Origin of the sequence: Pseudomonas sp. 22082, assembly GCF_052046055.1 — a bacterium.
GTDB lineage: Bacteria > Pseudomonadota > Gammaproteobacteria > Pseudomonadales > Pseudomonadaceae > Aquipseudomonas > Aquipseudomonas pharyngis.
This window is the reverse complement of record NZ_JBQEQB010000003.1, coordinates 259989-317659: the sequence shown is the minus strand read 5'-3', so window position 1 is coordinate 317659 and position 57671 is coordinate 259989. Positions and strand designations below refer to the sequence as shown.

General features: G+C 58.3%; 40 protein-coding genes and 2 pseudogenes (2 of these 42 cut by a window edge). 31 read left to right on the top strand and 11 right to left on the bottom strand.

Going from position 1 to position 57671, the window contains the following annotated elements; all coding sequences use genetic code 11:
* Together ACTJK9_RS05670 and ACTJK9_RS05665 are read right to left on the bottom strand one after the other, a co-directional pair.
* Positions 1-232: the beginning of a fimbrial biogenesis chaperone gene (locus ACTJK9_RS05670; RefSeq protein WP_440812774.1), read on the bottom strand. The gene continues 509 nt to the left of window position 1, outside the view; 232 of the gene's 741 nt are visible here — the first part of the coding sequence; it begins with the start codon at positions 230-232; its stop codon lies off the left edge, out of view.
* Positions 233-302: 70 nt separating this feature from the next.
* Positions 303-896 carry a fimbrial protein gene (locus ACTJK9_RS05665; protein ID WP_440812772.1) on the bottom strand — a complete coding sequence of 198 codons (594 nt, stop codon included), beginning with the start codon at positions 894-896 and terminating at the stop codon, positions 303-305.
* Positions 897-1208: 312 nt separating this feature from the next.
* Here ACTJK9_RS05665 and ACTJK9_RS05660 point away from each other — a divergent pair, with 312 nt between their 5' ends.
* The 6 genes and pseudogenes from ACTJK9_RS05660 to ACTJK9_RS05635 all read left to right on the top strand — a co-directional run.
* Positions 1209-2429, top strand: a complete 1221-nt coding sequence (locus tag ACTJK9_RS05660; RefSeq protein ID WP_440812770.1) for an EAL domain-containing response regulator — start codon at positions 1209-1211, stop codon at positions 2427-2429.
* Positions 2430-2606: 177 nt separating this feature from the next.
* Entirely contained in the window at positions 2607-3308 is a 702-nt protein-coding gene (locus tag ACTJK9_RS05655; protein WP_440812839.1) for a response regulator, read from the top strand.
* Between the two features lie 13 nt (positions 3309-3321).
* Positions 3322-6957 carry a transporter substrate-binding domain-containing protein gene (locus ACTJK9_RS05650; RefSeq protein WP_440812768.1) on the top strand — a complete coding sequence of 1212 codons (3636 nt, stop codon included), beginning with the start codon at positions 3322-3324 and terminating at the stop codon, positions 6955-6957.
* A 327-nt stretch (positions 6958-7284) separates the two neighbouring features.
* Complete coding sequence (locus tag ACTJK9_RS05645; RefSeq protein WP_440812765.1) at positions 7285-7701, top strand: hypothetical protein; 417 nt, start codon at positions 7285-7287, stop codon at positions 7699-7701.
* Between the two features lie 147 nt (positions 7702-7848).
* Positions 7849-8346: pseudogene (locus ACTJK9_RS05640) on the top strand (MCP four helix bundle domain-containing protein); the annotation flags it as partial.
* 3 nt (positions 8347-8349) lie between these two features.
* Positions 8350-9477: pseudogene (locus ACTJK9_RS05635) on the top strand (methyl-accepting chemotaxis protein); the annotation flags it as partial.
* Positions 9478-9787: 310 nt separating this feature from the next.
* Here ACTJK9_RS05635 and ACTJK9_RS05630 read toward each other — a convergent pair.
* Entirely contained in the window at positions 9788-10771 is a 984-nt protein-coding gene (locus ACTJK9_RS05630) for a fimbrial protein (protein ID WP_440812763.1), read from the bottom strand.
* Between the two features lie 876 nt (positions 10772-11647).
* Here ACTJK9_RS05630 and ACTJK9_RS05625 point away from each other — a divergent pair.
* Complete coding sequence (locus ACTJK9_RS05625; protein WP_440812761.1) at positions 11648-13087, top strand: YbhB/YbcL family Raf kinase inhibitor-like protein; 1440 nt, start codon at positions 11648-11650, stop codon at positions 13085-13087.
* A 56-nt stretch (positions 13088-13143) separates the two neighbouring features.
* On the opposite strand, the gene ACTJK9_RS05620 is transcribed toward ACTJK9_RS05625, so the two are convergent.
* Positions 13144-14067, bottom strand: coding sequence for a LysR family transcriptional regulator (locus ACTJK9_RS05620; protein ID WP_440812758.1), 924 nt, complete (start codon positions 14065-14067; stop codon positions 13144-13146).
* A gap of 270 nt (positions 14068-14337) precedes the next feature.
* Here ACTJK9_RS05620 and ACTJK9_RS05615 point away from each other — a divergent pair, with 270 nt between their 5' ends.
* From ACTJK9_RS05615 to pgm, 4 genes are all read left to right on the top strand, one after another.
* Positions 14338-15360, top strand: coding sequence for a zinc-dependent alcohol dehydrogenase family protein (locus ACTJK9_RS05615; protein WP_440812756.1), 1023 nt, complete (start codon positions 14338-14340; stop codon positions 15358-15360).
* A gap of 544 nt (positions 15361-15904) precedes the next feature.
* Complete coding sequence (locus tag ACTJK9_RS05610) at positions 15905-17359, top strand: hypothetical protein (protein ID WP_440812753.1); 1455 nt, start codon at positions 15905-15907, stop codon at positions 17357-17359.
* 49 nt (positions 17360-17408) lie between these two features.
* On the top strand, positions 17409-18839 hold the full coding sequence (locus tag ACTJK9_RS05605) for a PLP-dependent aminotransferase family protein (RefSeq protein WP_440812751.1): 1431 nt from the start codon (positions 17409-17411) through the stop codon (positions 18837-18839).
* Between the two features lie 76 nt (positions 18840-18915).
* Entirely contained in the window at positions 18916-20562 is a 1647-nt protein-coding gene (gene pgm / locus ACTJK9_RS05600) for a phosphoglucomutase (alpha-D-glucose-1,6-bisphosphate-dependent) (RefSeq protein ID WP_440812748.1), read from the top strand.
* A gap of 62 nt (positions 20563-20624) precedes the next feature.
* Here pgm and ACTJK9_RS05595 read toward each other — a convergent pair whose 3' ends face one another.
* Entirely contained in the window at positions 20625-21320 is a 696-nt protein-coding gene (locus tag ACTJK9_RS05595; protein ID WP_440812746.1) for a pirin family protein, read from the bottom strand.
* A gap of 278 nt (positions 21321-21598) precedes the next feature.
* Here ACTJK9_RS05595 and ACTJK9_RS05590 point away from each other — a divergent pair, with 278 nt between their 5' ends.
* Complete coding sequence (locus ACTJK9_RS05590; protein WP_085610261.1) at positions 21599-24073, top strand: UvrD-helicase domain-containing protein; 2475 nt, start codon at positions 21599-21601, stop codon at positions 24071-24073.
* A gap of 57 nt (positions 24074-24130) precedes the next feature.
* Here the strand turns inward: ACTJK9_RS05590 and ACTJK9_RS05585 are convergent, their stop codons facing one another.
* A complete protein-coding gene (locus tag ACTJK9_RS05585) occupies positions 24131-24403 on the bottom strand; it encodes a DUF1652 domain-containing protein (protein ID WP_085610669.1) in 273 nt (90 codons plus the stop codon).
* 263 nt (positions 24404-24666) lie between these two features.
* Here ACTJK9_RS05585 and ACTJK9_RS05580 point away from each other — a divergent pair, with 263 nt between their 5' ends.
* The 14 genes from ACTJK9_RS05580 to ACTJK9_RS05515 all read left to right on the top strand — a co-directional run bounded on the left by ACTJK9_RS05580 (position 24667) and on the right by ACTJK9_RS05515 (position 46037).
* Positions 24667-25482: a helix-turn-helix domain-containing protein gene (locus tag ACTJK9_RS05580; RefSeq protein ID WP_440812744.1), complete on the top strand. Its 816-nt coding sequence runs from the start codon at positions 24667-24669 to the stop codon at positions 25480-25482.
* Between the two features lie 51 nt (positions 25483-25533).
* On the top strand, positions 25534-26940 hold the full coding sequence (locus tag ACTJK9_RS05575; protein ID WP_440812742.1) for an NAD(P)/FAD-dependent oxidoreductase: 1407 nt from the start codon (positions 25534-25536) through the stop codon (positions 26938-26940).
* 29 nt (positions 26941-26969) lie between these two features.
* Positions 26970-27314, top strand: coding sequence for a cupin domain-containing protein (locus ACTJK9_RS05570; protein ID WP_011334089.1), 345 nt, complete (start codon positions 26970-26972; stop codon positions 27312-27314).
* Positions 27315-27370: 56 nt separating this feature from the next.
* Entirely contained in the window at positions 27371-28456 is a 1086-nt protein-coding gene (locus tag ACTJK9_RS05565) for a polyamine ABC transporter substrate-binding protein (protein ID WP_440812740.1), read from the top strand.
* Positions 28457-28844: 388 nt separating this feature from the next.
* Positions 28845-30311, top strand: coding sequence for a serralysin family metalloprotease (locus ACTJK9_RS05560; RefSeq protein WP_064596527.1), 1467 nt, complete (start codon positions 28845-28847; stop codon positions 30309-30311).
* Positions 30312-30404: 93 nt separating this feature from the next.
* The gene (locus ACTJK9_RS05555; RefSeq protein ID WP_158090081.1) at positions 30405-30833 is read left to right on the top strand and encodes an AprI/Inh family metalloprotease inhibitor; all 429 of its coding nucleotides are present in this window, start codon (positions 30405-30407) and stop codon (positions 30831-30833) included.
* Positions 30834-31038: 205 nt separating this feature from the next.
* Positions 31039-32826, top strand: coding sequence for a type I secretion system permease/ATPase (locus ACTJK9_RS05550; protein ID WP_064596529.1), 1788 nt, complete (start codon positions 31039-31041; stop codon positions 32824-32826).
* A complete protein-coding gene (locus ACTJK9_RS05545; RefSeq protein ID WP_039768319.1) occupies positions 32823-34172 on the top strand; it encodes an HlyD family type I secretion periplasmic adaptor subunit in 1350 nt (449 codons plus the stop codon). Before ACTJK9_RS05550 ends, ACTJK9_RS05545 begins: the two co-directional genes overlap by 4 nt.
* A 2-nt stretch (positions 34173-34174) precedes the next feature.
* Positions 34175-35542, top strand: a complete 1368-nt coding sequence (locus ACTJK9_RS05540) for a TolC family outer membrane protein (RefSeq protein WP_440812736.1) — start codon at positions 34175-34177, stop codon at positions 35540-35542.
* Between the two features lie 57 nt (positions 35543-35599).
* Positions 35600-38551: an autotransporter serine peptidase EprS gene (gene eprS / locus ACTJK9_RS05535; protein WP_440812734.1), complete on the top strand. Its 2952-nt coding sequence runs from the start codon at positions 35600-35602 to the stop codon at positions 38549-38551.
* 165 nt (positions 38552-38716) lie between these two features.
* Complete coding sequence (locus tag ACTJK9_RS05530) at positions 38717-41803, top strand: autotransporter domain-containing protein (protein WP_440812731.1); 3087 nt, start codon at positions 38717-38719, stop codon at positions 41801-41803.
* 57 nt (positions 41804-41860) lie between these two features.
* Positions 41861-43549, top strand: a complete 1689-nt coding sequence (locus ACTJK9_RS05525) for a polyurethane esterase (RefSeq protein ID WP_440812729.1) — start codon at positions 41861-41863, stop codon at positions 43547-43549.
* 100 nt (positions 43550-43649) lie between these two features.
* Complete coding sequence (locus ACTJK9_RS05520) at positions 43650-45503, top strand: polyurethane esterase (RefSeq protein WP_440812726.1); 1854 nt, start codon at positions 43650-43652, stop codon at positions 45501-45503.
* Between the two features lie 159 nt (positions 45504-45662).
* Positions 45663-46037 carry a hypothetical protein gene (locus ACTJK9_RS05515; protein WP_064596542.1) on the top strand — a complete coding sequence of 125 codons (375 nt, stop codon included), beginning with the start codon at positions 45663-45665 and terminating at the stop codon, positions 46035-46037.
* A 59-nt stretch (positions 46038-46096) separates the two neighbouring features.
* On the opposite strand, the gene ACTJK9_RS05510 is transcribed toward ACTJK9_RS05515, so the two are convergent.
* Positions 46097-46321, bottom strand: a complete 225-nt coding sequence (locus ACTJK9_RS05510; RefSeq protein ID WP_039768348.1) for a YgdI/YgdR family lipoprotein — start codon at positions 46319-46321, stop codon at positions 46097-46099.
* 197 nt (positions 46322-46518) lie between these two features.
* On the opposite strand from ACTJK9_RS05510, the gene ACTJK9_RS05505 reads away from it, so the two are divergent.
* From ACTJK9_RS05505 to ACTJK9_RS05490, 4 genes are read left to right on the top strand one after another with little or no spacing between them, the layout of a single operon-like run.
* Entirely contained in the window at positions 46519-48171 is a 1653-nt protein-coding gene (locus ACTJK9_RS05505; RefSeq protein WP_221397327.1) for a VRR-NUC domain-containing protein, read from the top strand.
* A complete protein-coding gene (locus tag ACTJK9_RS05500; protein ID WP_440812722.1) occupies positions 48168-50486 on the top strand; it encodes an ATP-dependent DNA helicase in 2319 nt (772 codons plus the stop codon). Before ACTJK9_RS05505 ends, ACTJK9_RS05500 begins: the two co-directional genes overlap by 4 nt.
* Positions 50487-50496: 10 nt before the next feature.
* On the top strand, positions 50497-52437 hold the full coding sequence (locus ACTJK9_RS05495; RefSeq protein WP_440812720.1) for a PAS domain S-box protein: 1941 nt from the start codon (positions 50497-50499) through the stop codon (positions 52435-52437).
* A 54-nt stretch (positions 52438-52491) separates the two neighbouring features.
* On the top strand, positions 52492-53028 hold the full coding sequence (locus ACTJK9_RS05490; RefSeq protein ID WP_064596549.1) for a hypothetical protein: 537 nt from the start codon (positions 52492-52494) through the stop codon (positions 53026-53028).
* Positions 53029-53039: 11 nt separating this feature from the next.
* Here the strand turns inward: ACTJK9_RS05490 and ACTJK9_RS05485 are convergent, their stop codons facing one another.
* The 4 genes from ACTJK9_RS05485 to ACTJK9_RS05470 form a co-directional block, all read right to left on the bottom strand.
* Positions 53040-54416, bottom strand: coding sequence for a cation:proton antiporter (locus ACTJK9_RS05485; RefSeq protein WP_440812718.1), 1377 nt, complete (start codon positions 54414-54416; stop codon positions 53040-53042).
* 48 nt (positions 54417-54464) lie between these two features.
* A complete protein-coding gene (locus tag ACTJK9_RS05480) occupies positions 54465-55076 on the bottom strand; it encodes a Yip1 family protein (RefSeq protein ID WP_085610274.1) in 612 nt (203 codons plus the stop codon).
* Between the two features lie 90 nt (positions 55077-55166).
* Positions 55167-56024: an SDR family oxidoreductase gene (locus tag ACTJK9_RS05475; protein WP_163975210.1), complete on the bottom strand. Its 858-nt coding sequence runs from the start codon at positions 56022-56024 to the stop codon at positions 55167-55169.
* Between the two features lie 95 nt (positions 56025-56119).
* The gene (locus ACTJK9_RS05470; protein WP_440812713.1) at positions 56120-57268 is read right to left on the bottom strand and encodes a MalY/PatB family protein; all 1149 of its coding nucleotides are present in this window, start codon (positions 57266-57268) and stop codon (positions 56120-56122) included.
* Between the two features lie 323 nt (positions 57269-57591).
* On the opposite strand from ACTJK9_RS05470, the gene fdnG reads away from it, so the two are divergent.
* Positions 57592-57671: the 5' end (the start) of a formate dehydrogenase-N subunit alpha gene (gene fdnG / locus ACTJK9_RS05465; RefSeq protein WP_440812711.1), read on the top strand. Its footprint extends 2986 nt past the window's final position; the window shows 80 of its 3066 coding nt (coding positions 1-80); its start codon is at positions 57592-57594; its stop codon lies beyond the right edge, outside the window.

The window sequence follows — 57671 nt, the reverse complement described above, 5'->3', positions numbered from 1 at the left end:
GTGCCAGTGGTGGCGTAACTGCAAAAGGAGGTGTGGACGAATCTGTCTCTCCACGATCCAGCCACGACTGAACAAGAATGGTTTGCCCACCATTGCGTACGGTGACATTCGCCTCCTTGTTCGCACCGTCAAAGATCACCCTCGTCGCGCTGAGAGAAATACTGGCGAGGGCCGACTGAGCCATCAACATCCCGGTAAGACCAAGGCAAAGCGAAACATAGCGGCTTAACATTTAGTGTTCTCCCAATGATTATCACCGGCAGGACGAGGAATGTTTGCCTCGTCCTGCACTTGGCTACGGCTTACTCGTATTGCAGAACGAACGGCAGAGTTGCGTTACCGGTACCGGCTGTGGCGGCTGTCTTGTCACCCGTGGTCACGTAAGCAGCGGCGAACGACAGAGTGCCGTCACCACCTAAGCCAGCGTCGCCGGTGAGGCCAGTTTCAATCTTGGCGGTAGCATCGGAACTCAGATCGATCATTTCACCGCTGCTGTTCAGCAGAGCGATACCAACGCCTTTCGCTGCGTCAGAACCCTGAAGTTTCAGGACTTTCTTACCTTCAACCAGGCCCGAGCCACCATTGAGGGTCGGTTTGAACAGCATGGAAACCTTAGTGCCTGCATTGCAGTTCACTTGCAGGTTGAAATCGTTGGCGGCAATACGACCGGCGGTAGGTGCGGAGTCACTACCCATGTCTTTGATAGAAACGTTGCCCATGTCCACCGAGATAACTTTGTCTTTACCGGTGCTGCCATCAACCGAGCAGGCATCGTTATTGATGACGCCAGTAAAGCTGATTTGACCGCTGCCGCTTTTAACTGGATCGGCTGCCATAGCACCTGCGGAAACGGTCAATACGGAAAGAGCGAGTACAGCCAAAGTAAATTTTTTCATGTTTATATCCGGAGTTATTGTGAAGTGCTGCATCGAAATGCCTAGTCATAGTACGTCTGGGGGGTAGGGTGGTCTTTGAGACTTGTCTCAAAACCAATTTCCTTTATCCATCTGCTTGAGATGCAATGAGTCAGACAGGCATATTCAGAAGTTTTATTAAGACAATTCTCAATGCGTAGATGAGTATCGGGGAATAGACTTTTACCCGCGGGAGCGTTTTCGTATGCAAGCGCTTGAAGTACGACTAAATGCTGGCAATACGGTAATGCGGACTTACCCTGCCTGCATGAAAAAAAAGGGGGATACCGGTTCGTGGACACGCTTCGTATATTGGTACTTGAAGATCATGCTTTTCAACGAACGGCAGCCGTTAGTGCACTTACCAGCTTGGGTTGCAAAAGTATATTTCAAGCGGCAGATGGTAAAGAAGCACTGTCCGTTATTTCTCAGACAGGTGGTGTCGACATTGCGCTGTGTGACTTGAATATGGCCGGAATGGACGGGTTGACTTTTCTGCGACTTGCTAGAGAGTCTGGATTGATACGCGCCGTGATTATTTGCAGTTCGCTTCCCGATGACCTACTGCGCACTGTTGACCGGATCGTCACCCTGCAAGGGTTGGAGTTGGTGGGCAGCGTTGGCAAGCCATTATCGGTCGAAGTGCTCCAGCCGTTACTGATGCGCTACCGGCCTAGAGAATCGCTCGCGATCAAATCAACCGAGACGATCCCGGATCAACCCTCAGAGCACGAGATGCTAGAAGCCATACGTAGACAAGAATTTCGGGCTTATTTTCAACCAAAGTTTCATTTGCGCAGTGGGGAAGTTGATGGAGCAGAGGTTTTGGTCAGGTGGCAAAGTCCTAGTAGAGGTTTGCTATCCCCTGGGATGTTTCTGCCAACTATAGAGCGATGTGGTTTGCTCGATGAAATGTTTTTCAGCTTGCTGACTCAGGGGCTGAGCTTGCAGCGATTTGTTCAGTCAAATGGAAAGCCATTCAAACTGGCTTTTAATCTCGATGTATCGCAGATGGCCAATCCGAATTTGGTTGATCGAATAAAGGCGCTGTTGCGAATTCATGGTGCCTCTCCCGCCGGTCTTATTTTTGAATTAACCGAAACGGGGCTACTTCAGATGCCTGAGATATGCATGGAAAACATGGTCCGCTTACGTATGCTGGGCTTTAGTCTGGCGATTGATGACTTCGGTGTAGGCTATTCATCGCTCGAAAGGCTCTGTCAGATGCCGTTCAACGAAATCAAGTTGGACGCAGGGTTCGTACAGAATTATGAGCAGGCACGTTACAGCGCAGTCATCCATGCTGCTCTGGCATTGGCGCGAGAACTGGATATGCGTGTTGTGGCTGAAGGTATTGAGACCGCTGATCAGGTGCGCCATTTGGCCAGTCTCGGCTGTCAATGGGGCCAAGGTTTTTTCTATGCAAGACCGATGAATTGGGCGCACCTGGTGGATTGGCGTTTTGAGGGGGAAAAATCATCCTGGCGGAGAGCGATTGGATCGCCGGATCGCTGATCGCAGCAATTGTTTTCGTTTTTGGGACAAAACCCTATATCGGCGTGCTGTGAAAACAATCATGATTGGTCGAGAATGCTGTGGGAAATGTCCGAAAATTGCGGCGTGTCGCTTAATGAGCTGGAAGTGATCGCCGACAACTTCATCATTTTTTTTCCTCATGTCTTGGAGCAGGTCATGCATTGGTCCGTAGTAAACCCGTTACGCGTTGCTATCCTTGATGACCACTCGCTCATACGCTTGGCAATGAAGTCTCGCCTAACGCGTGAAGCAGAATTCAACGTAGTCGGCGTTTTCGGCAGCAGTGCCGAATTGCTCACGGGCTTGCGTGAGATAGAAACTGATCTGCTGATACTGGATTACAAACTGCATGACGGGGAGCTGGATGGGCTCAATCTGATCCGCCTTCTACGCAAGCAATACCCAGCGTTGTGTATTCTGATTTCTTCTTCTGAAGAACGGCCCGCCGTGGTGAATATGGCTGTCGGGGCTGGCGTCAGCGGTTTTTTTGGAAAATCGCAACCGGTTGATGATCTGATCAACGCGATTCGTACTGCAGCGTCCGGACAGTTGTATCTTTCGCCAACTATGGCGTTTGAACTCGATTCGCTTCCCATACCGGGGGAAGAATTCGTTACCAACCATGGTGATGGTTCTCCTCATGCGGATGGCTTTCTGAGCAATCCGTTGCTCTCTCCAAAGGAAAAAGAAGTGCTGCGTTGCTGCCTGGAAGGAATGGGCGTGACGCAAATTGCACTTAAGTTTTCACGCAGCCGTAAAACCATCAGTGGCCAAAAACAGTCGGCTTACAAAAAACTAGGCATCCGCGGCGATGCGGAGCTTTTTAAATTGCAGCAAAGTCTGACGGCCGAGATGTAGGGATACCAAGTTTATGGCTTACCTGTTACGAATTTTTCTATTGCCTTGCGTTGTTTCAATACTTGGCATGGGGTCGTTGTTGGCAGCCGAGCCGCGCTTGCTGCAAGTAATTGGTCGGTCTGAATGCAAAGATTTACATCTCAATCTTTCAAATGAAGAGTGGGGGTGGTTGCGACAAAAGCGGAGTCTGGTTCTAGGCGCAGGGCAACCCGATTTTCCACCATACGTGATGACCTCAAGCGGATCCCGTTATGAAGGAATTGTGGCCGATGTCGCCTGCATTATTAGTCAAGCATTGCATGTCGAAATCAGCGTAAAAGCTTATCCTGATCGACGTAGTGCGATGGCTGCATTGGAACGTGGTGAGATTGATTTGCTTGGCAGTTCAAACAGCTATGAGACTACCGATGGACTCGTCGTGCTAAGTGAACCTTACGTTCACGACCTGCCGGCGATTTTTGTACGGGGTGATGATCGGCGTCCTATGCCGCCAAATTTCGCCGGTCTGCGTATTGCGGTAGCGGATGATTACTTACCGTCAAATCAGTTGCACACTTTGTACCCTAATGCCGAATTCGTCTTATTTCCATCGAACGAAGTAGCATTGGCGGCGTTAGCCTTTGGCAAAGTGGACTTATATCTGGGCGATACCGTCTCCAGTAACTATCTGATTAATCTGAATTACTTCAACTATGTTCGCCTGCATTCATTTGTCAAACTGCAAACCAGTGGTTTCAGTTTTGCGCTACGCAAAGGCAACGACCAACTTAAGCATCTGTTGGATCTGACGATCGAGTCCTTGGGCGATACAAGGATTGAGGAGATTTCCAAGCGCTGGTCTGGTGGTGGAGGGGCTCTAGTGCCCAAACGGGTTGACCTTTCTCCCTCCGAAGCGCGTTGGCTTGAGCAACACCCGATCGCACGTTTTGTAATAAATGACGATCAAGCACCCTTTGCATTTTTTGATGCAGAAGGGAATTTCGGTGGAATCGGTGCTGATCTGCTTGAACTGATTCAGCAGCGAACGGGCCTGCAAATAGTCGTCGATAGGACCGATAGTTTTTCCAGCCTGAGCTCCAGTCTACTCGCCGGTAATGCCGACCTGTCATTGCTGACTCCTACAGTATCGAGGGAGGCGGGTATGCGTTTCACTTACCCGTTACTGGCCAGTCCTTTCGTAATTGTTACGACCAAAACATCAACTTCACCTTCTAGTCTGCAAGAGCTTCGTGGCAAACGCGTCGTAGTCCCGGAAAGCTCCGCAGAACATGAGTTGCTCAAGGATTTTCCTGATATCCAGATCGTTAACAGTGCTACGGTATTAGAGGCATTGGCTGATGTAAATGAAGGTAGAGCTGATGCGATGATTACCACCTTGCACAGTGCGCGTTATTATATAGCGCATCTCTATAGTGATTCTTTACGTATCTCCAACATTGTGGGCATGAGTAAAGGCTTTTTAGCCTTTGCGGCACGTCGCGCAGATACTGAATTGGTCAGCATCCTTAATAAGGCTCTCTTAAGTATCCCACCCGATGAACGAGATGTAATCCTGAATCGCTGGCGCCCGATAGCTGCGTTTTCTGGATTATCCTGGCGCGATTACAAAATTCTGATCTTTCAGATTGGTGCAGGCGCACTTCTGATAATCCTGTGCTCGCTGGCCTGGAACTATTATATTCGCCGACAGATTCGTGAACGCAGTCGCGCTGAGCGTTTACTTGGTGATCAGTTAAAGTTCATGGGCGCATTGATCAATGGCACACCGCACCCGATTTATGTTCGCGATCGTGAGGGGCGCTTACTGACCTGCAACAACAATTATCTGGAAACGTTCGGTTTAACAGAGCAAGACGTAATCGGCAAAACTGTGCTGGAAAGCGGTAAGCGCAATCGTCAGGAAGCGCTGCAATTCCATGATGACTACCTGCGCGTAATTGAGCAGGACGATCCTTATGAAGTGGATCGCACGCTGCATGTGGGCGATACCTGTCTCATCATTTATCACTGGATTCAACCCTTTCATGACACTGCCGGAGAGGTGAGGGGAGTTATCTGTGGTTGGATAGATATCAGTGAGCGACGGAAACTGATTGAAGAATTGCGTGCGGCTAAAGAGTTGGCTGACGAGTCGAGTCGGGCCAAGACGACTTTTCTGGCGACCATGAGCCATGAGATTCGCACGCCAATGAGTGCTGTCATCGGTATGCTTGAGTTGACACTCAAGCGTGCAGAACAAGGGCACTTTGATCGTCCTGCCATTGAGGTCGCTTACGATTCTGCTAAAGGATTGCTGGAGTTGATCGGCGACATTCTCGACGTAGTTCGAATAGAGTCCGGACATGTCAGCCTATCGCCTAAGCGGGCCAATCTAAGAGAGCTCGTGGAATCTGTAGCGCGGGTATTCGACGGACTTGCACGCCAAAAAAGTCTCGTACTGAAACTCGATATCGATGCAAATGTGGGTTGCGATGTGCTGGTCGATCCAATGCGCTTTCAACAGGTGCTATCGAATCTTGTGGGTAATGCTATTAAATTCACTGATACCGGCCAGGTCAGCGTCTCTCTCAGCGGTCAGCGCCTCGCCGATGAGCGCCTGCAAGTGGACCTCAAAGTACAGGATACCGGTATTGGAATTTCCAGTGCCGACTTACAAACACTGTTTCAACCTTTTTCCCAGGCTAATCATGGCCCGTCCCCAAGAGGGGGGACGGGGCTTGGGTTGGCGATCTCTCGTTCTTTGTGCGAATTGATGGGTGGCCAACTCAACATTACGAGCACCCTGGGTAAAGGCACCTGCCTTGAAGTGTCGCTATTTTTCAATGTGCTCAGTCCTGTGGGAGAAAAGGCTGTTCAAATCTCGGCCGGTCAAGGCAAGCCAGCGTCAACATTGCGCATACTGGTGGTGGATGACCAAAGTGCTAATCGTCTGTTGCTGACTCAGCAATTGAGCTTTTTAGGGCAGTCCGTACGGGATGCGGCTGATGGTGCTGCTGCATTGGCCTTGTGGCGTACCGAACCGTTCGACATCGTGATCACAGATTGCAATATGCCGGTAATGAATGGGTACGAACTGGCCCGTACCATTCGCAAGGACGAGCGTGAAAGTGGTGCTGCGCGCTGTTTTGTGCTGGGTTTTACTGCCAACGCGCAGCCCGAGGAAAAAATCAGATGCCAGGAAGCCGGAATGGATGATTGTCTCTTCAAGCCAATCAGCCTCGGTATGTTGTCAGGCATGCTGTCAGGTTGGGAGAAATCCGTTCAAGAGGTGGACGTCGCTGAACCGTCTGTAATTGTGCATGCCGAAGAGGATTCGATTCGGGAACGTTTACATGAGCTGACAGGGGGCGATATTGAAATGATGAAGGAGTTATTGCGAGAGGCTTTATATAGTTGTGAAAAAGACTTGGAAGAGCTACGCACGCTGAATATAGATAGCGATCCAGGACATCTCGCTGATTTGGCTCATAGGATCAAAGGCGCTGCGCGAATTGTTGGAGAGGAGCAGGTCATAGAAGCCTGCAGCGATTTAGAGGAGGAGTGTCATGCTCCGGTTCTCAGTCTGAGCGATATAAAACGTCATGCGTTCAAATTGGATCAGGCGCAGTTTGAGTTGATCAAAAAAATAAAACGTGTAGAGCTTCACTGACTTTTGGCCATTTACGTACTGAAAGATGCTGAGCAGGCAGGCTGGGCTTTTAGGTGATCTCGGCAGCGGTGTGTATAAGGTCGGAAATCATAGTTTCGTAAGAGCCTGCTGCTGAATCTGTTTCGTCATGAGGCATTAAACTCTACAGTTAACGCAAAGGACTTATAAGTTCCTGCTGGAGCCTCCGCAAGCGTTTTCGATGCCCTCAATTTATCAGTGTGCCGTGTCTCGAGTTGGCTGATTCTCTTTTGAGACAATTCTCATTTTTGGCTCCATGTAAATCGGTTATTTTCTAAAAAAAGAAGAGTAGAAAACCGAAGGTGTTTGATGTTTTTTGAAAAAACGAACTGTAGATTATTGAGGATCTTGATTGCCGATAAGGACATTAAAAACGGCAAGTTAATTGAGCGGCAATTAAACAGGTTTGGGTATTTTAATGTACTTCACATTTCGACCTATCGTGATTTAAGAATGCTTACTTACTACTGCCCTCAGAGGTTGGGAATGGTAGTCACTAATGTTGAATTGCTTGAAGAACTTGCCATAAGTCCAGGCAGTTTTTTTGAAGAAAACCTTCTGATACGTCATTTGCTGGTTTTTGATCAAAAAAAAGATCACGCATGGTCAAAAACATTCTTCAATCCCCACCCCGCGCGCTGGATGCGTCTAATTTCGAAATTTGACTTCGAACAATTAGTTGATTTTCTCATGTTGGTTGATCCGGCCTTGGAAGATAGTAACTAGTCAAGCCCATCTGCTATTAGTGATTGGTGGTGCGATTTGATTCCCGCTAGTTGTTCATGCTTGAAAATTTCAAAAAGAATTACTCGATAGATATGTTTTAGTGTGTATCGAGCAGTCGTCTCACAAATATATTTTAAGGTAGATAATATGCTGCTTCGAAAGCTCAACCTTGCTCCGCGATCCACTTTTTGTTTTGGTTTTTTTTGTCTCATGATAGTTGCAATCGGCGTGCTGTGCCTGCGCCAGGTCGATCTTCTCAACAAGGCAGAGACATACGTTGAGACCAATGTTGTGCCCAGTATCAAATTACTAGGGCAGCTGGATAGAGAGTTTGTCGAGATCAAAGGTAACAATGCACGCCTTCGAAATCCAATTGAAACAAACGATCGAAAGTCACAGGCGATGGATGATATTCAGAGATCCCTTCAGTTGATAAAAAAACTAGAGCAGACGTTACGTGATTTGATTGTGACAGCGGATGGCGACCAAGTATACAAAGAGTTTATACAGGCTCGGCTAGTTTACGATAAGGCTCAGGACCAATATCTTGCTACTTTGAAAGAGGGGCGCTTGGATGCTGCAATGTCATTTTCCAAAATTGAGATGAGAGCAGCCTCTGACCTTGTCCAGGTGTCATTGAAAAAAATGATCGCACTAAATGAGATAAAGGCCTATGAGGCCGGTCGAGATGCGGATGCCGTTTATGAGCACACGTTATGGATGGTAGGCAGTTTCATTTTTCTCGCCATCGTGGTCTCGTTGTTGTTGGCGGTGCTCTATACTAGGAGTCTAACAGTTCCTATTGCAGATTCGTTGAAGGTAGCAGAAACCATCGCGGCTAACGATCTGAGCGAACAGATCGAGCACGAAGGTTCAGATGAAGCCGCACAAATGCTGACTGCCTTGGCGGCCATGCGGGAAAACTTACGCGCAGCGTTGATGTTGATCAGTGATTCCTCAGCTCAATTGGCAGAAACTTCTGAAGAAATGCATGCGGTAACCGAAGACATTTCTCGAATTACCAACCGTCAAAATAGTGAGATCGAGAAGGCAGCGACTGCAGTAACTGAAATGAGCGCTGCTGTCGAGGGCGTGGCCAGTAACGCTGCATCGACCTCACAACTGACGGCTCAATCGACCACCGCCGCGATGGCGGGCAGAACTCAGGTTAATGAGACCGTGGCCGCTATAAATGCAATGGTGATCAGCGTCCAGGCAACCTCCACTGAGGTTCAAGCACTCTCGACGATGGCCACCGATATAAGTAAGGTCCTGGACGTGATTCATGAGGTGGCGGATCAAACCAATTTGCTCGCATTGAATGCCGCGATTGAAGCTGCAAGGGCAGGAGAAGCAGGAAGGGGATTTGCTGTAGTTGCAGATGAGGTGAGGGCGCTTGCTCAGCGAACCCAGCAATCGACACACGATATAGAAAAAATGGTGGGGTCGATTCAGATTTGCACGAGTCGTGCTGTATCTTCGATGAGCCAAACCAGCAAACAGGCACATGGTACGCTTGAAATGGCAAAGGTCGCCGGTAAAGTACTAGTTGGTATTACCGACTCTTTAAATCTGATTAACGAGCGCAATCAAATGATGGCAACAGCAGCGGATCAGCAGGCGATAGTGGCACGTGAAGTTGACCGAAATCTGGCGAGCATTCGTGACTTGTCGTGCGAGACAGCCGAAGGAACTATACAGACTGCTACCGCGTCCGCGGAGCTATCTCGCCTGGCGGCAGATTTGAATATGCTGACCAAGAAATTCAACTTGTGAAAGCGTAGGCTATTTTGTAATTGAGTTTCGCTTGGAAACTTTCGTAAGTCGCCTGATTTATTATTCGTGCGCAGGACTATGAGGCTGTCGGGTGGCCGACTTGGAAGTAAAAAGCATCTGTATGCGCGGATGTTATAAAGTTTTTTTCATGGGCCACCTGACAGTCATTTTTCAATCAGTAGGATTTGACTTTTCCAGATTCATGAAAGTTGTTTGTCTGGGCTTATTTTTTGTGTTCAAAGTTGTCGGGCGTTTGCATAAATTGTTGATGATCTTGATTGGTAATCGGCTCTTAGATAGGAGGCTTAATCTATAGGTACTCAATTTGAAACATGATTTCGGCATTTGCTGTGCCGGGCACTATATCGCTTTGCGAAACCCCAGGGAGTCGAACGTATTTCGCAATCATTTGAAGCTCATATGATCCTATCCCTGGTTCAAAATCACTAGGTCGGAAATATTCGCCTAAACTAAGATTCATTCCGAATCTGTTTAGTATTTGTAGCCCGACGCCTTTGGCAGTGGAAGAAGAGTTCAATCTAATCAGTCCTGAGCTCGCCTGGATTGGAGGTGAGCTATCGGCTGGTATCAGCTTGTAATGTATTTTGTTTATTACATTTGGGCAGTTGGTGAGGTAGATCGAAAAATAGACATATTTTGGTGCGATTACATCAAATAATGTGCTTACGGATGGCGTTCCCATGCGAACATCTATTTTATCCGGCGTGCGGCAAGTTTGCGCGATGACGTCCATTGCTGATACCGAGACATTCAAAACTTTAAGTCCATCATGTACATAGTGTCCGAGCGTACCGGCCGGTACTTTGGCGCCAGGTTTAATGTCTGTTAATTTGTACAGATATATGCCGTGAATTTCTCCGTTAGAGTCATAATCGCCTGCCGGTTTACGAACGCCAGCAGGATATCGCCCAACTGAACTACCTTCACGGCTCCAGCGCCATCCAATGCCTGTATCACCGATTTGATATCCCCCATTAACGTCACTAGGTCCTAGGGCGTTTAGCGATCCGCTGAAGAATGGAGTCGTGCACTTTATGGAGTTCTGCGGTGAATTAATTACCTTCTCTGCGTGGTAGATAATGGTTCCATTACTTGCATCTCTAGGGATTGAGATGCTCGAGGGTAAGTTGAATAGAATCGGTGCCTCTTGCTGGCCTGGATAAAAAGTACATTCCGCGCTGGCGTGATAAGACGATATGAGAGAGGTGAGCAATAATGCAGCTTTGTATATGTTTCGTATCATAAGACCTCCAAGGTCGCCGGCTTGATACAAGAAATATCACCTTTAATTGTTAAGTCTAGCTTGTTCGAATGTTTCTCTTTTACAGAATACGAAAACTCCAGTTGCCCCTCCCATAAGAATTGTCTTGTTTTTCAAGGCGCGTTGACGGGGGATGATCACTCGGGCGTGGTTGCTGCTCCGTACAAAAAAATGGTACGCCGTTGTGCGTTGAATAGACTGTAGGAGAACAAGTCAAACGGCCGGAAAAGTGTGTGGCGTTGTAGGTGTGAAGGAATATGTTCTTTTATATATCTATTCAGCTCTTCATGCGTCATAGACATTCGGTCAAGTCATTCGTCTTCATTGGCTGTCGTTATTAGAAAAGGCTATTCGCAGCAATTGAGGATACGCTTATCAGCGTGATGCCTTAAAGCGTGAACGACATGATGCCCTGCAGCAAGATCAAACACTCTACCAAGAACTCGACTCGGTACGACTTAAGATCGAGAAGGAGAGAATCACGCAGGAGAACTATGTGCGCGAGGTTGAGGATCGGGCCCGGGCGGAGGAGAACGCCGCAGTGAAGCAGTTAAAGACCGCCAGCCGAAATCATGATGACCTGCAACGAAAACTGGAGTTGGCCCAGAGCGAACTTAGCCGCGGACAGCGGCATGCAGCGGTGCAAGCAACCCGTGCTGAAACCTTGGAATAGCAGTTGTAACAGATACGGTAATTGCCCGAGACCAAGCGAAACTACGAGTTAGAAAAAAACGGTTGAGTGACGCATCTGAGACATGCATGTTGCTTTGAGACAACTCCTATTTCGTAGGAGTTGGAAGCAATTCAGGATTGCTGATACTGAGGTATGACTAATTTTTTTAGTCGTTAGCCAAAAGCTCAGCATCCACTCTCCAACGGGAGATTCAAATGAATCTTAAGTCTCTGATCGTGCCAATGGCCGTATTGTGGATGGCAACAGCACAAGCCGCCGATTTCAACGTCGTTAGCAAAAGCCAGATCAATGGCAGTTTTTCATCGGCGCAGTTTGCGAACGCGATGGGGTGCACTGGGGAGAATCTGTCTCCCCATGTCGCTTGGCAAGGTGCGCCCCAAGGCACGAAGAGCTACGTCGTGACGATTTATGACCCTGACTCAACTGGTTCTGGATGGTGGCACTGGGTAGTGGCCAATATTCCAGCCAGTGTCACGGAACTTAAAGAAGGCGCGGGTAGCGAAGGCGGAGCAATGCCTCAAGGCGCCTTGGCCGTGCGTGGTGACAACGGCATGCCCGGCTATGCTGGTATCTGCCCGCCAGCGGGTCAAACGCACAATTACGTCATCACCGTGCATGCCCTGAAGGTGGAGAAGCTCGATCTGCCCCCGCACGTCACGCCCGCAATGCTGGGCTTCATGACTCTGGACACTGGTTTAGACAAGGCAACCCTCACCATCAAAGGTGGGCCCCAGCCGAAGGACGGTTTGGCCAAGCTGCAAGCGACTGGCGCGACGCTCGGTACCGAGAGAAAACAAGTTCCCGGCAGTACGCGCCAATATACGCAAGTGGAGATCGACAACCCCTACGCCGCGCCTGACTGGTTTCCCGATCAGCATGCGTCGATGCCAAAACTGGTGAGCCACGGTGATGGTGGCAAGGTTCAGGCTTGCGCCTCTTGCCATCTGGCTTCGGGCTTGGGGCACCCCGAATCGGGCAATCTGGCCGGCTTGCCACAGAGTTATCTGGTGCGGCAATTGGCTGAGTACAAGAGCCGTATCCGCTTCGAGCCCAGTCCCATGCACGCGATGGCCTCTGCCATGAGTGAGCAACAGATGCAGGAGGTGAGCGCCTATTTTTCATCGCTTAAGCCCGCGCGTTCCTCCCGTGTGGAAGAAGCTGGCATGGTGCCGCAAACGGCCATCCATCCGAGCCTTCGCATGCGCCAGGTGGTATCTGACGCGGGGATGGAACCCATCGACGGTAGGTTGATTGAAGTGCCTGAGTTTCCAGAACGGGTCGAGATGCGCGACCCCAATGCAGGTTTTGTAGCTTATGTGCCGCTTGGCAGCATCGCCTTGGGTAAGACGCTGGCGACCGAGGGCGGTGGGCGCACTATTCCCTGCATGGCTTGTCATGGAGAGCACCTCAAAGGCACGGCTGAGGTGCCAAGGTTGGCTGGTCTTTCACCAGACTATGTATTGCGGCAATTGCAGGCATTCAAGAGCGGCGACCGGCACGGCGCACAAGCGCCGCAAATGAAGCCTGCGGTCGAAAATCTGAGCGTCGCCGACATGATCGCCATCTCGGCCTATGTTGGCATGCTGGACTCTAACCTCAGCAGAAGTCTACTACCGTCGCTACATCCCGAGTGACCGCCGGGTCGAAAACGCACATCCACGATTGGCTGCTTCTGGCCGAGAGCTGTCAGTCATAGCTGATCCATGTTGACAGAGCTTCCAAAGAACATCTGAATCCGCGACCGTAACCAGCGCTCACCCGGATCGTTGTCCTGCGACCCACGCCAGGCCATGTGCAGTTCAAACGTGCGCGTCGGCAACGGTGGATCTTCCGCGCGAAGACCACCAGCCGCCGTCAGTGCTTCCGCTGTGTAATCGGGGACGGTCGCGACGATGTCGGTGCCCGCCAGCAGCGTACCCAGTCCATTGAACTGCGGCACCGCCAGGACCACATGCCGTTTACGCCCGAGTTTTTCCAGCTCTTCATCGACGAAACCACTGAGGTCGCCGGCAAACGACACCAGCGCATGCGGGCGGGCGCAGTAATCGTCCAGACTCAGCGGCCCCGGCACGGTATCGGCGCGCAGCAATTTGGGGGCGCTGCGGCGTAGCACCTTGCGTTTGGCGTTGGCCGGCAGGTCGGTGGTGTAGCTGACGCCGATGGAGATTTCGCCGGAGGCGAGCAAGCCGGGCATCAGGATGTAGTTGACGCGACGCACCACCAGCACGATGCCGGGCGCCTCGGCGCGCAGGCGCTTGAGCAGCATCGGCAGCAATGCGAATTCGACATCGTCCGACAGGCCTATGCGAAATACCGAAGTGCTGGTAGCCGGGTCGAATTCCGCTGCACGGCTGACGGCGGTGGAAATCGAGTCCAGGGCCGGGGAGAGCAGGGCGAAGATTTCCACCGCACGGGCGGAAGGTTCCATGCTGCGTCCGGTGCGCACGAACAAAGGATCGTCGAACAGGCCGCGCAGGCGCGACAGCGCCGCGCTGATCGCCGGCTGTCCGAGGAACAGCTTTTCCGCCGCACGGGTCACGCTGCGCTCATGCATCAGCGTTTCGAACACGATCAACAGGTTGAGGTCGACACGACGCAGGTCATTACGATTCATCTGGAGTCCTGGCAGAGTCATCAAGCTTGACGAGAGCGACCATATGAGAACAATGGCCGGCATGAATCTTACGGGGAAAGGCTGGTACTCTGCACCGGGTAATTCAGCTTTACTGAAAAGGCGGCAGCAGATTTTTCATGGATTTTTTCAATGCTGGCCATGCTGCGGAATCAATGACAGGCATGTCGACTATTAATAGCCACTGATAGTCTTGGCTGGAAAGCCCAGATAGAGTTCAGGGCATTAGAGGTTACTTTGACGAGGTTTGCGATGTCCCGCACGATCCGTTTTCACAAGTTTGGTCCGGCCGAGGTGCTCAAATGCGAAGAGCATGCGGCTGCTCAGCCAGGTCCTGGCGAAGTGCAGGTGCGTGTCGAGGCAATCGGCATCAGCTGGTATGACACGCTGTGGCGCCAGAATCTGGCGTCGTCCCAGGCGCGTCTGCCTTCAGGCCTGGGTCATGAAATGGCTGGCGTGGTCACGGCCATCGGCGACGGCGTCGAAGATCTGGCCGTGGGCGACAAGGTGGCCAGCTTTCCGGCCGAGAGCCCCAATGATTACCCGGTCTACGGCGAACTGATCGTTCTGCCGCGCACCGCGCTGACCCGTTACCCCGATGTGCTCAGCCCGATTGAAGCCAGCGTGCATTACACGCCGCTGTTGATCGCCTATTTCGGTTACGTCGATCTGGCACGGGTCAAACCCGGACAGTTCGCCCTGGTGACCGACGCCAGTCACTGTGCCGGGCCGTCCTTCGTCCAGTTGGGCAAGGCGCTGGGTGTGCGGGTGATTGCCGCTACCAAAACGGCGGAAGAGCGCGAGTACATGCTGTCGCTCGGTGCCGAGAAAGTGATCGTCACGGAAGAAGAAGATCTGTTGATGCGAATCAACAAGATCACCGACAACCGGGGTGTCGACGTGGTGTTCGACGGGCTCGGCGGGCCACAGATGTCGCTGCTCGGTGATGTGCTGGCGCCCCGTGGCAGCCTGGTGCTGTACGGCTTGCAGGGCGGCAACCAGACGCCATTTCCGGCCTGCGCAGCGTTCCAGAAGAACATTCAGTTCTTCGTGCACTGCATCGGCAACTTCACCGGCAAGCCAGAGCTGGGCATCATCCAGGACCACGTCGCCTTGCAACGTGCCTTGCGTGATATCAACCAGCTCACCGCCGACCGTGTGCTGCTTCCGCTCAAGACCCGGGTGTTTCCGTTCAACGAGTTTGTCGAAGCTCACCGCTACATGGACGAGTGCCCATGCCGCGAGCGGGTTGCCCTGCAAATCGAAACTGCCTGACCTTCCAATTAGAGTCCGTGGCCCCACGGACTCTTGTGCGTTTTTTCCTTCAGACATCGAGAAACCCTGGGCCAGACGCCTGGGGCTGTTCAGCAACTGAACTGGTTTTTGCTCTCGATCTGTATCTTCTAATTGCCCTTAAGACCCTGATAATTGAATGACTACTTTCATCTCAAGGAATGAGCTATGTCTGTGCATTCTATTTGCTCCGTGCAATATCAATCAGCTGTTTATCATCGCGCCTCAAACTTTTGTTTAATGTTTGTAGGGGCGCTATGTAATCCCTTCTTTTTTTCTTGTGCTCATCGTGCGCAGGGGCTTGTAAGAAGTTTCCTAGGAAAACTCACTTTCTCGAAGAGCCCAGCTACGACGGGGCTTTCGGTCATGCTGCTCGCAAATCCGAGACGCCGCGCGCTCAACTGTTTCAAATAACTACGAAAACTTAAGTGTTAGCATTTCAGCGTCTATTAATTAATGAAGAATGATTGTGCGTTCGCCATTCGTGGCCGCGCGATATAAACCTTTGATACCGGGTGAAGTACTGATGAGCACGATCCATGATCAGGCAATGAATTATGTCTACCAGCAAGTATTGCAACGCCTGCTGAGTTTCTTTTCACGTGCCGAACGCACGGCATTGCAGCTGTTGATCCAGCGCCTGGCGGTTGCTGCGGGGGGGATGGAGCGCATCGGTGAATTCAAGGTATTGGTGACTCAATCCGGTACCCGTGATTGCTGTTACAGCCTGGCCCTGTTACGCGCCGCCCAGTTGAGCATCGCCGGCCGTGCGCCCGCCACATTTCAGTTGCGGGTCGCCACCCTGCGTTGCAATGGCGTACCGGATTCCGCACTGCACAACATGCATCGCAGCTTCAGTGCTCTGTTCCTGCATGACGACCCAAGGGTCGAGCTTCTGATGGTGGATCATCGCGAAATCCTGCCTTTCAACCATCTGGCGCCTGTCAGCGATGAGGGGCGAGAGGCCGGCAGACTCAATCTGCTGATGGTGGGTCATCGTCGTGGACGGGATGAGGAGCTGACACTGTGGGACGACCTGTATCTGACCACTGTCGAGTTCTACGGCCAGGTTGCCCGCTGGAACAACGGTGTCGACGCCTTGATCAGCAGCGACAACGCGCGCCGTCAGGAGCAGTTTATCGACGGTCTCGACCGGGCGGTGCGCAAGGCCGGCATTGGCGAGCTGGTGCGAAGGGGAGTGGGGTTCGATGAACTGTTCGGATTGCTCGACAGCATCGGTGGCGATTGTTATCGCGAGCTCTATTCCGAGGAAGACCGGGTGCCATGGCGGCCGCTGGGTGAGTTCGAGGCCTGTCGCCGCACCAGCTATATCGGCATCGACGATATGGTGGTCGGCAAGATGGAGGAGCGCTGGCCTTTGCTCAGCGATTTTCTTGGGTTCCAAGCCGATGAACTGATGTTTGAAGCGCGTGCCGGTGAATGTAACGACCCCTTGCTCGGTGCCTACCTGAAGGGGCTGCAAGCCAGTTACACGGAAGGCCGCAGTTACGAGGCCGGTGTATCGGACTATCTGCAGCAATGCCTGGCGATGATGCGCCGCCGGAACACGCCTGAACAGGTTTGCGAACGCTTCATATCCCGGTTCGGCAATCTGTCCGATCTGGACGGGCAGCGGTCGCTGGCTGCGGCGGCGCTGCAAAAGAATTTCGGCCTCAACGAGGCACAGGTGGTTTGTCTGTTGTTCGCGCCCTTCATCGATGCCGGCGCCGGCCTTGAACGATTCTTGCGCACTTGCCATCCGGGCATGCTGGTCGCCATGCCCGATCTGCACCGTGCCATGCAGGGCCTGCACGCGCCAGAGCAGGTTTTGCAATGGATGACCGATGTCAGCGGTTTACCCCTGCGACTGATCTGTCGGTTGTATGCAATGGATGCAATCCGTATGGGTGAGCCTTTCGCCAAAACGCAGGAATTGCCCGAGCACGAGGTCACAGCGAGTGATCGTTCGGCGGAAGGTTGAATGTGATCTTGCTGCCCGGCCACGGGGAAGTATCTGCGGGCACCGGCTCATGAATGAGTCGCAAACCTCCGATTTTGCCTATCAGGCGGTCTACCGCTACCTGACCCAACTGATCAGCGAACCGGGCAATCAGGGAGCCATTCGATTGCCATCGTTGAGGCAATTGGCCGAACGGTTGAACGTATCGATCTCGACCGTTCAGTACGCCTACGCGCTGCTGGAGAGAGAAGGCCGGGTCTACTCCGTGGCCAAGTCCGGATACTTTGCACAGGCGACATCGACGGTCATGCCGCCAGGACGCGGCAGTGATTTGCTGGAAACGGTCTACGTCAATGCCAGATGCGCTGGCATGCAGGTACTGAGTGCCGATGAGCCGGCGTTGGTTCAGCCCCTGGATCGTCCCTTGCTGACGCTCGAGCGAGAGCTGCTGCGTCAGTATCCCCAGCACTTGCAGACGCCCGCCCAGCCTTGCGGCGAATTGGAGCTGCGCACGTTGCTGGCGGCCCGCTACACCTCGTCGGCGACACATTGCTGGCACGCCGAAGATGTCTATATCGGTGCCGATCTGAGAGGGGTGCTGGAAATCCTGATCGCAGTTCTCGGGCTGCGCCACTCAACCGTAGTCGTCGAGTCGCCGTGTGACTGGATGATCCTGCGCTTGCTTGAGTCTGCCGAAGTCCGGGTCATTGAACTCCCGATTCAGCCAGACGGGGCGCTCGATCTGCAGACACTGCAGAGGCTGCTCGAAACCGAGCGGGTGCGGCTGATCCTGTTGTCCTCGAAACTGAACATGCCCCACGGCAGCCGTCACCCTCCGGACAGTCGCCAGGCCGTCGCACAACTTCTCGCGAATCATGGCACCTGGGTTCTGGAGAACGATTGTCATGGCGAGTTGCTGGACGACGATGACGGTGAGCCACTGCGCGAGCTGGTGGATCCCGACCGGCTGTTGATCTTTTCCATGTTCGAAAAAATCATCGGGGTTGAAGCCCCCTATGGGTTTGTCCTGTCGCGACAATGGCGCGCCGATTTGCAGCGTCACTTCCTGTTGCGTTCGTTTCGCCTTTCACCGATCCGGCAAAAGGCCATCGCCCGACTCTATGGAAGCGGGCGGGTCGACCAGCACTTGCCGGTGCTCAAGCGCATACTCAGGGAGCGTCGGACGCGATGGATCGAGCTGATACATGAACGCCTCGGCGACATTGTGCAGATCATCGAACCCCGGGGCGGTGCAACGATCTGGCTGCATTCTGCGCGCCCGATCACCATGGATGCCGTGTTTCAGCGGCTACTTAAACAACACGTGCTGATTGCACCCGGAGAGCTGTTCAGCCTCCAGGGGCTGCACGCGCAGAACCTGCGTCTGAGTGTGACCGGCAGCGCCGAACTCGAGTTGTTAAGACTTGTCGGATTGCTTGGGGATGCGTTACGACTGGCTCCGCGGGCGGATGTTCGAAAACACCCGGTCTGTGTGCAATAGACCCCATCGCACTCCGGACAAACTGCCAGTAAACTCCCTTGTAATTTCTTGAACCACTCTATTTCAGAGGTTTTGCATGACACTCAGTCCTTTTGCGGGCAAACCGGCACCGGCAGAATTGTTGGTCGACATCCCGCGACTGGTTACGGCGTATTACACCGGTCAACCCGACGCCTCGGTTTCCACCCAGCGCGTGGCGTTCGGCACCTCCGGGCACCGGGGCAGTTCCTTTGATTTGAGTTTCAACGAGTGGCACGTTCTGGCCATCAGCCAGGCGATCTGCCTGTATCGCGAAGCCCAGGGCATCACCGGGCCGCTGTTCGTCGGCATCGATACCCACGCGCTGTCGACTCCGGCAGGGGCCAGCGCCCTGGAAGTACTGGCCGCCAACGGTGTGACCGTGATGATCGCCGAAGGTGATGAATACACGCCGACCCCGGCGGTTTCTCACGCCATTCTTTGCTACAACCGTGGTCGCACCACGGGTCTTGCCGACGGCATCGTCATCACCCCGTCGCACAACCCGCCACAAAGCGGTGGCTACAAGTACAACCCAACCAACGGTGGCCCGGCCGACACCCACATCACCAAGTGGATCGAAGCCAAGGCCAACGAACTGCTGGCCAATAAACTGGCCGGCGTCAAACGCATCAGCTACGAGCAGGCGCTCAAAGCCAGCACCACCCATCGCCACGACTACGTGAACACCTACGTGGCCGATCTGATCAACGTCATCGACTTTGATGCCATTCGCGGCGCCAAACTGCGCTTGGGCGTCGATCCGCTGGGCGGAGCAGGGGTGCGCTACTGGTCGGCGATTGCCGAGCACTATCGTCTGGACCTGGAGGTGGTGAACAAGGAAGTCGATTCGACGTTCCGCTTCATGACCGTCGACTGGGACGGTCAGATCCGCATGGACCCATCGTCCAGCCATGCCATGCAAGGTCTGATCGGTCTGAAAGAGCGCTTTGACGTGGCCTTCGCCTGTGATCCGGATCATGACCGCCATGGCATCGTCACACCGTCCGGCGGTTTGCTGGCACCGAACAACTACCTGGCCGTGTCGATCGACTACCTGTTCCAGAACCGTCCACAATGGCGCGCCGATGCAGCCGTGGGTAAAACCGTGGTCAGCAGCGGTCTGATCGATCGCGTGGCCAAGCGACTGGGCCGTCGTCTCTACGAAGTGCCGGTCGGTTTCAAATGGTTCGCTGACGGTCTGTTCGACGGTTCGCTGGGGTTTGGCGGCGAAGAAAGCGCTGGCGCCTCGTTCCTGCGCAAGGACGGCGGTGTCTGGAGCACCGACAAAGACGGCCTGATTCCAGCCCTGCTGGCCGCTGAAATGACTGCCCGCACCGGCCGCGACCCAAGCCAGGCCTACCGTGCACTGACCGAGGAGCTGGGCGAGCCGTTCTCGGTGCGAGTCGATGCCAAGGCCAACCCGGAGCAGAAGGCCCTGCTGAGCAAGCTGTCGCCGGAGCAGGTCACCTCGACCGAACTGGCGGGTGAGAAGATCCAGAGCATTCTCAGCAAGGCTCCGGGTAACGATCAGGCCATTGGCGGTCTGAAAGTGATGACCGAAAACGGCTGGTTCGCTGCGCGTCCGTCGGGTACTGAAGACATCTACAAGATCTACGCCGAAAGCTTCATCGGCGACGACCACCTCAAGCAACTGGTGGCCGAAGCGCAAACCCTGGTAGACGGTGCGATCAGCACCCAGTAAATCCAGACAACGGAAAAGGGCGACCCTGAGGTCGCCCTTTTTTTTGCCCCGCTATTCGCCTATCAGGCCAGATCCACCAACACGATCTCGCTGTCTTCCAGCGCCGTGACGGTCAGCACTTGTTCATCAGCCACCGCCACACCGTCTCGAGCTTGTGCGCGCAAGCCGTTGACTTCAATGACGCCCGTCGCCGGAACCAGATACGCGCGACGTCCTGCATCGAGGCGATATTCAGCGGTTTCCCCGGCCTTGATATTGGCCGCCACCAGGCGTGCGTCGGCGCGGATGCGCAGGCTCTGATCGTCGCCAGTCTTGCCGCTGGCGAGGGTTACGAAACCTTCGCGGTCGCCTTTCGGGAACGGTTTGGCGCCCCATGACGGTGGTGCGCCGGTTTCGGTCGGCAGAATCCAGATCTGGAAAATCTTGGTGTCCGTGGCTTCCAGGTTGTATTCGCTGTGGGCGATCCCGGTGCCGGCGCTCATCACTTGCACGTCGCCAGCCTCGGTGCGGCCCTTGTTGCCCAGGTTGTCCTGGTGGCTGATCGCACCTTCACGCACATAAGTGATGATTTCCATGTCGCGGTGCGGGTGGGTAGGGAAGCCCGTGCCGGCGGCAATGATGTCGTCATTCCATACACGCAGGTTGCCCCAGCTCATGCGTTGCGGATGGTAGTACTCGGCGAACGAAAAATGGTGATGGGCATCCAACCAGCCGTGATGGGCGCCGCCCAGCGAGCTGAAAGGTCTGAGTTCAAGCATGATCGTCTCCTCAAAAGGTTCGTCATGGGGCGTGATGCCTGAGCCACGAAGCGAGACCGGTGATTGATGGCAGCCATCATCTATCAGTCAACCATCGAGAAAAAGCGTAAAAACTGCGGCATTCCAATCGAATCAATTGATATTTAAAAAGCTCGAAACCGTCTCATCTCACCTTCAATTCATCGCCTAAACCAATGACCTGTAAGCATTTCACTAGAACAAAAAAGCAAATGCAGACACCATAGCCCTCAACAGCCTCACATCCGGAGTCCGTCAGCGTGGCGCAACACACCCCCGATCTTCCTCCCGAACTTCGTCCCTTGGCCGAGATGCCCTGGTTCAAACGCCTGGCGGCGCGTTTCCTTGGCCACGGTCTGACGCAACTACGCGCCCAACACCGTGCCTCGTGGCTGCACGGCCAGGCTGACGGCTTTCGCAGCGGACATACCGCCGGCGTGGATTACGGGTACAAGGAAGGCAAGGCTGACGGGCTGGAAGAGGGGCGCCAGGTCTTGTTGATCCGCGACAGCCGCAATACCGAGCATCGCCCGCCGGGCATCGACAATCACCTGTTCGACGACTGGCGCCTGCCGCTCAGCGCAGAACTGAAGAAGCGCATGAAAGCCGACGTCGCGCGTCTGCTGCCTGCGCACGCCCAGCCGAGCGCGGCGCAATGGAAGATGATTTTCAGCGATACGCCGTCAACATCAGTGATTGCCGGGGCCGGAGCCGGCAAGTCGACCACGCTGGTGTTGCGGATCCTGCTGCTGACTCACTACCTGGGCTTCGAGCTCGATTCGATGACCGTGGTGACCTTCACCCGCGAGTCGCGCAAGGATTTCATCAGCAAACTGATCGAACTGTTTGCGTTATGGGACCGGGCACTCAGTCAGAAAGCTGCGAAGGATCTGGTGCGCACTTTCCACTCGCGGATCTTGCCGATGGTTCGCAGTCTGCCCGGATTCGAGCGCTTGCAGGCATTCGAAAACCTCAGCCACCGCGCGCCGGGTGCAGATGAAGACGTCGACAGCAATCCGTTCGATCTGCGCATCAACGACGCGCAGCGTCAGCAGCTCAACGCCTGTTACCACCGTCTCTACAAAGAAGATCCGCGCTTTGCGCAACTGATCCAGCCGCTGTCCCGGCACGCCTTGCAGCTTAAAGAGCTGGAACGCGATCACCCGGACGTGCAAAAACGCGTCGCTGTGACAGAACTGGCGGCCCGTCGCGATGAAGAGCTGTGCGACATGATCGAAGACATGTGGCTGCGCGCGGGCGCCTGGCCGATCAAGGGCATCGAACCGAGCCGCCAGACATTCGAAATCAACGGCGCATCGTTCCATTGCCATGGTTACATTCCGAGCCTGGATGCCTGGGTCGTGTTGGGTTTCGATCCTCGGGAAAACTCGCAGGTTTGCCGTCCCAACGCCAAGCTGACGGTTCGTGCAGAGTGGGCAGTCAAGCGCACCCTGTTTCAAGCTTTCTGCCGTAAGCCGTTGATATGGCTTGATAGTTACGAATCATCCAGACGTGTATTGGCCACGCTGGCGGGCGATGCCAGCGCCGGCCCGGGCTTCGATTACAAGGTCAAAGGCGAGCTGGCATCCGCGCCGTTGCTCGATTGTTTTGTCGCTGCCGCAGGCTTCATCGAGAACCTGGGCCTGGATGTTCCGGACGCCGTTGGCCGCATGAATTTCGCCAAGGACGATCCGGACCGGTTTTTCTTCGAAGCTTTAAGCCTGTTCTGGCGAGCGCTGGAAGATCACTTGCTGGATCAGAAGCCGCCGGTCATGACCTACAACCGGATGTTTGCCCTGTTCAGCGAGCACTCACCGGAAAACTTCAAATTGCTCAGCGATGAACTGCTGCGGCCAATGTCGCACCTGATGATCGATGAGTTTCAGGATGTCTCACCGCAAATCGTCTCGTGGATTCGTGCCAGCCTCTCGGAAATCCGCAGTCGTGGCCCGGCCATGCACGTCGGACGAGGTGCGCAGCGATCGTCGCTGCTTTGCGTGGGCGATGACTGGCAATCGATCTATGGCTGGCGCGGCAGTTCGCCGAGCTATTTCATGGAGTTCAACAAGGAATTCCCGTCGCCGAGCACGACGCGGGTGATGCTCAGCGACAACTATCGCAGCCATCAGCACATCATCGACGCGGCAGAACACATCGTCCGGGCAGCGCCGGCGATCCCGGGCAAGAAGGCCAAGGCCAGCGGCGAGGAGAGGCCGTTGCAGCCAGTCAACGTGCTGGAACGCGACGATCAGGCACTCGGCCAGCGCCTGGCGGAACACTACCGAAAGGGCGATTCAATCCTGATGCTCTATCGAAAAAGCAGCGATAAGTTACTGATAGAACAGCATATTCAATCAGTAGTTAATGTTGATTCGAGCTTGCCGTACGAGTCCCGTCGCCTGAAACAACTGACGTATCACAGCGCAAAAGGTCTGCAGGCCGACGCGGTTTTCCTGCTGGGTGACTGCCAGCATCTGACCAGCTCACCGTACAAGAATCAGGTGTACCGCATGGCCGGACTGGGCAAGGCCGGCGACAGCGAACCGTACGACAGCGCGCAGAAAGACGAAATTCTGCGTCTGGCCTACGTCGGTATCACCCGTGCAGTCAGCCATTGCTACTGGTATGTCGAGCCGCAGGACACTCAGGCGGTCAACATGCCTCGGGCCTCGGACCGGGTCGCCAAAGGCAAACCGTTCTTCGTCGATCATCGTCCGGAAAAGAAAATGGCCTGAATCCAATGCCCATGAAAAAGCCCGCACAAGGCGGGCTTTTTATTCTAAATCAGCCAGTTACGCATAACTCTTGAGAGATTCCGGAGGAATGAAAGCCTCCAGCTCATCCTCGACCGCTTCGATTATTCGCTCCACATCCGCCGCGTTCATCACCGTGGCACAGGGGATGCCGGCGATGGCAATCAAGGTTTCGCCGCTGGCCCGATCGAACAGGCGAGCGACCAGACTGCCAGGCGCATCCATGGTCGCCTCGAAACCCATGGGATGAAAATGCCAGCGCATCAGCTGGCAGGCATTGGGGAACGTGACTTTGCTTGACCCTTTGATCATGTGTTGCCCGCCTTCTTCATCGAGCGCTTCCGTTTGCTCATGGTAGGTGGGAAGAGCCTTCATTGGCTCAACCGGTGACTGCCTTTAAAAGTAGCATCTGAATGTGAAATTCCTGTGAGAATTTTCAGTTCATTTAGCGATTGCGAGGATTCTTTTGATGTAAGTCACGGTCCACCCCAATCGTCGCCAAAATGCCATCACCACCGGTTGTTGAAGCAGCGCCGGAAGTTGGGCAAGCTCGGTTCTTTTTCCAAGAGTCCCTTATGCACGCCGATGATGACGGCCCGGAACAGACCCGGGCCACGGCCGAAGCGGTCATGCGCTATCACCTGTGCTGGAAACACCGGGACCTGGATGGCGTAATGGCGCTGTACCACCCAGACATCCAGTACAACGATTTTTTCCAGAACCGCGTGCTCGGCCTCGACGAGTTGCGCGAGTACGTTCGGGTCAGCATGCCGCGCGAGTCCGACGAAGCGCTGGAGCATTGCGACCGTATCCGTATCGACGGCAACACCGCCTTCATTCAATACGAAGTGACGTTACGCGGCGGTAACGGACTGGTGTCGTTTCGTTCCAGTGAAGCGATCACGGTCAAGGACGGGCGGATCTGGCGGGTCAACGAATATGCATCGTTGGTGCGTGAGCAGGCTGAAAGTCCGACGACAACCCGCCAGCGTCCGGCGGTGAGTCGCCTGGGCCTGTCGCCGCGCCAGTTGAGCTTCATGGCCGATGACCTGCAGCAGTATTTTCAGCGTCAGCAGCCTTATCTCGACCCCGAACTCGACCTGCAACGGGTGGCGAAGGAGTGCGGGTACAGCCGCAACCAGATTTCGTACCTGTTGAATCAGGTGCTGGGGCAGAGCTTCTACCGTTACGTCAATCAGGCGCGTCTGCAACATCTATTGCAGTCGCTGGACAACGCTACGCCGCCACTGCGCATCGACGAACTGGCGTTTGCCGCCGGGTTCAATTCACTGTCGGCTTTCTATAGCTGCTTTCGCCAGCACACAGGGCAGTCGCCAAAAGCTTATGCGAAGCAAATTTCTTTGCGGACACGCGCGCAAGACAATCTCTGAGTCCAGCCACTAGGATCGACGCCATCGAAACCTGGATTGGCGGAGTCTTGCATGCCGGCGTGGCGCACTATCAGTTTGTGGATGGACCAACTCGACGAGCCGCTGACCGCGCGCCCGTCGCTTGCGCAGGACCTGGATGTCGACGTGGCGATCATCGGCGCCGGTTACACCGGACTGTGGACTGCGTACTACCTGAAACAACAGGCGCCGAGCCTGAACATTGCCATCATCGAAGCGCAAACCGCCGGGTTCGGCGCGTCCGGTCGCAACGGCGGCTGGTTGATGGGCAATCTGCTGGGCGAGGATCGTTTGCTGGCGGGCCTGTCACCGCAACAACGCCGCGCTTCGTTCGACCTGTTGCACAGCATTCCCGATGAAGTAGAAATCGTCCTGGAACGCGAAGGCATCGACTGCGACTACCGCAAGGGCGGGGTGCTGTATTGCGCCGCGCGCTATCCCGAACAGGAAGCCAGTCTTCGCGACTACCTGAAAAAGCTCCACGCCCAGGGCCTGACCGACGACGATTACCGTTGGCTCAGCCCGGAGCAACTGGCGCAGCAGCTGCGCATTGCCAAACCCTACGGCGCCATCTTCGCCCCGCATGTGGCGACCATTCACCCGGCGAAACTGGTGCGCGGTCTGGCGCGAGCCGTCGAAGGCCTGGGGGTGAAGATTTACGAAAACAGCCCGGTGACCCATTGGCAGGCCGGCAGCCTGCGGACCGACAACGCCAGTGTGCGCAGTCGCTGGATCGTTCCGGCCATCGAAGGCTATTCCGTCACGCTGCCACCGCTGGGTCGTTATCAATTACCGGTGCAAAGCCTGATCGTCGCCACCGAGCCGTTGCCCGCTGCGACCTGGGATGCAATCGGCCTCAGTCGGGGCCAGGCTTTCAGCGAGTTCAGCCGTCAGGTCACTTACGGCCAGCGTAGCGCCGACAACCGCCTGATCTTCGGCGCCCGTGGCGGTTATCAGTTCGCCGGCAAGCTGCGCCACAACTTCGACCTGACCCGTGATGAAGTCGAGCTGCGTCGCTACCTGTTTGGCGAGCTGTTCCCGCAACTGAAAAACGTGCAGATCACCCACGCCTGGGGCGGCAACCTCGGCATGTCCCGGCATTTCAAACCGCACATGTTGTGTGACCGGGCCAACGGCATCGCGCTGTCCGGCGGCTATGGCGGGGAGGGTGTCGGTGCTTCCAACCTGGGCGGGCGGACGCTGGCGGATCTGATTCTCGAACACGATACCGAGCTGACGCATCAACCATGGGTGCTGCCCGATGGCGGGATCCACGCATTGCGCGCCTGGGAGCCGGAACCGTGCCGCTGGCTCGGCTACAACGCGATCATCAAAAGCTTCGTCCACGAAGACCAGACCCTGGCCAACCCGGCGACTGCGCCCTGGCGGCGCAAGCTTGCCAGCCAGGTGGCCGGGTTCATGGAAGGTTTCATGCACTAAACGTTGTTTACTATCAGACAGGTAACGCCATGAGCATCACCCAATTCAAGAACACCGCCACGTTGCAACTGGATGAGTCCAACCCGGTGGCCGTGCCGCTCGGCACGCCGGTAGCGATTGCCTCGACCACCAGCGTCGAGCGCGACGACGGCGTCGAAACCGGCGTCTGGGAATGCACCCCAGGTCGCTGGCGCCGGCAGATCACTGCTCAAGAGTTCTGCCATTTCATTTCCGGTCGCTGCACGTTCACCCCGGACGACGGCGGCGAAACCCTGCACATACAAGGTGGCGACGCACTGATGTTGCCGGCCAATACGCTCGGGATCTGGGACATCGAGGAAACCGTACGCAAGACCTATGTCCTGATTTTCTGACGTTTTGATCCTTTTGATTGCCTGCCAACAACAATAGCCAATACAGGAATCGATCCATGATCCGAAAGACCCTCGCGCTCGCACCTTTGATGCTCGCCGTTTCCCTTGCTCAGGCCGCGGATACGGTCAAGGTTTACAACTGGTCCGACTACATCGCGCCGGACACCGCCAAGAACTTCGAAAAGGCCAGCGGCATCGGCGTTACCTATGACGTCTACGACAGCAACGAAACCCTCGACGGCAAGCTGATGACCGGCAAATCCGGTTACGACGTGGTGTTTCCCTCCAACCACTTCATGGCGCGGCAGATCGAGGGCGGGGCGCTGAAGAAGCTCGACAAGAGCCAGCTGCCCAACTGGAAGAACCTCAACCCGGTATTGCTCAAAGCCCTGCAGACCAACGACCCGGGCAACGAACACGGCTTTCCGTACCTGTGGGGCAGTACTGGCATCGGCTACAACATCGCCAAGGTCAAGGCTGTGCTGGGGGACAACGCGCCGGTGGACTCCTGGGACCTGATCTTCAAGCCCGAATACATGGAAAAACTGCAGAAATGCGGCGTGGCGATCCTCGACAACGGCCCGGAACTGTTGCCGGCAGCGCTCAACTACCTGGGGTTGCCGCATCACAGCAAGAACCCCGAGGACTACAAAAAAGCTGAAGCGCTGCTGATGAAAGTGCGGCCGTATGTCAGCTACTTCCATTCCTCGAAGTACACCAGCGATCTGGCCAATGGCGACATCTGCGTAGCTGTCGGTTTCTCCGGCGACATCCTGCAAGCGGAAAACCGCGCCAAAGAGGCGAAGAACGGCATCGACATCGGCTACGAAATTCCCAAGGAAGGTGCCGCCATCTGGTTCGACATGGTCGCCATGCCCGCCGACGCACCGGACGAGAAGGCCGGCTATGCGTTCATGAACTACCTGCTGCAGCCCGACGTGATGGCCGGCATCAGCAATTACGTTCACTACGCCAATGGCAACGAACAGGCCGACAGCCTGATCGACCCGGAGATCAAGAACGACACCAAGGTTTATCCGAGCCCGGAAATGATGGGCAAGCTGTTCGCGCTGGAAGCGATGCCGCTGAACATCGACCGGATCCGGACACGGGTGTGGAACAAGATTCGAACCGGCAGCTGAAGGAACAAAGGCGAGGGCGGCACAGCCCTCGCCTGACTATGTTCTGTTGGATCAACTTGATATCAAACCACTGGCATTGCATCGCTAAAGTGCAGCAAAGTGAGACGCTGCTAACAAAAAACAACTTACCGATATTTAATATTTAAATAAGAAATCGTCAGACAATTAGGCAGCCTCACCACACTTTCAAACTTCTTTCGGCGGCACGTGCTTTGTTTACGGGAGTTTCCCGGAACAGTTCAATTTGATCTCGAAAAAATGCTAGACGACAGATTTCAAATTGTGTCAGGTTTCTTACGCCTTCATTGGGCGAGTGATAGGACAATCTCGCCAGAGGTTGTCGCTATCGGACAAAAACTGTTCCATTGCTAAACAAGGAAGTGTGTTTATGTCGAAAGTAAAAGCTAACGCTATTGATACCGCCGAACAGGCTTTTGAGCTGAACGCGGCGCCGCAACCTCTGGCAGCGACCAGCACGGCGTATAACCAGATCAATAGCTTCAGCCATCAGTACGATCGTGGCGGTAACCTCACGGTCAATGGCAAACCCTCCTTTTCCGTCGACCAGGCCGCAACCCAGTTGCTGCGCGACGGCGCTGCCTACCAGGACAAGGATGGCAGCGGCAAGATCGAACTTACCTACACGTTCCTGACTTCGGTATCGTCCAGCACGATGAACAAGCACGGGATCACCGGGTTCAGTCAGTTCAGTGCTCAACAGAAAGCCCAGGCCGTGCTCGCCATGCAATCCTGGGCCGACGTGGCCAACGTCACCTTCACCGAGAAAGCGTCGGGCGGTGATGGCCACATGACCTTCGCCAACTACAGCGGTGGCGTGGACGGCGCAGCAGCGTTCGCCTACCTGCCGGGCACCGGTCCGGGTTACGACGGCACTTCGTGGTACTTGATCAACAGCGGTTACACGCAGAACAAGACCCCGGACCTGAACAACTACGGCCGTCAGACCCTGACCCACGAAATCGGCCACACCCTTGGCCTGGCGCACCCGGGCGACTACAACGCCGGCAACGGCAACCCGACCTACAATGACGCGACCTACGGTCAAGACACCCGCGGCTACAGCGTCATGAGCTACTGGAGCGAAAGCAACACCAGCCAGAACTTCAGCAAGGGCGGGGTGGAAGCCTATTCCTCCGGTCCGCTGATGGATGACATCGCCGCGATCCAGAAGCTCTACGGCGCCAACATGACCACCCGAACCGGTGACACCACCTACGGCTTCAACTCCAACGCCGGTCGCGATTTCCTCAGCGCCTCGTCGTCGGCCGACAAGCTGGTGTTCTCGGTGTGGGATGCGGGCGGCAAGGACACCTTCGACTTCTCGGGCTTCACCCAGAACCAGAAGATCAACCTCAATGAAGCCTCGTTCTCCGACGTTGGCGGCCTGGTGGGCAACGTGTCCATCGCCAAGGGCGTCACCATCGAGAACGCCATCGGCGGTTCGGGCAACGACCTGCTGATCGGCAACAGCGCGGCCAACGAGCTCAAGGGCGGTGCCGGTAACGACATCATCTGGGGTGGCGGTGGCGCCGACAAGCTGTGGGGCGGCGCGGGTTCGGACACCTTTGTGTTCGCGGCCAGCTCCGACTCCAAGCCGGGTGCGATCGATCAGATCCTCGATTTCGTCAGCGGTCTCGACAAAATCGACCTGACCGGTATCACCAAGGGCGCCGGCCTGCACTTCGTCAGCGCCTTCACCGGCGCGGCGGGTGATGCGGTTCTGACGTCCTCGGGCGGCAACAGCCTGCTGTCAGTGGACTTCTCCGGTCACGGCGTGGCTGATTTCCAGGTCAGCACCGTTGGCCAGGCAGCCACCAGCGACATCGTGGCGTGATGTAACACGGGAAAGCGGCGCGTCATGCGCCGTTTTCTTCACTTGCATCGCCGTGACCGGTAAGCAAGGCTACGTGCCGGAGTGAAATTTCCCATGATCCAATTCGCTTTTACCCGCAATGCGGCGGCGTACTTGTTGCCGATGCTGATGATGATTTCCGGAGAAACAACCATGGCAAGCAGCCTGAGACTCGAAGACCCATCGCTATTTGCCGGGCAGTGGCAAGCGACCCTGAGTGCCCGCAGTGACAGCGCCGAAGCACAAGCGATGCAGGACAAACCGTCGAATACCTGCCAGATCGATCTCGAAGCCAACCGGACCTTGGGCAAAGGTGCCGATTGCCTGAGCGCGTGGTTGCAGGACGCTGCCATCGGCTGGTTTCCCGATCCTGACGGTCTGTCGATCACTGGCAAGGAAGGCTCAAGAATCCAGTTTTTCAGCCGACAACGTGATGGGCTTTATCTGAGCACTTTGAAGTCGGGCCTGGTGATTACACTCAAGCGTGCTGTACAGCAACCTTGATGACCAAAACCGACTGACAGTTTAAATATAAAGCACCCCGTTACAGTTATAAGCCGCAGTGCAATAACACGGAGGCCGGTTTTAATCGGGGAAGTTGTTATTGAAGTGTAAGCAAATGCTGGCGGTGTATGTCTCGCTCTCATGGCGAGCAATTAATTTGAAGTCTCGCCAAGCAGGGCGGGAAATACCATTTCAGGAATAATCAATGAAGATGGCGAAGGCCCAAGCCACCGCTCCCTTATTCAAGGCATTGGGTGACTATAAAAGCATTCTGATCAGCGTCGGATGCTTTACCGCACTGATTAACGTGCTGATGCTGGTGCCTTCCATATATATGCTCCAGGTCTACGACCGGGTGCTGTCTTCGCAGAACGAAACTACCCTGGCGATGCTGTCGCTGATGGTCGTCGGTTTCTTCGCGTTTATCGGCCTGCTGGAAGTGGTGCGCAGCTTTATCGTGATCCGCATCGGCAGCCAGTTGGAGCGCCGCTTCAACCTGCGGGTCTATCAGGCAGCTTTCGAACGTAACCTGTTCAAGGGCGAGGGCAACGCCGGGCAGTCCCTGGGCGACCTGACCCACATTCGCCAATTCGTCACCGGGCCTGCGCTGTTCGCGTTCTTCGATGCGCCGTGGTTCCCGGTTTATCTGTTTGTGATTTACCTGTTCAACGTCTGGCTCGGCGTGCTGGCCACAGCGGGAGCGTTGCTGCTGATCGCGCTGGCGTGCCTGAACGAATACATGACCAAGAAGCCGCTGGGCGAAGCCGCCGGTTATTCGCAGAAATCCAGCCAGTTGGCCACCAGCCACTTGCACAACGCCGAAACCATTCAAGCCATGGGCATGCTCGGCGCCTTGCGCAAGCGCTGGTTCCAGGTGCACTCGCGCTTCCTCGGCCTGCAGAATCAGGCCAGCGACACTGGCGCGGTGATCAGCTCGCTGAGCAAGACCCTGCGCCTGTGCCTGCAATCGCTGGTGCTGGGCCTCGGCGCACTGTTGGTGATCAAGGGCGACATGACCGCCGGGATGATGATCGCCGGCTCCATCCTGATGGGCCGGGTTTTGAGCCCGATCGACCAGTTGATTGCCGTGTGGAAGCAGTGGAGCGGGGCGAAGCTGGCTTACCGTCGCCTCGATGCGTTGCTGCAAGCTTTCCCGCCGAGCGATGACGCCATGGCGCTGCCGGCGCCGAAAGGCCAGATCACCTTTGAACAAGTCAGCGCCGGCCCTCCGGGTCAACGCTCCGCGACCCTGCACATGGTCAACTTCAACCTGGCGGCCGGTGAAGTGCTGGGCGTGCTCGGTGCCTCCGGTTCCGGCAAATCGACCCTGGCGCGTGTGCTGGTCGGCGTATGGCCGGCCCTTGGTGGCACGGTGCGTCTGGACGGCGCCGACATCCACCGTTGGAACCGCGATCAGCTCGGCCCGTACATCGGCTATCTGCCGCAGGACATCGAGCTGTTCAGCGGCAGCATCGCCGAGAACATTGCCCGCTTCAGTGAAGCTGACCCGCAAAAGGTCGTGGCTGCCGCGCAACAGGCCGGCGTGCACGAACTGATCCTGCGCATGCCACAAGGCTACGACACGCAATTGGGCGAGGACGGCAGCGGTTTGTCCGGCGGCCAGAAACAGCGTGTGGCACTGGCCCGTGCGCTGTACGGCAACCCGAGCCTGGTAGTGCTGGATGAGCCGAATTCCAACCTCGACACCGTCGGCGAAGCCGCGTTGTCCAGCGCGATCGTGCAGCTCAAGGCCCAGGGCACCACCGTGGTACTGGTCACCCACCGTTCTTCGGTACTGGCTCAGGCCGACAAGCTGCTGGTACTCAACGACGGCCGTCTGCAGGCCTTCGGCCCGAGCCATGATGTGCTCAAGGCACTGTCCGGTAACCAGCCCGGCAACCCGCCACAACCAAACGAAAAACCTGCGCAAGCACCGGCCGGGCTCAGCATGAGCCGCCAGTATCAGCCGACGACAAGGAATTCGGGTGTATGAGCAGCGCGAGCATGAACACGCAAAACGAAGCCACGATGGAACACGACTACATCACCGAGCGCCCGGAACGCGACGCCAGATTTTTCGCCCGCATGGGCTGGATTCTGGCGCTGGTCGGCGCCGGCAGCTTCTTCACCTGGGCGGCATTGGCGCCGCTGGATCAGGGCATTCCGGTGCAGGGCACCGTGGTGGTGTCGGGCAAGCGCAAGGCCGTGCAGTCGATGAGCAGCGGCGTGGTCAGCCGGATTCTGGTGCGTGAAGGCGAAATCGTGAAGCAGGGCCAGCCACTGTTCCGCCTCGACCAGACCCAGGTTGCCGCCGACGTGCAGTCACTTCAGGCGCAATACCGCATGGCCTGGGCCAGCCTGGCGCGCTGGCAGGCCGAGCGTGACAACCTCAAGCAAGTGACGTTTCCGGCAGAACTGAGCGACAACGCCGATCCGCGCCTGGCGCTGGTGCTGGAAGGTCAGCGGCAATTGTTCAGCAGCCGTCGCGAAGCGTTTGCCCGCGAACAGGCCGCCCTGCGCGCGAGCATCGAGGGCGCCACCGCGCAGCTGGCGGGCATGCGCCGCGCCCGTACTGACCTCAACGCCCAGGCTGACTCGCTGCAACAGCAGTTGAGCAACCTGCAACCGCTGGCCGACAACGGCTACATACCCCGCAACCGCTTGATGGAATATCAGCGTCAGCTGTCGCAGGTTCAGCAGCAACTGGCCGAAAACACCGGCGAAAGTGGTCGAGTGGAGCAGGGCATCCTTGAGTCCCGCCTGAAACTGCAACAGCACGGTGAGGAATACCAGAAGGAAGTCCGCACCCAGCTGGCCGACGCACAACTGAAAAGCGTCACCCTGTCCGAGCAACTGACCTCCGCCGGTTTCGACCTGCAACACAGCGAAATCCTCGCCACCGCTGATGGCGTGGCCGTCAACCTCGGTGTGCACACCGAAGGCGCCGTGGTCCGTCAGGGCGAAACCCTGCTGGAAATCGTCCCGCAAGGCACGCGCCTGGAAGTCGAAGGGCACCTGCCGATCAACCTGATCGACAAGGTCGGCACGCACTTGCCGGTCGACATCCTGTTCACCGCGTTCAACCAGAGCAAGACGCCACGGGTGCCCGGCGAAGTCAGCCTGATTTCCGCCGACCAGATGGTCGACGAGAAAACCGGCGTGCCGTACTACGTGTTGCGCAGCAGCGTCAGCGATCAGGCCATGGAAAAACTCAACGGCCTGGTGATCAAACCCGGCATGCCGGCGGAAATGTTCGTGCGCACTGGCGAACGTTCGCTCCTCAACTACCTGTTCAAGCCGCTGCTCGACCGCGCCGGTTCCGCGTTGACCGAAGAATAAGGATGTTCGGCTGTATGAATAAGCTTTCCATGCTGGCGGCAGCGTTCGCGCTGCTCGCGGGCAACAGTGCAGTGGCGGCCATGGGGCCGTTCGAGATCTACGAACAGGCGTTGCGCAATGACCCGGTGTTCCTCGGCGCGATCAAGGAGCGCGATGCAGGCCTCGAAAACCGCGCCATCGGCCGCGCCGGTCTGTTGCCGAAACTGGGTTACAACTACAACAAGGGTCGCAACTCGTCGAAGGCCACGTCCCTCGACGAACGCGCGCGCAATCGCACCGATGAGCGTAATTACAACAGCTACGGCTCGAGCCTGACCCTGCAACAACCGTTGCTCGACTACGAAGCCTACGCGGCGTATCGCAAGGGCGTGGCCCAGTCGCTGTTTGCCGACGAGAACTTCCGCGGCAAGAGCCAGGAACTGCTGGTTCGCGTACTGGATAACTACACCAAGGCTTTGTTTGCCCAGGACCAGATCGACATCGCGCTGGCCAAGAAGAAGGCGTACGAGCAGCAGTTCCAGCAGAACGAGCACATGTTCCGCCAAGGCGAGGGCACTCGCACCGATATCCTCGAAGCCGAGTCGCGTTATGAACTGGCAACCGCCGAGGAAATCGAGGCCCGCAACGAGCAGGACGCCGCGCTACGGGAACTGGGCGCATTGGTAGGGGTGCCGGCGGTGGACATCAGTGATCTGGCGCCACTGGATCAGAACTTCCAGACATTCGCCCTGATGCCGGCCAACTACGACACCTGGCACGAACTGGCGATCAGCAACAACCCGAACCTGGCGTCCCAGCGTCAGGCGGTGGAAGTGGCGCGTTACGAAGTCGAGCGCAACCGCGCCGGGCACCTGCCGAAAGTCAGCGCTTACGCCACGATGCGCCAGAACGAATCGGAAAGCGGCAACACCTACAACCAGCGCTACGAAACCAACACCATCGGTTTTGAAGTCAGCGTGCCGTTGTACGCCGGTGGTGGTGTGTCGGCCTCGACCCGCCAGGCCAGCCGCACCATGGAACAGGCCGAATACGAACTGGACGGCAAGACCCGCGAGACGCTGATCGAATTGCGTCGTCAGTTCAGCGCCTGCCTGTCCGGGGTCAACAAGCTGCGCGCCTATCAAAAGGCCCTGGCCTCGGCCGAAGCGCTGGTGGTGTCGACCAAGCAAAGCATTCTCGGTGGCGAGCGAACCAACCTCGACGCACTGAACGCCGAGCAACAACTATTTACCACCCGCCGCGACCTGGCCCAGGCACGCTATGACTACCTCATGGCCTGGACCAAGTTGCATTACTACGCGGGAACCTTGAGCGAGCAGGATCTGGCGCGGGTGGATGAGGCCTTCGGACAAGGCCCAAGGACGCAATAACGCCGTAACTTCAACGCAAAAAAGCTTCAACCCAAAACAACAAAAAGAGTGGTGAACATGGACGTATGCATCAAGCCGATCACGGTCGGCACCCTGCTGCTTGTGATGTCTGCAACCCAGGCTCAGGCCCAATACCTCGAAGCCGGCAAACCCGGCGATCCCGCCAGTTGGCGCAGCGCCGAATTCCTGCGTGACTGGGGCCTGGGCCGGATGCAGGCCGATCAGGCCTACGCCGCCGGCATCACCGGCAAGGGTGTGAAGGTCGGCGCGCTGGACTCCGGTTTCGACGCCGCCCATCCCGAGTTCGCCAGCGACCGTTATCACCCGGTACTGGCCAGCGGCAGCTACCTCGACGGCACGCTGTTCAATGTCAACGGCACCCTCAATCCGAACAACGATTCCCACGGCACCCACGTGGTCGGCACCATGGGCGCGTCCCGTGATGGCACCGGCATGCATGGCGTGGCGTACAACGCGCAGATCTACGTTGGCAACACCAACAAGAACGACAGTTTCCTGTTCGGCCCAAACCCTGATCCGCGTTACTTCAAAGCGGTGTACGACGCCCTGGCGGATGCCGGCGTGCGGGCGATCAACAACAGTTGGGGCAGCCAGCCGCCGGATGTCAGCTATCGAACCCTTGCGGATCTGCACGCCGCTTACGCTCAGCACTGGAACAAGGGCACGTGGATTGACGCAGCGGCGGACGTTTCCCGTCGCGGTGTAATCAACGTGTTCAGCGCCGGCAACAGCGGCTACCCGAATGCCAGCGTGCGCTCGGCGCTGCCGTACTTTCAGCCGGACCTGGAAGGGCATTGGCTGGCGGTCTCCGGGCTGGATCAAAGCAATCAGCAGAAGTACAACCAGTGTGGCATCGCCAAATACTGGTGCATCACCACACCGGGCGCGAAGATCGACAGCACCATTCCCGACGGCGGTTATGCGATCAAGTCCGGCACCTCGATGGCCGCGCCGCACGCCACCGGCGCACTGGCGCTGGTGATGGAGCGCTATCCGTACATGAACAATCAGCAGGCTCTCGAAGTGTTGCTGACCACCGCCACCCAGCTCGACGGTTCGGTGACCGATGCGCCGACCGAACGGGTCGGCTGGGGCGTGGCCAATATCTACCGGGCGATACGCGGGCCGGGGCAATTGCTCGGGGCGTTCGACGCCCATCTGGCGGCCGGGCGGAGCGATGTCTGGAGCAATGACATCAGCGACAAAGCCCTGATCCAGCGCCAGAGCGAAGACCTCGCCGAACACAGCGCCTGGCAGCAAACCCTGCAAAGCAAGGGCTGGCAGAACGGCGTGCCGGCCGGTGCCAGCCAACAGGATCAGACTGATTACGCTGTGGGCATGGCTCGCGATGCAGCGGCGGCCGGTCGGGTGTATCAGGGCAGCCTGATCAAATCCGGCGACGGGCGACTGATTCTGACCGGTGACAACACGTATCGTGGGCCGACCACGGTCAATGGTGGTCTGCTGACAGTGAACGGCTCGCTGACATCGGCCGTGACCGTCAATGACGGCGGCACCCTCGGCGGCACCGGGCGGATCGGTGCACTGTCCGCTAACAGCGGTGGCCGTGTCGCACCGGGCAATTCCATCGGCACCTTGAATGTGGCCGGTGACGTGAACTTCGCGCCAGGCTCGACCTACGCCGTGGAGTTGTCTCCCACCAGCAGCGACCGCATCGTCGCCGGCGGCATCGCCTCCATCAACGGCGCCACCGTGAGCCTGTCGCTGGAAAACAGCCCGACACTGCTCAGTACCAGCGAAGCCAGAAGCCTGCTCGGCCAGCAGTACAACATTCTGCAAGCGGCGGGCGGCATTCAGGGTCGGTTCGGTGCGGTGCTGCCGGATTACCTGTTCATCGGTGGCAGCCTGGCCTACAGCGGTAACGGCATCGGTTTGAATGTCGAGCGCAACGCGACATCGTTCGCCAGTGTCGGCCAGACACCGAATCAGCGCTCCGTGGCCACTGCCGTCGAAGGTCTGGGCGCGGGCAATTCCGTGTACGAAAGCCTGTTGTTGTCGGCCAACGCCGGTGACGCGCAACAAGCCTTTCAACAGTTGAGCGGTGAAATCTACCCGGCCCTCGGTTCGGTGCTGATCAACGACAGCCGCCAACTGCGCGACGCCATCGGCGAACGCCTGCACGATGCGCAAGCCACGCAAAGCAACGGCTGGATCAAGGCCCTCGGCGCTTGGGGTACGACCGACTCGCGACACGACACCGCCGGTTACAGCACCTCCATCGGTGGGCTACTGGCAGGTGTCGACGGCGCGGTCGACGAGCAGACCCGCATCGGTCTGGTCACCGGTTACAGCGACAGCTCGCTGAGCATGGGCTCGGGCACCCATTCCTCGGCCAAGGTCGACAGCTATCACCTCGGCGCCTACGCCGGTCACGACATCGGCGCCTGGCGCCTGAGTACCGGCGCCGCTTACAGCTGGCATCGCGCCGATGTGAAGCGCGACTTGCAGTACGGCAATGTCAGCGCCAAACAGAAAGCCAAGGTCGATGCTGCCACCACTCAGGTATTCGGCGAGGCGGCTTATCGACTGAACCTGCAACCACTGGCCCTTGAGCCGTTCGCCAACCTGGCCTACGTACACCTCGACACCGACGGCTTCACCGAGAAGGGCGACGCCGCCGCGCTGGAAAGCGGCGACGACCAGCGCGACGCGGTGTTGAGCACCCTCGGCGTGCGGGCGATCAAGACCTTTGACCTGCCGTCCGCGCAGAAACTGCAAGTGAGCGGTCATCTGGGCTGGCAGCACAGCCTGACCGACATCGAATCCGAACAGCATTTGCGCTTCGCCAGCGGCAGCGCGCCGTACACCGTTGAAAGCTCGCCACTGGTGCGCGACGCCGCCCTGGTCGGCGTGCAGGCCAGCCTGGCGCTGACCCGCGACGTGCGGGTCAACCTCGATTACACCGGACAACTGGCCAGCCGCGAGAAACAACACGGCGTGGGCCTGAGCCTGAACTGGCAGTTCTAAACACACGGATGATCGTTCCCACGTCGAGGCGTCGAACCGTCTGCATGGGAATGCCTCTAGGGACGCGGAGCGTCACGGGCTGCATTCCCACGCGCGAGCGTGGGAACGATCAACGATCACTTCAATAGACGGATTTTTCGCAACATCACTAAGGAAGGTCGCTGGATGAAAAACAACAACACCCCCGCGCAATCGGGTGGCTGCTTTCGCCTGAAAACTCTCAACGTCGCCTTGCTCTGCGCACTGGCCACCTGGGGCAACGCAAACGCGGCGCCCTACGTGGAAAGCGGCCGGGCAGGGGATCCGGGCAGTTGGCGCAGCGCCGAATTCCAGGCCGACTGGGGCCTGGGCGCCATCGGTGCGGATCACGCGTACGCCGCCGGTTACACCGGTAAGGGCGTGAAACTGGGGATCTTCGACCAGCCGGTCTACGCCGCGCACCCGGAGTTTTCCGGCAGTAACAAAGTCATCACCCTGGTGACCTCGGGGATCCGCGAATACACCGACCCGTACATTCCGGTCAAAGCCGGGGACGCGTTTCGCTATGACGGTTCGCCCTCGGTCGGCTCCGACGGCAAGCTCGGCGCCCACGGTACTCACGTCGGCGGTATCGCCGCCGGCAGCCGTGACGGCGGGCCGATGCACGGCGTGGCGTTCGGCGCACAGATCATCAGCGCCGACAACGGCGACCCGGGCCCGGAAGACGGCATCGTGCGCGGCAACGACGGCGCGGTGTACAAGGCCGGCTGGGATGCGCTGATCGCCAGCGGCGCGCGGATCATCAACAACAGCTGGGGCATCGGCATCACCGACCGTTTCGACCTCGGCGGCCGTGACCCGGCGTACCCGCATTTCACCGTCAACGACGCGCAACTGCAGTTCAACGAGATCCGCACACTGCTGGGCACCAAACCCGGCGGCGCCTACGACGGCGCAATCGCCGCCGCACGCAGCGGGATCGTGACGATTTTCGCAGCGGGCAACGACTACAACCTGAACAACCCGGACGCCATCGCCGGCCTCGGTTACTTCGTGCCGGACATCGCGCCGAACTGGATCACCGTCGCCGCCTTGCAGAAGAACCCGGATCTGGCCAGTGCCAACCCGTACATCATGAGTACGTTCTCTTCGCGCTGCGGCTACACCGCGAGTTTCTGCGTGTCGGCACCGGGTACGAAAATCTTCAGTTCGATCATCGAAGGCACCAACGCCGACAACCTGACCACGGGTTACAAGAACTACAACGGCACCTCGATGGCCGCGCCCCACGTGGCCGGTTCCATCGCAGTGCTGATGGAGCGCTTCCCGTACATGACCGGCGATCAGGTCGCCAGCGTTTTGCGCACCACGGCCACCGACCTCGGCGCACCGGGCATCGACGCCCTGTACGGCTGGGGCATGATCAACCTGCGCAAGGGCATCGACGGCCCGGCGATGTTCGTCACCGAGCAGGACATTCCCGAAGAATTCCGCATCCAGGGCGCCTACGGTTCCGGTCAGTTCGTGGCCGATCTGCCGGGCATCGGCGCGATCATCGATGCGGGCAAGCCCACCGAGCGCGTGTGCAACGACATCACCTGCGGGCTCGACACCTGGCGCAACGACATTTCCGGCCATGGCGGTTTGACCAAGCAGGGCATCGGCACCCTGGTGCTGACCGGCAACAACACCTACAGCGGCCCGACCCTGGTCAATCAGGGGCGATTGGCAATCAATGGCTCGCTGCAATCGGCGGTGACGGTCAATGACGGCGGCATCCTCGGCGGTAACGGCCGGATCGCTGCGCTGACCGCCAACAGCGGCGGTACCGTGGCGCCGGGCAACTCCATCGGCACCCTGAACGTGGCCGGTGACGTGACCTTCGCACCGGGTTCGACCTATGCGGTGGAAGTGTCCCCGACCAGCAGCGACCGGATCGTCGCCGGCGGCAAAGCGGTGATCGAAGGCGCAACCGTGACTATGTCGCTGGAAAACAGCCCGACGCTGCTGACCACGGGCGAAGTGAAAAGCCTGCTCGGCACCCAGTTCAACATCTTGCAGGCAGCGGGCGGTATTGAAGGGCAGTTCGGACAAGTGTTGCCCGACTACGCGTTCCTCGGCGGCACCCTGGCTTACTCGGCAAACGGTGTGCAACTGGACGTCGGCCGTAATGGCGCCTCGTTCGCCAGCGTCGGCCTGACCCCGAACCAGCGCGCGGTCGGTGCTGCCGCCGAACGCCTCGGCGCCGGCAATGCGTTGTTCGAAACCCTGTTGCTGTCGCCGTCGGCGGCCGCTGCGCAGGATGCCTTCCAGCAACTGTCCGGCGAGATTCACCCGGCGATCGGCACGCTGCTGATCAACGACAGCCGCTACCTGCGCGATGCCGTGGGCGAACGTCTGCGCGAGCGTGATCTGTTCGATGCCGGCGCGCCGACCGATGACCGCAGCAACGCCTGGCTCAAAGTGCTGGGCGCCTGGGGCAAGAGCGATGGCGGATCGAAATACGCCGATTCCACCAGTTCCATCGGCGGCCTGCTGGCCGGTGTCGACGGCCTGATCGCTGAAGATACCCGCCTGGGTTTCGTGACCGGTTATAGCGACAGCTCGTTGAGCATGGGCGAGGGCACACATTCGTCCGCCTCGGTCGATAGCTATCACCTGGGCGCGTACCTGGGGCATCAGATCGATGCGCTGCGTCTGACCGCCGGTGCGGCTTACAGCTGGCATCGCATCGACGTCAAACGCGACCTGCAGTTCGGTGGCGTCAGCGGCAAACAGAAAACCAAGCGCGATGCGACCACCGCGCAATTGTTCACCGAAGCGGCTTACGACCTGGGCCTGCAACCGATGAACCTGGAGCCGTACGCCAATCTGGCCTACGTGCACCTCAATAGCGACAGCTTCACCGAGAAGGGTGATGCCGCCGCACTGAAGGGCGGTGAAGACAACCGCGACGTGGTGTTGTCGACCCTCGGTGTACGGGCCAAACGCACGTTTGCCCTGTCGGAGAAACACCAGCTGGAACTGGGCGCAAGCCTGGGCTGGCAGCACAACTTGAGCCGCGTGGATGCTGACAGTCACCTGGCGTTCGCCAATGGCAACAGTGCATTCACCGTGCAAAGTGTGTCGATGGATCGAGATGCAGCGGTGGTCGGCGTGCGCGCCGGGCTGGCGCTCAATCGCGATGTCCGGGTCAACCTGGACTACAACGGGCTGATCGGCTCTAACGAAAAGGACCACGGTGTGGGCCTGACGCTGGACTGGCAGTTCTAAGGGGTAGCGGCAGTTCTTTCGAGAACTGCCGTTTTTGAAAGGAAGAGAGAGCACAACATGGGATTGTTCGATTACAAAAACGCCGACGGCAAAACGCTGTACAGCGACGCCATCGCCCTGACGCTGTATGCCTACACGCCGACCGGGCAGGCCTTGCCCGGCACTGGCTGGAAGCCGATCGGCGCCACGGCGCTGGGCTATCAGGGCAAGGTCGGGGCGCAGGGCACATTTTTCGGCGAGAAGGACGGCTTCACCAGCGCCGAAGCCGAAGTGCTCGGCAAGTACGACGCCGCGGGCAAGCTGATCGGCATCGGCGTGGCCTTCCGGGGCACCGGCGGACTGGGTTACAGCGACACCTTCGGCGACATGAAAAACAACCTGCTGGCTGCCATCGGCCCGTCGGATTACGCCACCCAGTACGCGAAAAACGCGTTCGACAACCTGCTCAAATCGGTGGCCGCGTTCGCCGTCGCCCATGGCATCGCGTCCAAGGACGTATTGATCAGCGGCCACAGCCTCGGCGGTCTCGGGGTCAACAGCGTGGCAGAGTTGAGCGCGAGCAACTGGGGCGGGTTCTTCAAGGACGCCAACTACATTTCGTTCGCTTCGCCGACCCAGAGCAGCACCGGCACCAACGTGCTGAATATCGGCTACGAGAACGACCCGGTGTTCCGCGTGCTCGACGGCACCACGTTCAGTACCGCGTCAATGGGCAAACACGACAAGCCGCACGATTCGACCACCGACAACATCGTCAACTTCAACGACAACTACGCGTCCACCGCGCAGAACCTGGTGCCGTTCAGCATCGCCAATCCGCTGAACTGGTCGGCCCACAGCTCGCTGGGGTATGCCGATGGCCTGAATCGGGTGATTGCGTCGAAGTTCTACGGCCTGACGCACAAGGACTCGACGATCATCGTCTCCAACCTTGAAGAAGCGTCGCGGGGCAAGACCTGGGTTGAGGATCTGGGCCGCAGCGGCGAACCGCACACCGGCAGCACGTTCATCATCGGCACCGACAGCGGTGACTGGCTCAAGGGCGGGGCGGGCAACGACTTCCTGGAAGGTCTGGGCGGCGATGACCGTTTCCGTGACGACGGCGGCTTCAACATCCTGCTCGGTGGCCAGGGCCTCAACACCTTCGAGCTGCAAAAGCCGCTGCAGAACTTCAGCTTCGCCAATGACGGCGACGGCACGCTGTACGTGCGTGACGCCTACGGCGGGATCAGCATGACCCGCGACATCGGCGCGCTGGTCAGCAAGGAGTCGGGTTCGTGGTGGGGCAGCAAGGAAATCACCTGGACCGTCACCGCCAAAGGCCTGGCCAATGGTGCCGAACTGACCCAGTACAACCACTCGCTCAGCGGCGGCGCCATGGGCGACACCCTCAAAGCCACCGCCGACGGCGACTGGCTGTTTGGCCTGGGCGGCAACGATCACCTGCAAAGCGACAAGGCCCACGTGACCTTCGTTGGCGGCGCCGGCAACGACGTGATGAGCGCGGTGGGTGGCAACAACACCTTCCTGTTCAGCGGCGCCTTTGGCTTCGACGCGATCAATGGCTACCAGGGCAGCGACAAACTGGTGTTCATGGGCGTCGAAGGCGCAGGGCAGGGCTACGACTACAAGCAACACGCGTCGCAGTCCGGAAGCGATACCGTGCTGAAGATTGGCGACTTTGCCGTGACGCTGGTCGGGGTTGGTGTGGCTAACCTGTCGGATTCGAGTTTCGTCTTCGCCTGACAAACGAAAGTTGTACTGAAATGCTCCGGGGCGCCTCGGGAGGGGCGTTCTGGTTGTGAGCTATCTCTGAACAATTCCAACAAAGAGAGAGGCAACAGCAATGGGTGTGTATGACTACAAGAATTTCGGTACGGCGGAATCCAAGGCGCTGTTCAGCGACGCCATGGCCATTACGCTGTATTCCTACCACAACCTCGATAACGGCTTTGCCGTCGGTTATCAGCACAACGGCTTCGGCCTCGGCTTGCCGGCCACGCTGGTGACCGCGCTGATCGGCGGCACGGACTCCCAGGGAGTGATCCCCGGCATTCCGTGGAACCCCGATTCGGAAAAAGCCGCGCTCGATGCGGTGAAAAAAGCCGGCTGGACCCCTATCACCGCCGCGCAACTGGGGTACGAGGGCAAGACCGACGCGCGCGGCACCTTTTTCGGTGAAAAGGCCGGTTACACCAGCGCCCAGGTGGAAATCCTCGGCAAATACGACGCTCAGGGTCATCTGACGGAAATCGGCATCGCTTTTCGCGGCACCAGCGGCCCACGGGAAATCCTGATCGGCGACTCCATCGGCGACGTGATCAACGACTTGCTCGCTGCATTCGGGCCCAAGGATTACGCTAAGAACTACGTCGGCGAAGCGTTCGGCAACCTGATGAACGATGTGGTGGCGTTCGCCAAGGCCAACGGCCTGACCGGCAAGGACGTGCTGGTCAGCGGCCACAGCCTGGGCGGGCTGGCGGTCAACAGCATGGCGGACCTGAGCACCAGCAAATGGGACGGGTTCTTTCAGGATTCCAACTACATCGCCTACGCCTCGCCGACCCAGAGCAGCACCGACAAGGTGCTCAACGTCGGCTATGAAAACGATCCGGTGTTCCGCGCCCTCGACGGCTCGACCTTCACCGGTGCATCCCTCGGCGTGCACGACGCGCCCAAAGAGTTGGCGACCGACAACATCGTCAGCTTCAACGACCACTACGCCTCGGCGGCGTGGAACGTGCTGCCGTTCTCGATCGTCAACATTCCGACCTGGATCTCGCACCTGCCGACCGCCTATGGCGACGGCATGAACCGGGTGATCGAGTCGAAGTTTTACGACCTGACCAGCAAGGACTCGACGATCATCGTCGCCAACCTGTCGGATCCGGCGCGGGCCAACACCTGGGTGCAAGACCTGAACCGCAACGCCGAAACCCACAAGGGCAGCACCTTCATCATCGGCAGCGACGGCAATGACCTGATCCAGGGCGGCAACGGCAACGATTACCTGGAGGGCCGCGCCGGCAACGATACGTTCCGCGATGGTGGGGGTTACAACATCCTGCTCGGCGGCTCGGGCAACAACACCCTGGAGTTGCAGAAGTCAGTCAATAGCTTCGACTTCGCCAACGACGGCGCCGGCAACCTGTACATCCGCGATGCCAACGGCGGGATCAGCATCACCCGCGACATCGGCAGCATCGTCACCAAGGAGCCGGGCTTCCTCTGGGGCCTGTTCAAGGACGACGTGACCCACAGCGTCACGGCGGCCGGTCTTAAGGTCGGCAACAACGTCACCCAGTACGAATCGAGCGTGAAGGGCACCGGCGGTGCCGACACCCTCAAGGCCAAGGCCAGCGGAGACTGGCTGTTCGGCCTGGACGGCAACGACCACCTGATCGGCGGGGCGGGCAACGACGTGTTCGTCGGCGGTGCCGGCAATGATCTGCTGGAATCGGGCGGCGGGGCGGATACCTTCCTGTTCAGCGGCGCGTTCGGTCAGGATCGCGTGGTCGGTTACACCGCCAACGACAAACTGGTATTCCTCGGCGTGCAGGGCGTATCGCCCAACGACGACTTCCGCGCCCATGCCACGGCGGTGGGGCAGGACACGGTGCTGAAATTCGGCGCTGACTCGGTGACGCTGGTCGGGGTTGCGTTGAACAGCCTGAGTGCCGACGGGATCGTGATCGCCTGACGGCAAGGTTGGGGAGGGAGCGTATTCCCTCCCCATAGCAAAAGTGACTCACCAGCCATTCCCTGACTCCAATCCCTGCACCAACAGGAAATGCGGTCTAAAGCCATGACGACAACGTTCGTCATGTAAGGGTCGCCAACGAGTACAGGAGATTCACACGTGAAAGGTTTCAAGGGGTATATCGGTGTTGCGGGGCTTGTGCTGCTGTCGGCCAATGCCTGGGCCGATCTGCCTCACAGCTCGATTCTGAGCCGCTATGGCGTGACACCCGATCAACTGCCAGAGCCGGCCAAAAGCGAAGACGCCAAACCCGTCGAAGAAAAAAGCCGCTTTCATATCCAGCCTGAACAACCGTTCGTGACGATTCGCATCGGCGAAGACCATGAGCCGGAAATGACCGGAAATCTGAGCATCGACCGCATGGCGCAACAGGAGCGTCAGCGCTGCCAGCGCTTGCAGGAAGAACTGGTTCGCCGTGGCGAGCGTCCCTTCAGTTGCGACGGCTCACTCCCGGGCATGGCGTTACCACGCTGATGAATGCAAAAAAGGCTGCGATCCCATAGGGTTCGCAGCCTTTTTTGATGTTTTATCCGTCAGTCTTCTTTGCGCACCGTGGCCACTTCGTCGGCACGTACGCGGACTTTGGCGCCTGAAATATCCTTGAACTCGTAGAAGCCATCCTCGGTTTTGGTATCGGGCATGTCTTCGGTCAGGTACTGGGTGCCGTTCTGCAGGGTGACCACCGTTGGCGTCGAGCAACCGGCCAGCGTCAACAGCGCAGCGACTGCCAGCGGGATACCCAAGGTTTTGATTTTCATAGGACGGCTTCCTCATTCATTTCGACCATTGTCGGTCCTCTAACGCGGTTGGTGCCGTGACACCCGGAAAAGTTCGATGGCCAAGTGAAAAAAACTGCTTTGCCGATGCCATTGATCCTTTTCCGTTTGCGCCCGCCGGGACAGGCTGGTATCTGTACGCATAACCAGTACTCGCTTGCCATGGCCCCGAAACCACCGTGACTGCCAATCCCCTCGACGACCCGTTCTATTACCTCAACAACTTCCGCCAGGTGCTTGATTGGCTTGAGCTTCGCTATGCCGATGTCATGAGCGAAACGGAACATGCCTTCATTCGCGACTTCAAGGCGCTGCCGCGTCCGTCCCAGGGTTTGCTGGTGCGTATGGTGATGCGCAAGGGTGTACATTTCCGGGCCAGCAAGCTGAATTACACGGAAATCGGCGACATCGCCGAAGCGGCGCAACCACTGCTGGAGCATGGCTGGCTCGATGAACAGGCACCGTTGACGATGGTGGAGCTGTTCGAGGTGTTGCTCAAGGCCGAGATCCTGCAAGCCTTCGCCCCGGCCATCGACCAGCCTAAAAGCAAGAAAGTCGACTGGCTGCCGCTGCTGCACGAACAATTCCCCGAGCCACGCAGTTTCCAGCAATGGTGCCCGACGCTGGCCGACCGGCTGTTCAGCCTGACATTGATGGACCTGTGCGACCGTTTTCGCCTGATGTTTTTCGGCAACCTCTATCAGGACTGGTCAGAGTTCGTGCTCGCCGACCTTGGCATTTTCACCTACGAAAAAGTCGAATTCAGTGCCGATTCCCTTGGCTTGCGCAGCCGTGCCGACGTCGATGCGTGCCTGTTTCTGCACAACTGCCAGCTGTATTTCGAAGCGGGCGAACCACTGGAACCGATCGTCGAACAGGTCGCCGCGTTGCATTTCGACAACCCGTGGCTGCAACGCCGGCGCGGCAAGCTGTTGTTCCAGATCGGCCAATACTGCGAGCGCATCGGCGAATTCTCCCTGGCCCTGAAGATCTATCGCGATTGCGCCTATCCCGGCGCCCGATTGCGGATGATCCGCGTGCTGGAGCGCAGCGCCGAATATGCGCTGGCCCTGGAACTGGCGGTCATTGCCGAGCAGGCACCTGAAACCGCCACCGAACAACAGGGCCTGCAACGGGTGTTGCCGCGTTTGCGGCGCAAGCTCGGCGGGCCACCGATCAAGCGCACGGCGCCCGGCCTGGTGGAGCGGCTGGACCTGCACCTGCCGCGTCTCGATCCGGCGTTGTCGGTGGAGTATCACGTTCAGGCGCATCTGCACGAAGAGACGGGCCCGGTGCATTACGTGGAAAACAGCCTGATCAATTCATTGTTCGGCCTGCTGTGCTGGCCGGCGATCTTCGCGCCGCTGCCCGGCGCGTTCTTTCACCCGTTCCAGCGCGGACCCGTGGATCTGCTCAACGAGGACTTCCAGCCCCGACGTGCGGAGCTGTTCCAGGCCTGTCTGGCCGAACTCGACGATGGCCGTTATGCCGACACCATCCGCGCGCGGTTCAGCGCCAAATGGGGTGTGCAGTCGCCGTTCGTGTTCTGGGGCGCGCTCAATGAAGAACTGCTGGAGCAGGCGCTGGCCTGTCTGCCGGCTGAACACCTCAAGCACTGGTTCAGCCGTCTGCTGCTGGACATCAAGGCCAATCGTGCCGGCATGCCCGACCTGATCCAGTTCTGGCCGCAGCACAGGACCTACCGGATGATCGAAGTCAAAGGCCCCGGCGATCGCCTGCAGGACAACCAGCTGCGCTGGCTGGAGTTCTGCAACACGCATCGGATGCCGGTCGCCGTGTGTTACGTGCAATGGGCGGAGCAGGGCGCTTGAGCTACAGCATCGCGGTGCGGGCGCTGTGCGAATTCACCGCAAAAACCGGTGACCTCGACTTGCGCTTCACGCCGTCGCCGACCGCGCTGGAGGGCATCGCCGGGCATCGCACGGTGGCGTCCCGGCGCAACGACGCCTACCAGAGCGAAGTGGCGCTGGAGGGCGCATTCGGGCCATTGAAGGTCAAGGGCAGGGCGGACGGCTACGACCCGACGCAGAACTGCCTGGAAGAAGTCAAAACCTACCGCGGCGACCTGAGCAAGCAACCGACCAATCACCGTTCGTTGCATTGGGCCCAGGCAAAAATCTACGGCTGGTTGATGTGCTGTCGATTACAGCTTGAGCAGATCAATCTGGCGCTGGTGTATTTCGACATCGTCACGGAAAAGGAAACCTGTCTGGTCGAAGCGTTCAGCGCCGATACGCTGCGGCAGTTCTTCGAACAACAGTGCGGTTTGTTCCTGGCGTGGGCCGAACAGGAAATGGCCCACCGCGAAGCGCGCAACCGGGCGGCGCAGCAGCTGGGTTTTCCTCATGCTGCCTTTCGCCCCGGCCAGCGTCACCTCGCCGAATCGGTGTTCAAGGCCGTCAGCACCGGCCGCTGCCTGATGGCCCAGGCCCCGACCGGGATCGGCAAGACCCTCGGCACCCTGTTTCCGATGCTCAAGGCGTTGGCGCCGCAGCAACTGGACAAGGTGTACTTCCTCACCGCCAAGACGCCCGGACGCAAACTGGCGCTGGATGCAGCGCAAGTGCTGTTCGATCACAGCGAAACCTTGCCCCTGCGGGTGCTGGAAATGGTCGCCCGGGACAAGGCCTGCGAACACCCGGACAAGGCCTGTCATGGCGAATCCTGCCCGTTGGCTCAGGGCTTTTACGACCGTTTGCCCGCCGCCCGTGAGGCTGCCAGCCAATTGCGCCTGCTGGATCAGACCGCGCTGCGAGACGTCGCGGCGCAACACGCGGTGTGTCCGTATTACCTGAGCCAGGAAATGGCCCGCTGGGCCGACGTGGTGGTGGCGGACTACAACTATTACTTCGATTTCAGTGCACTGCTGTTCGGTCTCGCCCAGTTCAATCAATGGAACGTTGCGGTGCTGGTGGACGAGTCGCACAACCTGGTCGAGCGCGGGCGGCAGATGTACAGCGCCACCCTCGATCAGGCGACATTGGGCAGCGTGCGCAAAACCGCGCCCGAGGTCTTGAAGAAGTCGTTGCAACGGGTCAACCGTGAATGGAACGCCCTGCACAATGACCAGTTGGCGCCGTATCAGGCCTACGACAAGGCGCCGGAAAAACTGCTGCAGGCGCTCTCGTCCTGCACGGCGAGCATCGGCGACTACCTCAACGATCACCCGCAAGGGCTCGACAGCGGATTGCAGAACTTCTACTTCGAGATGCTGCAGTTCGGTCGGGTGGCGGAACTGTTCGACGCGCATTACCTGTTCGACATCAGCAAACGCGATCTCGAACGCAAACGCCCGTTATCGCAACTGTGCCTGCGCAACGTGGTGCCGGCGGCGTTCATCGGCCCGCGCCTGACGGCGGCGCGCAGCAGCGTGCTGTTTTCCGCCACCCTCAGCCCGCGCCACTATTACGCCGACTTGCTGGGCACCCCGGCCGACACGGTCTGGATCGATGTCGAGTCGCCGTTCAGTGCCGAACAATTGCAGGTGCAGATCGTCAGCCGGATTTCCACGCGTTTCACGCACCGACAAGCGTCGCTGGAACCGATTGTCGAGCTGATCGCCCGCCAGTTCAACGAACGCCCGGGCAACTACCTGGCGTTCTTCAGCAGCTTCGATTACCTGCAACAGGTTGCGCAGTTACTGGCCGAGCGGCACCCGCATATCACCCGTTGGCAGCAGTCCCGGGGCATGACCGAAGGCGCGCGGCAGGATTTTCTCGACCAATTCACCGCCGACAGCCAAGGCGTGGGCTTCGCTGTGCTCGGCGGCGCCTTCGGTGAAGGCATCGATCTGCCCGGCGCGCGGCTGATCGGCGCGTTCATCGCCACCCTCGGGCTGGCCCAGCTCAACCCGGTCAATGAACAGATGAAGCGCCGTATGGCGGCGATCTTCGGTGCCGGTTACGACTACACCTATCTTTTCCCAGGCGTGCAGAAAGTGGTGCAGGCTGCCGGGCGGGTGATCCGTACCCAGCAGGATCGCGGCGTGGTGATGCTGATCGATGATCGCTTTGCCGAAAGTCGTATCCGGCAGTTGCTGCCGCGCTGGTGGCACCTCGCTCACACAGAAGACGCTGTCCATTCCCCCGGTTTGACGCATACTCCTGTCATTGAGAATTTGCTTTGAGCCAAGCCTGATGAGCGATAACAAGAAGTCCGCTGCAATCGAAGACATGCGTTTTCGTTTGCTGATCGATGCGGTGGTCGATTACGCGATCTACATGATCGACCCCGAAGGCATCATCACCAGCTGGAATTCCGGCGCCAAACGCTTCAAGGGGTACGAAGAAGCCGAGATCCTTGGCGAGCACTTTTCAAGGTTCTACACCGACGAAGATCGCGCCAACGGTATGCCGCAGCGGGCGCTGGACACGGCGATCCGCGAAGGCCGGTTCGAGGGTGAGGGCTGGCGGGTGCGCAAGGACGGCACGCACTTCTGGTGCCACGTGGTGATCGATCCGATTTTCAGCCCGAGCGGGCAACTGCTCGGGTTTGCCAAGATCACCCGCGACCTGACCGACCGCAAGATGGCCGAAGAAACCCTCAAGCAGAGCGAACAGCAGTTTCGCCTGCTGGTGCAGGGCGTTAGCGACTACGCGATCTACATGCTCAGCCCGGACGGCCGCGTGTCCAACTGGAACCCTGGTGCGCAGCGGATCAAGGGCTACAGGCCGGAAGAGGTCATCGGCCAGCACTTTTCGATGTTCTACACCCCTGAAGATCGTGAGATCGGCGAACCCCAGCGCGCTCTGGAAACCGCCGCGCGCGAGGGCCGTTTCGAGAACAAGAGCTGGCGTCTGCGCAAGGACGGTACGCGATTCCTGGCGCATGTGGTGGTCGATGCGATTCGCGGTGAAACCGGAACGCTGCTTGGTTTCGCCAAGATCACCCGTGATGTGACCGAAGCCACAGAGGCCCAGCACGCACTGGAGAAAACCCGTGAAGCGCTGTTTCAGGCGCAGAAAGTGCAGGCCATCGGTCAACTCAGCGGCGGCATTGCCCACGACTTCAACAATCTGCTGACGGTGATCCTCGGTAATCTGGAGATCGTGCGCAAACGTGTAGGCGACGACCCGAAGGTCAGCCGCCTGCTGGAGAACGCCACTCAGGGAGCATTGCGCGGCGTATCGCTGACCCAACGCATGCTGGCCTTCGCCCGGCGTCAGGAGCTCAAGACCGAACCTGTCGACATTGCGAAGCTGGTGCAGGGCATTACCGGGCTGCTGCGCAGTTCGCTGGGGCCGGGGATCCGCATCGAAACGCAGTTTCCCGAAGACCTGCAAGCGGTGCTGGCCGACAGCAATCAGCTCGAACTGGCGGTGCTCAACCTCGCCACCAACGCCCGCGACGCCATGCCCGAGGGCGGCAGCGTCACCATCAGCGCGGAACCTGAAGTGGTCATCGAACAAAACGATTCGACGCTCGCGGCCGGGCGCTATGTCTGTCTGCGGGTGACCGATACCGGGGAAGGCATGGACGCTGATACGCTGGCGTCGGCAACCGATCCGTTTTTCACCACCAAGGGTTTGGGCAAGGGCACCGGCCTGGGATTGTCGATGGTCCATGGCTTCATCGAACAACTGGGCGGCCGGTTCTTTCTGAAAAGTATCAAGGGGCAGGGCACCACTGCTGAGCTCTGGTTACCGGTCGCCCTCGACGGAGTCGCGACCCAATCGTCTGGCACGATGGTGTCCACCGTTACAGTGCCGCGCCTCAGCGTGCTGGTGGTGGATGATGACAGTCTGGTGCGTACCAGCACCGTCCTGCTGCTGGAAGACCTTGGCCATCGGGTGATCAGCGCCTCCTCTGGTACCCACGCGCTTGAGCTGTTTGACCAGGGAGAGGTCATCGACCTGATGATCACCGACATGGCCATGCCGCATATGAGCGGCGCGCAACTGGCTCATGCCGTGCGTTTGCTCAAGCCGGATCTGCCGATCATTCTCGCCACCGGCTTTGCCGAACGCCTCGAAGGCTTCGCAGCGGGGTTGCCACGGCTGTCGAAACCGTTCAATCAGATGAATCTTGTAACGATTATTGCCCAGACGATGAAACGAACCGGGGCTGAATCCGGCTGAACTTGTCCGCGACGGGGCGGCTCCAAACGCTTTGCCTTTCGGAGCGTTCGTACCGTGCCTCGCATACTGACCCAACCGACCGCCGAAGAAACCCTGACTGAACACAACGCGAAGATGTTCGGTTCACCCAAGGAACGGCTGGATTTCTACCGTCGGGAAATCCAGTACGAAACCAGCATCCTGGCCAACCGCACCGACGCCTACCTGGCAGCGCAATCGTTTCTGGTAATTGCCTTCGCGTCCTGCATGGCCAACCTCAACCCCGAGTGGGGCAAGTTGTTCACCCTGGTGGTGCCACCGTTCCTGGCCTTGCTCGGCCTGCTCAGTTCGCTCAATGCCTGGCCGGGAATTCGTGCTGCCTACGACATCATCGATCATTGGCACTACAAGCAAAGTGAATTGCTGCGCAGCGAACCGCTGATGGGCCTGGCTTATGACGAATCGCCGTTATTCAGCGAAATGGAGTCGAGCCACAAGGGGTATCGCAAGTCATTGCTGTTTTCCATTCGTACGCCGTGGATTTTCGCCACATTCTGGATGTTGCTCGGCAGCTATGCCTTCTATATTCAGGTAACCAATCCGGGAGGATGAATGTCACCCCGCTATCGAGCCCGGTCATCATGGCCGGGCTTTTTTCGCCCGTTTCGATTCTTGCGCCGCTCATAGCTGGCGAGGATCGGCTGGGTGCTGACGCCGTGCAGCAGAATGCTCAGCGCCACCACCGACAGGGTCAGGTCGGTACACAGCGTCGCCACGCTGTCGCCCAACCCATGGTTCAGCGCATAGAAGAGATAGAACAGACTGCCGATCCCACGAATACCGAACCAGCCAATCAATAACCGTTGGCGCCCCGCGAGCAGCGATCCCCACGGCATCAACCCCACGCAGACCGGGCGGATGACACAGAACAGCACGCCGCCGACCAACAGCGCCCGCCAATCCCAGTGACTGACCAGCACCACGCCCAGCAGGGTAACCAGAAACACTTCCATCGCCCGTTCCACCAAACCGCCGAACGCGAGCATGTCGCCCATCATGATGCCGGCGGCCACCTGACTGTCTTCCAGCCGCTCGGTATCGCCGTGCACAGCCTGCTGCGGCTCGACGTTCTGATGACCGACCACCGGTTGCACCATGTGTTCGGCGGGCGGTTGGTGGGCGCCGGTGGATTTGACTTCCTCCTGTCGCAAGCCGAGGCCGGCGGCGAATACCGACAGAAAGCCGTAGCCACCAATGGATTCAGCCACCACATACGCCAGCGCAATCAACGCCAGGGCCAGATAGTCGTTCGGGCTCAGGGTGCTGTCATCGTTGCGAATGCGCAGCGACAAGGTGAGTCGACCGATGCCACGGCCCATCCAGTAGCCGCAAAGCAACCCGGCCGGAACCGCCCACAAAAGGCTGCGCAGTACCCAGTCGGGCCACTCGGCGGCAAACCCTTCACCGTGCAGCAGCAACAGCCCGAGGATCACGAAGGGAAATGCAACGCCGTCGTTGAGCCCGGCCTCGCCGGACAGGCCGAAACGCACGCTGTCGACGTCCCGCGCATCGTTAACCTGCACCAGCGCCGCGAGCACCGGGTCGGTCGGAGCCAGAATCGCTCCGATCAACAGCGAAGGGCCCCAATTCAGGTTCAGGCCAAAATGCAGCAACAGGCAGACGCCAATGATCGTCAGCACCATCACCGGACCTGCCAGACCGAATGCAATCCGCCAGCGTTTGTCGCGCAATGGCAAACGTAACTTCAAACCGCAGACGAACAGGGAAAACAGCACCGCGACTTCGGTCAGGTGCTCCATCCACAAAGAGGCTTCGTCCAGCGGCAGTTTCAGCAGATCAAGCCCTGCCGGCCCGATGCCGACGCCCAGCAGCAGGCAAACAGCCGAGGTCGTGACCGGCATCCAGCGCAGGTACGACGATGTCAGCGCCAGGGTCAGCAGCACGGCACCGAGCACCGCCACCCAGATGATGAAGCTCATGACGCGCGGCCCGTAAGGTCAGTTCGATGCCGCCCCGACATGATCGGCCTAACCTGCAGTCGTGCGCAGGTATTCCGGCGTCAGCACGTTGAACCACAGCAGGATCATCGACACCAATAACGTCACCAGCACCAGCAGCGCCACACCCCAGACACTGGCCGAGTACAACAGGCCCTGTTCCTTGCGCTCGTGCATGAAGGTCGGCAGGCCGACGAACAACAGGAATGTCGAATAGATCGATGCAGCGCCGAGCACCAGCACCGCCAGCCACCGGCTGGGATACAGGCCGGCGAGACCGGCGATGAAAAACGGGGTGACGGTGTACGCCGCGAAACCGATGCACTGGTTGAGTGTCGGCCGGGCATCGAAGGTACGCGACATCCAGCGGATGAAACCGCCAATGATCGCCACGCCGACCACGATGGTGATATAGAGCAGGACACTCAGCTGCAAGGCGCTGGCACTGCTGAGCCTGACGGTTTCACCCACCGCCAGGCTCCAGCCGACATAGGTGGTGCCAATGAACAGGCACACCGCCGGGACGAGGGCGAGCAACAGCAGGTGAGCAAGGTAATGACGCGGGTGGGCCTCTTCTTCGCGGCGGATGTCAGTCCAGGCAAAGTTCGGCTGGGTGAAGAGCTTGATAATAGGCGCAGACATGACGACCTCCTGATCTCTTGCAACCCGAACGGGCCATGAAGGTATGGAGAGGTCGCCTTGTCCAGCGGTTCACTTTTTCTGGCAGGCGGTTCAGAGCATCGGTTTGCCGCCGGTCACGCCGTAGCGCTGGCCGGTGATGTAGCTGGCTTCATCAGACGCCAGCAGCACGTAGATCGGCGCGACCTCCACTGGCTGGCCGGGACGCCCGAGTGGTGTTTGCTCGCCAAAGTGCTGCACTTCCTCATCGGGCATGGTCGAGACAATCAGCGGCGTCCAGATCGGTCCCGGCGCCACGCAATTCACGCGGATTTCCCGCGGGCCGAGCATTTGCGCCAGTCCGCCAGTGAAATTGGCGATGGCGCCTTTGGTGGTGGCGTAGGCGAGCAGGGTGGGCTTGGGCATGTCCGAGTTGATCGAACTGGTGTTGATGATGGAGGAACCAGGTCCCATGTGTTTGATGGCGGCCTGACACAGGCGGAAGATCGCGGTGATGTTGACGTCGAAGGTCATCACCCATTCATCGTCAGGAATCTCCTCGAAGGTTTCATGGGTCATCTGGAAGGCCGCGTTGTTGACCAGCACGTCGATGCGGCCGAAGCGCTCGACGGTCTTGTCCACCAACGCCTGGCACTGGGCTTTCTGGGCAATGTCTCCAGGCAGCAGCAGGCACTGGCGGCCGGCCTGTTCGACCCAGCGCGCGGTTTCCTTGGCGTCTTCGTGTTCATTTAAATAGGCGACCGCTACATCGGCACCTTCGCGGGCAAAGGCGATCGCCACCGCCCGACCGATGCCACTGTCGGCACCGGTGATCAAGGCAATCTTGCCGGCCAGCCGACCTGAGCCGGTGTAGCTCTGTTCGCCGCAATCAGGATACGGCTCCATCTTGCGCTGCGAACCGGGAACCGGCTGCGCCTGTTTCGGGAACGGGGGTTTTGGATAGTCGGTCATCGTCAATCTCCGGGTCTCATGGCAAGTAGGCCGGTTGACCCGACCCGCTTGCGCTGAGTTCGATCGGATTGACGCTTGGATTTACCCTGACTTGACTACCAGGACTTGAGGGCTCGCTCCATCCGGGCAATGCCTTCTTCCAGCATCGAACGCGGGCAACCGAAGTTCAGGCGCACGAATTGCTGGCTGTGGTCGCCAAAGTCCAGACCCGGGCTGAGGCCGACCCGGGCGTGGTCCAGGAAGAACTTCTGCGGGTCGTCCAGATCCAGCGCCGAGCAGTCGAGCCAGGCCAGATACGTGCCTTGCGGCACATTGAGGGTCACGCCGGGCAAGCGGTTGCGCACCGCGTCCACCAGCCAGTCACGGTTGGCTTGCAGGTACTGTTTCAGCGCCTCAAGCCACGGACCGGCTTCGCTGTAGGCCACGCGCGTGGCTTCCATGCCCAGCGGGTTGACGCTGTCGACCATGCCGCAGCGGGCGTGGTTGACGCGTTCGCGCAGGGCCGCGTCCTGGATGATCATGAACGACGTCTTGAGGCCGGCGATGTTGTAGGCCTTGCTCGCCGACATCAGGGTGATGGTGCGGCGGGATATTTCCGGGCTCAGGGACGCGGTCGGAATGTGCACGCGGCCGTCATAGCACAGCTCGGCATGGATCTCGTCGGAGATGATCCAGGCGTCCCGCGCCACGCAGATGTCCGCCACGGCTTGCAGTTCTTCACGGCCAAAGACCTTGCCGATCGGGTTGTGCGGGTTGCTCAGGAGCAGGGCGCCGCCACCTTTCAGGGATTCACGCAGTGCGTCCAGCGGGGTGGCGTAGCTGCCGTCGGCCTGGGCGTTGAATTCCAGCTCGACCTTGTTCAGGCCCCAATGGCCCGGCGCGTGGCGCAACGGCGGGTAGTTCGGGGTTTGCACCACGACGTTCTGCTGCAGTTGCACCAGCGCCTTGAGCGCCATGTTGAAGCCCGACTCCACGCCCGGCAGGAAGATCAGTTCCTGGGGTTTGACCCACCAGGCGAACTTGTTCCAGAGGTCGGCGACGATGGCCTCGCGCAGGTTGTCCTGGGCCACGCTGTAGCCCACCAACGGGTGCAGCAGACGTTGGTGCAGCGCCTCGATGACCACCGGCGGGGCGGCGAAATCCATGTCAGCGACCCACATCGGCAACACGTCGGCCGGGTAGCGGCTCCACTTGGTGCTGCCGGTGTCGTGGCGGTCGAATACCTGATCAAAATCGAAAGTCATGCGCGGTCTCTGAAGGCGGAGATGGGTCGTGCCGGCGATGATAAACCCCCATCCCCTGTGGGAGCGAGCCTGCTCCGGGCGGCGATCCGACGATAGCGTCAGACCAAGCGCTACGAATGTGGATGTACCACCGTCATCGCAAGCAGGCTCGCTCCCACAAGGTTTGGGCTGACTTATGACCGAGGGGTGGCCGACGGTCGGTTTTCACACAGGTCGCAGAGGCTTTGTCTACAGTGAAAAAGTCGGCACTCGTGTGCCGCAACCGTGATTGTCCAGAACAAACCCGGCACCAGTACCGGGTTCCACCTGATCAGGAGTGCACGATGGATCTCAGCCGTCGTCAGTTCTTCAAGGTCGCCGGTATCGGCCTTGCAGGCTCTAGCCTGGGCGCGTTGGGCATGGC

What these genes read in the sequence shown, in the direction of transcription:
- ACTJK9_RS05475 (WP_163975210.1), bottom strand. Translation starts at nt 56,024, where the DNA reads ATGACCGACTATCCAAAACCCCCGTTCCCGAAACAGGCGCAGCCGGTT.
- ACTJK9_RS05595 (WP_440812746.1), bottom strand. Translation starts at nt 21,320, where the DNA reads ATGCTTGAACTCAGACCTTTCAGCTCGCTGGGCGGCGCCCATCACGGC.
- ACTJK9_RS05575 (WP_440812742.1), top strand. Translation starts at nt 25,534, where the DNA reads ATGCCGGCGTGGCGCACTATCAGTTTGTGGATGGACCAACTCGACGAG.
- ACTJK9_RS05665 (WP_440812772.1), bottom strand. Translation starts at nt 896, where the DNA reads ATGAAAAAATTTACTTTGGCTGTACTCGCTCTTTCCGTATTGACCGTT.
- ACTJK9_RS05560 (WP_064596527.1), top strand. Translation starts at nt 28,845, where the DNA reads ATGTCGAAAGTAAAAGCTAACGCTATTGATACCGCCGAACAGGCTTTT.
- ACTJK9_RS05545 (WP_039768319.1), top strand. Translation starts at nt 32,823, where the DNA reads ATGAGCAGCGCGAGCATGAACACGCAAAACGAAGCCACGATGGAACAC.
- ACTJK9_RS05620 (WP_440812758.1), bottom strand. Translation starts at nt 14,067, where the DNA reads ATGAATCGTAATGACCTGCGTCGTGTCGACCTCAACCTGTTGATCGTG.
- ACTJK9_RS05580 (WP_440812744.1), top strand. Translation starts at nt 24,667, where the DNA reads ATGCACGCCGATGATGACGGCCCGGAACAGACCCGGGCCACGGCCGAA.
- ACTJK9_RS05495 (WP_440812720.1), top strand. Translation starts at nt 50,497, where the DNA reads ATGAGCGATAACAAGAAGTCCGCTGCAATCGAAGACATGCGTTTTCGT.
- ACTJK9_RS05655 (WP_440812839.1), top strand. Translation starts at nt 2,607, where the DNA reads ATGCATTGGTCCGTAGTAAACCCGTTACGCGTTGCTATCCTTGATGAC.
- ACTJK9_RS05610 (WP_440812753.1), top strand. Translation starts at nt 15,905, where the DNA reads ATGAGCACGATCCATGATCAGGCAATGAATTATGTCTACCAGCAAGTA.
- ACTJK9_RS05625 (WP_440812761.1), top strand. Translation starts at nt 11,648, where the DNA reads ATGAATCTTAAGTCTCTGATCGTGCCAATGGCCGTATTGTGGATGGCA.
- ACTJK9_RS05645 (WP_440812765.1), top strand. Translation starts at nt 7,285, where the DNA reads ATGTTTTTTGAAAAAACGAACTGTAGATTATTGAGGATCTTGATTGCC.
- ACTJK9_RS05520 (WP_440812726.1), top strand. Translation starts at nt 43,650, where the DNA reads ATGGGTGTGTATGACTACAAGAATTTCGGTACGGCGGAATCCAAGGCG.
- ACTJK9_RS05585 (WP_085610669.1), bottom strand. Translation starts at nt 24,403, where the DNA reads ATGATCAAAGGGTCAAGCAAAGTCACGTTCCCCAATGCCTGCCAGCTG.
- ACTJK9_RS05530 (WP_440812731.1), top strand. Translation starts at nt 38,717, where the DNA reads ATGAAAAACAACAACACCCCCGCGCAATCGGGTGGCTGCTTTCGCCTG.
- ACTJK9_RS05555 (WP_158090081.1), top strand. Translation starts at nt 30,405, where the DNA reads ATGATCCAATTCGCTTTTACCCGCAATGCGGCGGCGTACTTGTTGCCG.
- eprS (WP_440812734.1), top strand. Translation starts at nt 35,600, where the DNA reads ATGGACGTATGCATCAAGCCGATCACGGTCGGCACCCTGCTGCTTGTG.
- ACTJK9_RS05550 (WP_064596529.1), top strand. Translation starts at nt 31,039, where the DNA reads ATGAAGATGGCGAAGGCCCAAGCCACCGCTCCCTTATTCAAGGCATTG.
- ACTJK9_RS05605 (WP_440812751.1), top strand. Translation starts at nt 17,409, where the DNA reads ATGAATGAGTCGCAAACCTCCGATTTTGCCTATCAGGCGGTCTACCGC.
- ACTJK9_RS05525 (WP_440812729.1), top strand. Translation starts at nt 41,861, where the DNA reads ATGGGATTGTTCGATTACAAAAACGCCGACGGCAAAACGCTGTACAGC.
- ACTJK9_RS05470 (WP_440812713.1), bottom strand. Translation starts at nt 57,268, where the DNA reads ATGACTTTCGATTTTGATCAGGTATTCGACCGCCACGACACCGGCAGC.
- ACTJK9_RS05540 (WP_440812736.1), top strand. Translation starts at nt 34,175, where the DNA reads ATGTTCGGCTGTATGAATAAGCTTTCCATGCTGGCGGCAGCGTTCGCG.
- ACTJK9_RS05615 (WP_440812756.1), top strand. Translation starts at nt 14,338, where the DNA reads ATGTCCCGCACGATCCGTTTTCACAAGTTTGGTCCGGCCGAGGTGCTC.
- ACTJK9_RS05565 (WP_440812740.1), top strand. Translation starts at nt 27,371, where the DNA reads ATGATCCGAAAGACCCTCGCGCTCGCACCTTTGATGCTCGCCGTTTCC.
- ACTJK9_RS05570 (WP_011334089.1), top strand. Translation starts at nt 26,970, where the DNA reads ATGAGCATCACCCAATTCAAGAACACCGCCACGTTGCAACTGGATGAG.
- ACTJK9_RS05480 (WP_085610274.1), bottom strand. Translation starts at nt 55,076, where the DNA reads ATGTCTGCGCCTATTATCAAGCTCTTCACCCAGCCGAACTTTGCCTGG.
- ACTJK9_RS05485 (WP_440812718.1), bottom strand. Translation starts at nt 54,416, where the DNA reads ATGAGCTTCATCATCTGGGTGGCGGTGCTCGGTGCCGTGCTGCTGACC.
- pgm (WP_440812748.1), top strand. Translation starts at nt 18,916, where the DNA reads ATGACACTCAGTCCTTTTGCGGGCAAACCGGCACCGGCAGAATTGTTG.
- ACTJK9_RS05650 (WP_440812768.1), top strand. Translation starts at nt 3,322, where the DNA reads ATGGCTTACCTGTTACGAATTTTTCTATTGCCTTGCGTTGTTTCAATA.
- ACTJK9_RS05510 (WP_039768348.1), bottom strand. Translation starts at nt 46,321, where the DNA reads ATGAAAATCAAAACCTTGGGTATCCCGCTGGCAGTCGCTGCGCTGTTG.